The sequence below is a fragment of the Arthrobacter sp. efr-133-TYG-104 genome (assembly GCF_030208915.1).
In the GTDB taxonomy this organism is placed as follows: domain Bacteria; phylum Actinomycetota; class Actinomycetes; order Actinomycetales; family Micrococcaceae; genus Arthrobacter.
Map to the genome: position 1 here is coordinate 1 of NZ_JARVTA010000003.1, position 48,022 is coordinate 48,022.

General features: G+C 63.2%; 54 protein-coding genes and 1 pseudogene. 32 read left to right on the plus strand and 23 right to left on the minus strand.

The annotated features are described in order from the left end of the window. The 3 genes from QRN04_RS04075 to QRN04_RS04085 form a co-directional block, all read right to left on the minus strand. The coding region (locus tag QRN04_RS04075) for an NAD(P)/FAD-dependent oxidoreductase (RefSeq protein ID WP_284974883.1) at nucleotides 1-232 on the minus strand (232 nt) is incomplete at its 3' end. Between the two features lie 30 nt (nucleotides 233-262). Beyond that, entirely contained in the window at nucleotides 263-685 is a 423-nt protein-coding gene (locus QRN04_RS04080; RefSeq protein WP_284974884.1) for an arsenate reductase ArsC, read from the minus strand. Between the two features lie 156 nt (nucleotides 686-841). Further along, nucleotides 842-1,516 carry an arsenate reductase/protein-tyrosine-phosphatase family protein gene (locus QRN04_RS04085; RefSeq protein WP_284974885.1) on the minus strand — a complete coding sequence of 225 codons (675 nt, stop codon included), beginning with the start codon at nucleotides 1,514-1,516 and terminating at the stop codon, nucleotides 842-844. A gap of 45 nt (nucleotides 1,517-1,561) precedes the next feature. Between QRN04_RS04085 and QRN04_RS04090 the strand changes: the two genes are divergently transcribed. Continuing rightward, nucleotides 1,562-2,302 carry an aquaporin gene (locus tag QRN04_RS04090; RefSeq protein WP_284974886.1) on the plus strand — a complete coding sequence of 247 codons (741 nt, stop codon included), beginning with the start codon at nucleotides 1,562-1,564 and terminating at the stop codon, nucleotides 2,300-2,302. 59 nt (nucleotides 2,303-2,361) lie between these two features. Then, nucleotides 2,362-2,709 (plus strand): ArsR/SmtB family transcription factor, encoded by a 348-nt coding sequence (locus tag QRN04_RS04095; RefSeq protein ID WP_284974887.1) that lies wholly within the window; start codon nucleotides 2,362-2,364, stop codon nucleotides 2,707-2,709. 271 nt (nucleotides 2,710-2,980) lie between these two features. Here QRN04_RS04095 and QRN04_RS04100 read toward each other — a convergent pair whose 3' ends face one another. Together QRN04_RS04100 and QRN04_RS04105 are read right to left on the minus strand one after the other, a co-directional pair. After that, a complete protein-coding gene (locus tag QRN04_RS04100; protein ID WP_284974888.1) occupies nucleotides 2,981-4,015 on the minus strand; it encodes a cytochrome c oxidase assembly protein in 1,035 nt (344 codons plus the stop codon). A 2-nt stretch (nucleotides 4,016-4,017) separates the two neighbouring features. Then, nucleotides 4,018-4,536 (minus strand): MarR family winged helix-turn-helix transcriptional regulator, encoded by a 519-nt coding sequence (locus tag QRN04_RS04105; RefSeq protein ID WP_284974889.1) that lies wholly within the window; start codon nucleotides 4,534-4,536, stop codon nucleotides 4,018-4,020. 286 nt (nucleotides 4,537-4,822) lie between these two features. Here QRN04_RS04105 and QRN04_RS04110 point away from each other — a divergent pair, with 286 nt between their 5' ends. From QRN04_RS04110 to QRN04_RS04135, 6 genes are all read left to right on the plus strand, one after another. Then, on the plus strand, nucleotides 4,823-7,153 hold the full coding sequence (locus QRN04_RS04110; RefSeq protein WP_284974890.1) for a transglycosylase domain-containing protein: 2,331 nt from the start codon (nucleotides 4,823-4,825) through the stop codon (nucleotides 7,151-7,153). Between the two features lie 644 nt (nucleotides 7,154-7,797). Further along, a complete protein-coding gene (locus tag QRN04_RS04115; protein WP_284974891.1) occupies nucleotides 7,798-8,412 on the plus strand; it encodes a hypothetical protein in 615 nt (204 codons plus the stop codon). 112 nt (nucleotides 8,413-8,524) lie between these two features. Then, the gene (locus tag QRN04_RS04120) at nucleotides 8,525-9,274 is read left to right on the plus strand and encodes a hypothetical protein (protein WP_284974892.1); all 750 of its coding nucleotides are present in this window, start codon (nucleotides 8,525-8,527) and stop codon (nucleotides 9,272-9,274) included. A 30-nt stretch (nucleotides 9,275-9,304) separates the two neighbouring features. Further along, nucleotides 9,305-10,021, plus strand: coding sequence for a class F sortase (locus tag QRN04_RS04125; protein WP_284974893.1), 717 nt, complete (start codon nucleotides 9,305-9,307; stop codon nucleotides 10,019-10,021). Between the two features lie 70 nt (nucleotides 10,022-10,091). Further along, complete coding sequence (locus tag QRN04_RS04130; protein WP_284974894.1) at nucleotides 10,092-10,556, plus strand: cupredoxin domain-containing protein; 465 nt, start codon at nucleotides 10,092-10,094, stop codon at nucleotides 10,554-10,556. Nucleotides 10,557-10,599: 43 nt separating this feature from the next. Beyond that, nucleotides 10,600-11,094 carry a hypothetical protein gene (locus tag QRN04_RS04135; protein ID WP_284974895.1) on the plus strand — a complete coding sequence of 165 codons (495 nt, stop codon included), beginning with the start codon at nucleotides 10,600-10,602 and terminating at the stop codon, nucleotides 11,092-11,094. Nucleotides 11,095-11,342: 248 nt separating this feature from the next. Here the strand turns inward: QRN04_RS04135 and QRN04_RS04140 are convergent, their stop codons facing one another. Beyond that, entirely contained in the window at nucleotides 11,343-11,477 is a 135-nt protein-coding gene (locus QRN04_RS04140; RefSeq protein ID WP_284974896.1) for a hypothetical protein, read from the minus strand. A gap of 114 nt (nucleotides 11,478-11,591) precedes the next feature. Here QRN04_RS04140 and QRN04_RS18115 point away from each other — a divergent pair, with 114 nt between their 5' ends. Both QRN04_RS18115 and QRN04_RS04145 read left to right on the plus strand, forming a co-directional pair. Continuing rightward, nucleotides 11,592-12,029: a low affinity iron permease family protein gene (locus QRN04_RS18115; protein ID WP_350224910.1), complete on the plus strand. Its 438-nt coding sequence runs from the start codon at nucleotides 11,592-11,594 to the stop codon at nucleotides 12,027-12,029. 90 nt (nucleotides 12,030-12,119) lie between these two features. Next, nucleotides 12,120-12,446, plus strand: a complete 327-nt coding sequence (locus QRN04_RS04145; protein WP_350224911.1) for a hypothetical protein — start codon at nucleotides 12,120-12,122, stop codon at nucleotides 12,444-12,446. 113 nt (nucleotides 12,447-12,559) lie between these two features. On the opposite strand, the gene QRN04_RS04150 is transcribed toward QRN04_RS04145, so the two are convergent. Then, entirely contained in the window at nucleotides 12,560-12,760 is a 201-nt protein-coding gene (locus tag QRN04_RS04150) for a hypothetical protein (RefSeq protein ID WP_284974897.1), read from the minus strand. Between the two features lie 134 nt (nucleotides 12,761-12,894). Here QRN04_RS04150 and QRN04_RS04155 point away from each other — a divergent pair, with 134 nt between their 5' ends. Continuing rightward, nucleotides 12,895-13,632, plus strand: coding sequence for a GAF and ANTAR domain-containing protein (locus tag QRN04_RS04155; RefSeq protein WP_284974898.1), 738 nt, complete (start codon nucleotides 12,895-12,897; stop codon nucleotides 13,630-13,632). Nucleotides 13,633-13,754: 122 nt separating this feature from the next. Here QRN04_RS04155 and QRN04_RS04160 read toward each other — a convergent pair whose 3' ends face one another. Then, a complete protein-coding gene (locus QRN04_RS04160) occupies nucleotides 13,755-14,267 on the minus strand; it encodes a hemerythrin domain-containing protein (protein WP_284974899.1) in 513 nt (170 codons plus the stop codon). 413 nt (nucleotides 14,268-14,680) lie between these two features. On the opposite strand from QRN04_RS04160, the gene QRN04_RS04165 reads away from it, so the two are divergent. The 3 genes from QRN04_RS04165 to QRN04_RS04175 all read left to right on the plus strand — a co-directional run bounded on the left by QRN04_RS04165 (nucleotide 14,681) and on the right by QRN04_RS04175 (nucleotide 16,226). Further along, complete coding sequence (locus QRN04_RS04165) at nucleotides 14,681-15,010, plus strand: ATP-binding cassette domain-containing protein (protein ID WP_284974900.1); 330 nt, start codon at nucleotides 14,681-14,683, stop codon at nucleotides 15,008-15,010. A 114-nt stretch (nucleotides 15,011-15,124) separates the two neighbouring features. Next, on the plus strand, nucleotides 15,125-15,460 hold the full coding sequence (locus tag QRN04_RS04170) for an AAA family ATPase (protein WP_350224916.1): 336 nt from the start codon (nucleotides 15,125-15,127) through the stop codon (nucleotides 15,458-15,460). Beyond that, the gene (locus tag QRN04_RS04175) at nucleotides 15,453-16,226 is read left to right on the plus strand and encodes an ABC transporter permease (protein WP_284974901.1); all 774 of its coding nucleotides are present in this window, start codon (nucleotides 15,453-15,455) and stop codon (nucleotides 16,224-16,226) included. Before QRN04_RS04170 ends, QRN04_RS04175 begins: the two co-directional genes overlap by 8 nt. A gap of 213 nt (nucleotides 16,227-16,439) precedes the next feature. Here the strand turns inward: QRN04_RS04175 and QRN04_RS04180 are convergent, their stop codons facing one another. Beyond that, nucleotides 16,440-17,291, minus strand: a complete 852-nt coding sequence (locus tag QRN04_RS04180) for a hypothetical protein (RefSeq protein WP_284974902.1) — start codon at nucleotides 17,289-17,291, stop codon at nucleotides 16,440-16,442. A 618-nt stretch (nucleotides 17,292-17,909) separates the two neighbouring features. Then, nucleotides 17,910-18,443, minus strand: coding sequence for a hypothetical protein (locus QRN04_RS04185; RefSeq protein WP_284974903.1), 534 nt, complete (start codon nucleotides 18,441-18,443; stop codon nucleotides 17,910-17,912). Between the two features lie 250 nt (nucleotides 18,444-18,693). On the opposite strand from QRN04_RS04185, the gene QRN04_RS04190 reads away from it, so the two are divergent. From QRN04_RS04190 to QRN04_RS04215, 6 genes are all read left to right on the plus strand, one after another. Continuing rightward, nucleotides 18,694-18,837 carry a hypothetical protein gene (locus QRN04_RS04190; RefSeq protein ID WP_284974904.1) on the plus strand — a complete coding sequence of 48 codons (144 nt, stop codon included), beginning with the start codon at nucleotides 18,694-18,696 and terminating at the stop codon, nucleotides 18,835-18,837. A 299-nt stretch (nucleotides 18,838-19,136) separates the two neighbouring features. After that, complete coding sequence (locus tag QRN04_RS04195) at nucleotides 19,137-20,741, plus strand: alkaline phosphatase family protein (protein ID WP_284974905.1); 1,605 nt, start codon at nucleotides 19,137-19,139, stop codon at nucleotides 20,739-20,741. 271 nt (nucleotides 20,742-21,012) lie between these two features. Continuing rightward, complete coding sequence (locus QRN04_RS04200) at nucleotides 21,013-21,684, plus strand: response regulator transcription factor (RefSeq protein WP_284974906.1); 672 nt, start codon at nucleotides 21,013-21,015, stop codon at nucleotides 21,682-21,684. After that, entirely contained in the window at nucleotides 21,681-22,976 is a 1,296-nt protein-coding gene (locus QRN04_RS04205) for a sensor histidine kinase (protein WP_284974907.1), read from the plus strand. Before QRN04_RS04200 ends, QRN04_RS04205 begins: the two co-directional genes overlap by 4 nt. A gap of 58 nt (nucleotides 22,977-23,034) precedes the next feature. Then, a complete protein-coding gene (locus QRN04_RS04210) occupies nucleotides 23,035-24,450 on the plus strand; it encodes a ferredoxin reductase family protein (protein WP_284974908.1) in 1,416 nt (471 codons plus the stop codon). Then, complete coding sequence (locus QRN04_RS04215) at nucleotides 24,447-24,941, plus strand: FMN-binding protein (RefSeq protein WP_284974909.1); 495 nt, start codon at nucleotides 24,447-24,449, stop codon at nucleotides 24,939-24,941. Before QRN04_RS04210 ends, QRN04_RS04215 begins: the two co-directional genes overlap by 4 nt. Before the next feature lie 12 nt (nucleotides 24,942-24,953). On the opposite strand, the gene QRN04_RS04220 is transcribed toward QRN04_RS04215, so the two are convergent. Both QRN04_RS04220 and QRN04_RS04225 read right to left on the minus strand, forming a co-directional pair. Beyond that, nucleotides 24,954-25,907, minus strand: a complete 954-nt coding sequence (locus tag QRN04_RS04220; RefSeq protein WP_284974910.1) for a hypothetical protein — start codon at nucleotides 25,905-25,907, stop codon at nucleotides 24,954-24,956. Beyond that, nucleotides 25,904-26,611, minus strand: a complete 708-nt coding sequence (locus QRN04_RS04225; protein ID WP_284974911.1) for a cytochrome b N-terminal domain-containing protein — start codon at nucleotides 26,609-26,611, stop codon at nucleotides 25,904-25,906. The genes QRN04_RS04220 and QRN04_RS04225 overlap by 4 nt, the downstream gene beginning before the upstream one ends. A 332-nt stretch (nucleotides 26,612-26,943) precedes the next feature. On the opposite strand from QRN04_RS04225, the gene QRN04_RS04230 reads away from it, so the two are divergent. Next, on the plus strand, nucleotides 26,944-27,387 hold the full coding sequence (locus tag QRN04_RS04230) for a pyridoxamine 5'-phosphate oxidase family protein (protein ID WP_284974912.1): 444 nt from the start codon (nucleotides 26,944-26,946) through the stop codon (nucleotides 27,385-27,387). An 11-nt stretch (nucleotides 27,388-27,398) separates the two neighbouring features. On the opposite strand, the gene QRN04_RS04235 is transcribed toward QRN04_RS04230, so the two are convergent. From QRN04_RS04235 to QRN04_RS04245, 3 genes are all read right to left on the minus strand, one after another. Further along, entirely contained in the window at nucleotides 27,399-27,518 is a 120-nt protein-coding gene (locus QRN04_RS04235) for a universal stress protein (RefSeq protein WP_284974913.1), read from the minus strand. A 315-nt stretch (nucleotides 27,519-27,833) separates the two neighbouring features. Further along, a complete protein-coding gene (locus tag QRN04_RS04240; protein WP_284974914.1) occupies nucleotides 27,834-28,277 on the minus strand; it encodes a pyridoxamine 5'-phosphate oxidase family protein in 444 nt (147 codons plus the stop codon). A gap of 541 nt (nucleotides 28,278-28,818) precedes the next feature. After that, the gene (locus tag QRN04_RS04245) at nucleotides 28,819-31,245 is read right to left on the minus strand and encodes a phosphoketolase family protein (RefSeq protein WP_284974915.1); all 2,427 of its coding nucleotides are present in this window, start codon (nucleotides 31,243-31,245) and stop codon (nucleotides 28,819-28,821) included. 311 nt (nucleotides 31,246-31,556) lie between these two features. Between QRN04_RS04245 and mgtA the strand changes: the two genes are divergently transcribed. Continuing rightward, the gene (gene mgtA, locus QRN04_RS04250) at nucleotides 31,557-34,244 is read left to right on the plus strand and encodes a magnesium-translocating P-type ATPase (RefSeq protein ID WP_284974916.1); all 2,688 of its coding nucleotides are present in this window, start codon (nucleotides 31,557-31,559) and stop codon (nucleotides 34,242-34,244) included. Nucleotides 34,245-34,273: 29 nt separating this feature from the next. On the opposite strand, the gene QRN04_RS04255 is transcribed toward mgtA, so the two are convergent. Beyond that, nucleotides 34,274-35,437: an acetate/propionate family kinase gene (locus QRN04_RS04255; RefSeq protein ID WP_284974917.1), complete on the minus strand. Its 1,164-nt coding sequence runs from the start codon at nucleotides 35,435-35,437 to the stop codon at nucleotides 34,274-34,276. Between the two features lie 177 nt (nucleotides 35,438-35,614). Between QRN04_RS04255 and QRN04_RS04260 the strand changes: the two genes are divergently transcribed. Beyond that, nucleotides 35,615-36,505 carry a universal stress protein gene (locus QRN04_RS04260; RefSeq protein WP_284974918.1) on the plus strand — a complete coding sequence of 297 codons (891 nt, stop codon included), beginning with the start codon at nucleotides 35,615-35,617 and terminating at the stop codon, nucleotides 36,503-36,505. Nucleotides 36,506-36,572: 67 nt separating this feature from the next. Here the strand turns inward: QRN04_RS04260 and QRN04_RS04265 are convergent, their stop codons facing one another. The 3 genes from QRN04_RS04265 to QRN04_RS04275 form a co-directional block, all read right to left on the minus strand. Further along, a complete protein-coding gene (locus tag QRN04_RS04265) occupies nucleotides 36,573-37,640 on the minus strand; it encodes a zinc-dependent alcohol dehydrogenase family protein (protein ID WP_284974919.1) in 1,068 nt (355 codons plus the stop codon). Nucleotides 37,641-37,700: 60 nt separating this feature from the next. Further along, on the minus strand, nucleotides 37,701-38,165 hold the full coding sequence (locus tag QRN04_RS04270; RefSeq protein ID WP_284974920.1) for a pyridoxamine 5'-phosphate oxidase family protein: 465 nt from the start codon (nucleotides 38,163-38,165) through the stop codon (nucleotides 37,701-37,703). Nucleotides 38,166-38,229: 64 nt separating this feature from the next. Further along, nucleotides 38,230-38,697, minus strand: a complete 468-nt coding sequence (locus tag QRN04_RS04275) for a pyridoxamine 5'-phosphate oxidase family protein (RefSeq protein WP_284974921.1) — start codon at nucleotides 38,695-38,697, stop codon at nucleotides 38,230-38,232. 166 nt (nucleotides 38,698-38,863) lie between these two features. On the opposite strand from QRN04_RS04275, the gene QRN04_RS04280 reads away from it, so the two are divergent. Continuing rightward, nucleotides 38,864-40,582, plus strand: coding sequence for a GAF domain-containing sensor histidine kinase (locus QRN04_RS04280; RefSeq protein WP_284974922.1), 1,719 nt, complete (start codon nucleotides 38,864-38,866; stop codon nucleotides 40,580-40,582). Nucleotides 40,583-40,601: 19 nt separating this feature from the next. On the opposite strand, the gene QRN04_RS04285 is transcribed toward QRN04_RS04280, so the two are convergent. Beyond that, on the minus strand, nucleotides 40,602-41,300 hold the full coding sequence (locus QRN04_RS04285; RefSeq protein ID WP_284974923.1) for a response regulator: 699 nt from the start codon (nucleotides 41,298-41,300) through the stop codon (nucleotides 40,602-40,604). A 193-nt stretch (nucleotides 41,301-41,493) separates the two neighbouring features. Here QRN04_RS04285 and QRN04_RS18120 point away from each other — a divergent pair, with 193 nt between their 5' ends. The 4 genes from QRN04_RS18120 to QRN04_RS04305 all read left to right on the plus strand — a co-directional run bounded on the left by QRN04_RS18120 (nucleotide 41,494) and on the right by QRN04_RS04305 (nucleotide 43,097). After that, a complete protein-coding gene (locus tag QRN04_RS18120; protein WP_350224912.1) occupies nucleotides 41,494-41,727 on the plus strand; it encodes a putative universal stress family protein in 234 nt (77 codons plus the stop codon). Continuing rightward, on the plus strand, nucleotides 41,724-42,086 hold the full coding sequence (locus tag QRN04_RS04295; protein WP_284974924.1) for an SPW repeat domain-containing protein: 363 nt from the start codon (nucleotides 41,724-41,726) through the stop codon (nucleotides 42,084-42,086). The genes QRN04_RS18120 and QRN04_RS04295 overlap by 4 nt, the downstream gene beginning before the upstream one ends. Nucleotides 42,087-42,334: 248 nt before the next feature. Next, entirely contained in the window at nucleotides 42,335-42,841 is a 507-nt protein-coding gene (locus QRN04_RS04300; protein WP_350224913.1) for an MBL fold metallo-hydrolase RNA specificity domain-containing protein, read from the plus strand. Then, nucleotides 42,774-43,097, plus strand: coding sequence for a DUF3040 domain-containing protein (locus tag QRN04_RS04305; protein WP_284974925.1), 324 nt, complete (start codon nucleotides 42,774-42,776; stop codon nucleotides 43,095-43,097). The genes QRN04_RS04300 and QRN04_RS04305 overlap by 68 nt, the downstream gene beginning before the upstream one ends. A gap of 285 nt (nucleotides 43,098-43,382) precedes the next feature. On the opposite strand, the gene QRN04_RS18125 is transcribed toward QRN04_RS04305, so the two are convergent. Further along, nucleotides 43,383-43,664: an acetylxylan esterase gene (locus QRN04_RS18125; RefSeq protein WP_350224914.1), complete on the minus strand. Its 282-nt coding sequence runs from the start codon at nucleotides 43,662-43,664 to the stop codon at nucleotides 43,383-43,385. Between the two features lie 69 nt (nucleotides 43,665-43,733). On the opposite strand from QRN04_RS18125, the gene QRN04_RS04310 reads away from it, so the two are divergent. Further along, nucleotides 43,734-44,729 (plus strand): dienelactone hydrolase family protein, encoded by a 996-nt coding sequence (locus QRN04_RS04310; RefSeq protein WP_284974926.1) that lies wholly within the window; start codon nucleotides 43,734-43,736, stop codon nucleotides 44,727-44,729. A 211-nt stretch (nucleotides 44,730-44,940) separates the two neighbouring features. On the opposite strand, the gene QRN04_RS18130 is transcribed toward QRN04_RS04310, so the two are convergent. After that, nucleotides 44,941-45,063, minus strand: a complete 123-nt coding sequence (locus QRN04_RS18130; RefSeq protein ID WP_350224915.1) for an IS3 family transposase — start codon at nucleotides 45,061-45,063, stop codon at nucleotides 44,941-44,943. A gap of 13 nt (nucleotides 45,064-45,076) precedes the next feature. Between QRN04_RS18130 and QRN04_RS04315 the strand changes: the two are divergent. Then, nucleotides 45,077-45,214: pseudogene (locus tag QRN04_RS04315) on the plus strand (IS30 family transposase); the annotation flags it as partial. Between the two features lie 152 nt (nucleotides 45,215-45,366). On the opposite strand, the gene QRN04_RS04320 reads toward QRN04_RS04315, so the two are convergent. Then, nucleotides 45,367-46,026, minus strand: coding sequence for a TetR/AcrR family transcriptional regulator (locus tag QRN04_RS04320; protein WP_284974927.1), 660 nt, complete (start codon nucleotides 46,024-46,026; stop codon nucleotides 45,367-45,369). Between the two features lie 100 nt (nucleotides 46,027-46,126). On the opposite strand from QRN04_RS04320, the gene QRN04_RS04325 reads away from it, so the two are divergent. Continuing rightward, on the plus strand, nucleotides 46,127-46,579 hold the full coding sequence (locus tag QRN04_RS04325) for a nuclear transport factor 2 family protein (RefSeq protein ID WP_284974928.1): 453 nt from the start codon (nucleotides 46,127-46,129) through the stop codon (nucleotides 46,577-46,579). Then, complete coding sequence (locus QRN04_RS04330; RefSeq protein ID WP_284974929.1) at nucleotides 46,576-47,469, plus strand: SDR family oxidoreductase; 894 nt, start codon at nucleotides 46,576-46,578, stop codon at nucleotides 47,467-47,469. The genes QRN04_RS04325 and QRN04_RS04330 overlap by 4 nt, the downstream gene beginning before the upstream one ends. The last annotated feature ends 553 nt before the right edge of the window (nucleotides 47,470-48,022 follow it).

The window sequence follows — 48,022 nt, forward strand, 5'->3', positions numbered from 1 at the left end:
ACTTTTCCGCCTGCTCCTGGAGCCCGTCCATCAGCTCAGGACCCTGGATGCCCCCGGGGAAGCCAGGGAAGTTCTCGACGTCGGTGGTGTTCATCAGCGCGCCACCGGCAGTGACCGAGCCGGCCAAAACCAAGGGGTTCAACCCGGCCCTGGCGGCATAAATCGCCGCTGTGTAGCCGGCAGGACCGGACCCGATGATGATCAGTTGTTCGTTGTGGACCTCGGTGCTCACGTGAGCCTCTCCTCGTGTTCGAAAAGCCGGTTACTTGGAGGCCGGGACGAGGGAGGCGATCAGGCCCTCGACGCGGGTCTTGATCTCATCGCGGATCGGACGGACGGCATCCACGCCCTGGCCTGCGGGGTCTTCCAAGACCCAGTCGTCGTAGCGCTTGCCCGGGAAGTAAGGGCATTCGTCGCCGCAGCCCATGGTGATCACGACGTCGGATTCCTTCACGGCTTCGGTGGTCAGGACTTTCGGGATTTCGGCGGACATGTCGATGCCCAGTTCGGCCATGGCCTCGACGGCGGCCGGGTTGACCTTGTGGGCGGGTTGGGAACCGGCGGAGCGGACTTCGATCTCACCGTTGCCCAGGGTGGTCAGGAACGCGGCGGCCATCTGGGAACGTCCGGCGTTGTGGACGCAGACGAACAGGACGGAGGGCTTCTTCGTGGTTTCGGTGCTCACGGGTGTCACTCCTGGAATCGTTGTGTGAACGGGTAGGTGGGTTTGAAGCGGTGCGCCCGCGAGGGAGACTCTCCGTATTGAACATTGATGATGATCGATATAGGGAGTATCGGACGATAGATTGATGAATGTCAATATTGCACCGAACGCCAGATGCTAGGCGGCGGTGATACGGGGCGCGAGGTCGTTGATGCGGTGGGCGATGTCATTGAAGGTCGCATCGAAAGCGGCTGCCGTGTCCAGGCGGAGGGGGTCAGGTACGGACCAGTGGATTCCGCACAGCCCGGTCAGTTCTTCGTGGGCGTTGTCGCAGACGGTCACGACCAGGTCGGCCCCGTCAGCAACCGCCTCCAGGGTGCGCGGGGCAATGTCCGGCAAGTCCAGCCCGTGGCGTCGGGCGGTCTCGACGGCTCCGCGGGCGATGCGGTCTGCGGGGTGAGTTCCGGCCGAAGCCGCGGGGATGTCGCTGACCTGTCGCCAGAGGGCGGTGGCCAGTTGGGAGCGGGCACTGTTGCGGGTGCAGACGAACAGGACACGGCTGGCCGCGTGTGTCGCCCCGGGTGCAAGTCCATCCAGGGCGCCTGTTGCGAGGCGGAGGTAGCTGCGGCGCTTGTCCGCTTCGGAGCGGTGGCGGGTTGCCAGCCCGGCCTCCTCAAGCGTGCGGAGGTGGTGGGAGAGCAAGTTGGCGGGCATGCCCAGTTCGGCCTGGAGCTCCGAGGGCGAGAAGTCGCCCAGCGTCAGCAGGTCCATGATGCGCAGGCGCGCCGGATCGGCAAGGGCTGCGTGCCTGGCTACCCGCGCCTGGAATGTGTCAGCTGATTCAATGTTCATTGATTCAATTTTGACTGAGTTAATTCTTTGGGTCAAGCTGTTGGCATGACTTCACTCCAACCGCCCCTATGGCGCCGTGCCATCGCTGAACTCATCGGCACCTCCGTGCTCGTTGCCATCGTCGTCGGCTCGGGGATCGCCGCCCAGCAACTGTCCCCCAACGATGTTGGGCTGCAGTTGCTGCAAAACAGCACGGCAACGGTGCTTGGACTGGCGGTCTTGATTCTGGTGTTCGGGCCGGTCAGCGGCGCCCACTTCAACCCCGTTGTCTCCCTGGTCGACTGGTTCCTTGGGCGGCGCAGCGGATCCGGCCTGCCCTTGCCGGACCTCGGCCTCTACGTCCTGGCCCAGATTATCGGCGCCATCGGGGGCAGTGTTCTGGCAAGCGCGATGTTCGAGGTGGGCACCTCCATCTCGACCAAGGAGCGGGCAACGGCGGGTCATCTGTTGGCGGAGGTGGTCGCGACAGCCGGCCTGGTTCTGCTGATCTTCTCCCTTGCGGCCACAAGGCGCGGAGCTTTGGCTGCCCCGGCGGTCGGTGCCTATATCGGCGCTGCGTATTGGTTTACGTCCTCGACGTCGTTCGCGAACCCGGCCGTGACCATCGGGCGTATTTTCAGTGACACTTTCGCTGGCATTGCGCCGGGTTCCGTCCTGCCGTTCATCGCCGTCCAGATCCTCGGCGCCGCTGTTGGCGTGGGAGTCCTGCTCTTGCTCTTCCCACATGCCGACAGGGCCGCCGACGACGTCGTGATTCCTCACTCCGCCGAAGCAGCCAAGAAATAGGCCTGTCTCGACGACGGTCCAAACATTGATGAATGTCAATGTTGCGACATAATAGGTAGATGACCTCGCTGCCCCTTCTTGAACCGGATACGCAGACCACGTGCTGCCCGCCGGCTGTCCCCGGCCTTGGCGCTGAGGAAGCACAGCGCCGGGCCGTGGTGTTCAAAGCGCTGGCGGACCCCAACCGGCTGCGCCTGCTCTCCATCGTCAAGGCCGCCGACGGCGGGGAAGCTTGCGTCTGCGATCTCACCGAACCTCTGGATCTTGGCCAGCCCACCGTTTCCCATCATCTGAAGATCCTGGTCGAGGCGGGTCTGTTGCACCGCGAAAAGCGCGGAACATGGGCGTATTACTCGCTGGTCCCCGGAGCCTTGGATGACATCGCCGGAATCCTTGCAGCACTATGAACCGGGGTTTTGAGGTGCGGATCATGACCCGAGCCGATTGGCCGCAGTGCAGGCCACGAACCCGGCGCTGACGCTGGCTCCGGTGAGCAGGGCCCGGCCGGTCTCCGATCTCCGGTGCTTGGTTCGGGCGGTCGAAGAGCCGGTGCGGTTGGCTGGGAAAGGGACAGGATAGGCCGGAAGCATCGGAAATCCGCAGGGGTTGGGCGCAGCTTTGAGCCCGAGCGTGAATGCGTACAGGACCGCTCCTGCGCCTGTGCCGGAAGGAGCCAAGTCAGTGCCGGCCCCCGTTGCGGGTGTCCAGTGAACTCAGGTAGGCGTTGTAGGCGGCGAGTTCGGTGTCGCCTTCACGGGACGCTCGCCTCTCTGCGGCCCCGGTGGTGCGCTGGTCCGACTTCTGCCATTTCACCACGAGCACCCCGAGGACAAGGAGAGTCGGAAGCTCCGTGAATCCCCACGCGATGCCGCCGCCGGCGGCCTGATCGGCCAGGGGGAATACGTGCCAGCCTGGCACTGGCGTGGAGTAGAACCTGACCATTAAGGCAGTGGACATCATGACCACGACCCCGAAAAAGGCGTGGAAGGGCGCCGTCGCGGCAAGCTCAAGCACTGGCAGTACCGAGCCGGCCTTGGCGCGCAGCCCGTCCCGGGATTTGCGCGGGGAAGGGTCGACGCCGATGATCCCCCAGAAGTAGATGAACCCAATAAGAAGGAAGTGCACGAGCATCAGGTTGTGCCCCCACCAGGTGCCCATCAGGTAGTCGAAGACTGGGGTGAAATAGAGCCCGTACAGGCTGGTCATGAACAGGGAGAATGTCACGGCAGGATGCATGAGGACGGCGGCAGCCCGGCTGTGAAGGAGCCGCAGAACGCCCCGCCTTATGCTTGCGCGGCGTCCCGTTCCTGCCGGCAAGGCCCTGAGCAGCAGGGTCACCGGGGCCCCGAGGACCAGGAAAACGGGAGCGAGCATGTTCAGGACCATGTGCTGGACCATGTGGACGCTGAAGAGCTCCATCCCGTAGCCCTCGATTCCGGTGGCCGTCACGGACAGCACGGTTGCCAGGCCCAGAAGCCACCAGATGCTCCGCGCAGCCGGCCAGCGCACGCCCCTGCGGCGGAGAACGAAGACACCGCTTCCGTAAAGCAACAACAGGATGAGGACGATTAGTGGCAGAACGGGGACGGGCTGGGGGTGCCAGGCCAGCACACGTTCCAGCGTGGGCGGCAGGCCGGGCATCCACATCGGCCCGCTCATCGCTGTTACCGGATCCCCGGCACCGGGGTCCGGCATGGCGTGCTGCAGCGCCACCTCTAGATCCCCAAGATTAGTGTCTCGTCGGCGGAGGGCTCCCCGGCGGCACGGGCGAAGACCTCAAAGCCGGCCAGCACCGCGTCCAGGTCCGGCTCGGAGAGCTTCTCCAAGACCACTGCGATTTCCCGTTTGCGGGCACCGGTGACCTCGGCATACACCTGTGCACCCTCTTCCGTCAGGGAAATGATGACCTCGCGGCGGTTGTCTGGGCTGGCCGAGCGCGCGATGAGGCCGCCGGCGACCATCCGGTCGGCGAAACGGCTGAAGCTGGACTGGTTCGCCCCTACATGCTGGGCCAGTTCACCCATCCGCAGCGGTCCGAAGTTGGACAGCACCACCAGGACCCGGAACTGGGGCAACGTCACCGTGTCCATCACCGGTGCCAGCGAACGGGCGATGACCCCCAGCAGGGCCCGTGAAGCCGTCAAGGTGCTTGTGAGGGCGGCATCGTCCGGGGACCCGTATGCCGGATCCCCCCACGGGCGAACGGCGGTGGTGGTAATCTTCATACTTGTCATAGTACATATGTTGCATCACCTCATGTATGGCACCACATCATGCATAGGAGACTTTCCTTGACCGCGCAGCCCGCTTTTCTTCCGTCCCTGGTTCCGGTCCGGGCGGACCGGATTTCTCTGGAGGAAGGTCACGGGCTCCTCGTGTCTGCCGGTGGCCATGGCGGTCGTGGTGGGTGCCGAGGCGGCACTCCACCACGACCGACAATCAATTCGATTCATCACCAGAGAACTTGAGGAAGATATGTTCAATCGGATACGAATTCGGCCTTGGCCCCGTGAACGAGGCATGCTTCCGCACGGTGCTGGGTCGGATCCGGCCGGGACCCGGGCACCGGCCGCTGTGGCTTCCGGTAGGAACCGGCTCCTGGACACGGGAACAACGCTCGGCCGGATCCTGATCTTCCTCGGCGTGAGCGCAGTCTGCGGGATGCTCGTGGCCGGTCTGATGGTGCCGGCCGCGGCCGTGGCCGGAATCACGGCGAACGGCTCGGTCCAGTTCTTCAACGGACTGCCCAGCGAGCTGGCCGTGGCCCCTCCCGGGCAGGTGACGAGGGTCCTCGCGGCAGATGGATCCCCGATCGCGACGCTGTTCAACGAGAACCGCACCCAGGTTCCCCTCGATCAGATGTCCGCCAATATCAAGAACGCTATCGTGGCAATCGAGGATTACCGCTTCTACGAGCACGGGGGTATCGACCCGACAGGCATCCTCCGCGCCCTCGTGACGAACAGCGGCGGGGCCCGGCAGGGTGCCTCCACGTTGACCCAGCAGTACGTGACCAACGTGCTCAACGAGAACCTCATCGCCCAGGGCAAGGACGCCCAGATAGTGCTCAACGGCCAGAAGAGCATCAGCGACAAACTCCGTGAGATGAAGCTCGCCATCGCCCTCGAGAAACAGTTCACGAAGGACCAGATCCTCGCCGGCTACCTCAACATCGTAGGCTTCAGCGCCAACGCCTACGGCATCCAGGCCGCCAGCCAGTACTTCTTCTCCGTCGACGCCAGGGACCTCACCCTGCCCCAGGCGGCCCTGCTCGCTGGCCTGGTCAACGGCCCCTCGCTGTTCGACCCGACCCAGCACCCGGCGGCGTCCAAGACACGGCGGGACCTGGTGCTCGATGCGATGCTCCAGCACGGCTACATCGACCGGCAGCAACACGACGACGCCGTCAACACGCCGATCCAGCTCAAGGTCAACCCGCCCAAGCAGGGCTGCGCCTACGCCGTCCAGGCCCAGTACTTCTGCGACTACGTCCTCCACCAGATACAGAACGACCCCGCCTATGGTGCGACCCAAGAGGACCGGATCCAGAAGATCATGCGCGGTGGCCTGACCATCAAGACCACCCTGGACCCGCGCCTCCAAGGACCCGCCCAAGCCCAAGTCGACGTCACGACAGGGGCGAACCCTGACAAATGGGGAGCCTCCCTCGTGACGGTCCAGCCCGGCACGGGCAAGATCCTCGCCATGGCACAGAACTCCCGCACGCTCGCTGGCCAGGGAACCGGCTTCGTCTCGACATACAACTTCAACGTCGACCGCGCGGACGCCAACGGCAACGACCTGGGCGGCGTGGGCGGCATGCAGCCAGGTTCGACCATGAAACCCGTGACCCTCGCGGCCTGGCTCGGCGAGGGCAAAACGACGAACCAGATTGTCGACGCGTCAAAGCGGCGCTACGGCGTCAACTACCCGTGGAAGACCACATGCGGCCCCGTCCATGGCTGGTTCGACAGCACTCTTCCACCCTCCACGGACCTCCAGAACGATGAACCCGGCTGGTACCGGCCCATGACTGTCCGCGAGGGCATCTACAACTCAATCAACACCGCGACGTTCGCGTCCCTCGCCGGGCTGAACGACTTCTGCGACGTCCAGCGGGCCGCCGACGCCATCGGCCTGCACTTGGGCGACGGGAACGACAAGAAAATCGACCTCTCGACCCTGGGCAACATCTTGGGCAGCCAGAACGTCGCCCCCGTGACGATGGCCAACGCGTTCGCAACCTTCGCCGCGGACGGCACGTACTGCGCCCCCCTCTCCATCGCCGAAGTCGACGACGCCGCGGGCAACAGAATCGGAGGGCAGGCATCCGCGTGCCAGCCGAACGCCCTGAAACCGGATGTCGCCAAGGCCACCACCAATGTCCTCCAGGATGTCCTCACCAAGGGCTCGGGCCTGCTCATCCCGCAGAAGCTCGGCGTCCCGGACGCCGCCAAGACCGGAACCAACCAGTACAACAATCAGACTTGGGTTCTCGGCTACACGAAAGGCCTGGCAACGGCGTCCTTCTTCGGAGACCCCTTCAACGGTGGTCCCTCCCGGCTCGGACGCGACATCACGGTCAACGGCAAATTCTATCCACTGGTCGACGGGGCCTATATCGCCGGACCACAGTGGGCGCAGTACATGCAGCAGGTCGTCGGGCTCTACGACCATGGTGACTTCGACGCCCCGCCCCAGAACCTGATCGACGGTTCAACGCCACAGACCCCCAACAGCGATCAGGCCACGGGCGGAAGCGCCGCGAGCCGGGCTCCGCAGCCAACTGCGCCCCAGCCCCCGATAGCCCCGTCGAAGCCCGGCCACGGAAACGGAAAGGGGAAGGGCTGATACCTCTCGCGGTGGCAAGCCAGACCCCACGGACTGCCTGCTAAGGGCCCGGCGAACGGGCGCTTCCGGTCTCGCGGCTTGCAGGCCGCACTCGAGGTTCCCGCCGGGCCCCCGCCGACACGGACGAACCCCCGCCTCCCTTACGCAGCCCACATCCGCCCAACGCCGGAACATCTAGGGCGTCAGCCATCGCCCATCACTGGACCTCGCACCCTTCGCCCGCTTCCAGTTTTGGTCGGCATAGATCCGCTTGGCGGCGCGCCGGGGCCCGGAAGGACTTGACGAGTTTCGTCAGTACCACCACAACAGGTGGTCAAAGCTGGTGGGACGCACTCTCACAGGGCCCCCTCCTCTACTTGGCCTCATACCGCCCTTCGGGCCCGCCGCTCTCGGCTTTTTGAGACGCATGATCGTAGATGTTATGGCGCGTACTGCGTCCCGGTTATCCCCAGTAGATCCCGTCCCGGATGCTTGCACGTAGCGTTGTTCCGCTGGCCTCTTCCACGGCCTGCTCAAGCTTCACCCGGGGCTCTCAGGGGTGAGCCGCGGACTGGACCCATCCGCGGGCCCTGCCGCAGCGAATACTAGGGGAAAGGGCTCCGGCGCATCCTGTGCCGGGCTTCGAGAGGCGTGAAAGGTGCATCATGAAAAGCAGGACGCGCTTCCACTTTGCCGGGCGCTCCCAGTTCGCGCGGGGTGCCTGGATCGGTGCTGTGAGCGTGTCCGCGGTGCTGCTGGCCGGATGTGCCGCGGGCCCGGGAACCGCCGCCCAGGCACCCGGCAGCCCCTCAGCTCCTCCGCCAACCACCACTGTTTCGGCCTCCGCAGCGGCGAGTTCGCCGTCGTCGTCGGCAAAGATGATTTGCGGGGACGAAACCCGATCCAACATTGTCCGGATCCTCGGGTTGGCGTCGACACCCCAGACCACCGACGCCTGGAAGGACCGGCTCTATACCTGTACTTATGCGTTGCCGGCGGGTCCCTTCGTGTTATCGGTCAAGGAATCGGCTGACCCGGCCGCCGCCCGCGCCTATTTCGATCAACAGCAGGCGGTAGTCCGTGGCACTCTCATCGGGGGGTTGGCGAATTTGGGTTTCCCGGCTTTCCAAACGGCCACCTCGGCGGTGTTTGTCAAGGACAGCTTCGTCCTGACGGTGGACGCCTCATCCCTTCCCGCAGTGGTCGGGCCCCAACAGATCGCCAACGGTGCGTTTGCCTACCAAGTCGCCACCACCGTCCTGGCCTGCTGGTCCGAATAGAAATGTTTTTAGGAATCCCACCCATCCGTGGTCGGGACCACAACGAATATCAGGTGTCACAGTCATGCGCGTCCCCAACCGGGAGCGTTCATTCCATTCGAAGGATAAAGTCATGAAGAAATCAGCTTTCCTGATCGCCCCGGCCCTTGCCTTGGGTGCGCTTGCACTATCCACCAGCCCCGCCCTCGCCGCAGACACCACCAACTACCAGGCCAATCTGGCCTCGATCAACGGCAGCAACGCCTCGGGAACGGTGATGATTACCGTCAGCGGTAACCAGGCCACCGTTACCGAAAAGGTTTCAGGACTCGCTGCGACCTTCGGCGGCAACCCCTACCCGCACGTCCAGCACATCCACATCGGAGCCAAGGGCACCTGCCCGGACATGTCCGCGGACACCAATAAAGACGGCGTAATCAGCACCACGGAAGGCGGTCCGTCCTACGGCGCGATCGGTGCGACGCTTTCAACCAGCGGCGACACCAGTCCGGCAGCGGGCACCGATTTGAAGGTCGCGGGCATGGGCGCCTCCTACACTTACAACCGAACCTTCGCCTTGGACGCGAAGACCGCTGATTCCCTCAAGGCCGGCACCGCCGTCGTCGTCGTCCACGGCCTGGACCCGGCCACCCTGTCAGCCGCCGCGCAGAAGGAACCCAGCGACCTCGTCCCGTCCCTGCCCCTGGCAGCCACCTCACCCGCCCTGTGCGGGACCCTGACAGCAATGCCTGCCGGGGCCCCCGGCACCGGTATCACGACCCCGGCCCCGGCGGGACCTGACCTGGGCCTGATGGCTGCAGGCGGCGGTCTCGTCCTGGCAGCCGGCGGGGCTTACGCGCTTCGCCGCCGCATGGCCTCCTAGGGCCCGGAAAGCAGAGATTCCAGGGACCTGATGGAACCACTGAACAGCAGCCGCCGCGGACGCTTCATCGTGTCCGCGGCGGCCGCCCTGCTCCTGGCGGGCGGCATCGCTACCACCGCCCTCGGGCTTCACGCCCAGCCGCCGCCATCACAGGCGACCGCCACGCTCCCCGCCACAGCCCCGACGACGTCTGCGGCGGAAGTACCGGCTCCGACACCGAGCCCTGCAGCGACAGCCAGTTCCGCTCCGGCTGCCGTGCCTGTTGCGCCCGACGCGGCCCTGCCGGCATCCGTACCCCTCCGGGTGGAAGTGCCGTCAATCGGTGTCGACGCGGCCCTGCTGCCGCTGGGCAAACAGGCCAACGGAGAGATCCAAACTCCGCCCGGGGAACCCGGTGCGCCCGGGGGCTGGTACCAGGGCTCGCCCACCCCAGGACAGACCGGCTCCGCCATCATCCTCGGCCACGTCAACGCCATCAACACCCCGATCGGACTGTTCTACCGCCTCCACGAACTTACCCAGGGCCAGGACATTACCCTGATCCGCGCTGACCACATCGCCGCAGTCTTCACCGTGGACAAGGTAGACGTCTACCACAAAGCCGCTTTTCCCACCGTGGATGTCTATAAGAACGCTGATCGACCCGAAGTCCGCCTGATCACCTGCGGCGGCTACGATCCCGCCACCAGGGAGTACCTGGACAACACTGTGGTCTACGCCCACCTGACCTCCAGCCACCCTGCCTGAGGCCGCAGCCGATCCAGGCGGGCAACTGCCCACCACCATTCACCGAAAGTCGCGCGAAAAGGAAAAACAGATGACGACCACAAAAGCCCGTCAACGCATCACCCTCACCCTGCTCGCGGTGACCACCATCCTGGCCGCCAGCGCCTGCGGGACCGCGGGTACGGCGACCACCCCGACGGCGGCCTCTCCGGGCGCTGCCTCATCGGGCACCGCCTCATCGAGTGCGTCCATGGACCCCGGCATGGGGGGATCCTCCATGGGATCAACCTCCAGCGGGTCCACCGCCATGGCGGATACGACCATTCACATTAAATCCTTCGCTTACAGCGGCCCCGCTGACGTCGCGGCCGGAGCGATGATAACCGTCATGAACATGGACACAGAGGCGCACACCGTGACCGCCGATGACGGCTCCTTCAACGTCGTGGTCAAGCCCGGCACCAGCGCCATGTTCACCGCCCCGGCGAAACCCGGAAGCTACGCATACCACTGCACGTACCACTCCAACATGCACGGAACCCTCACGGTCAAATAGGCCGCAGATAGGCCCCGACAACCAACCTCGTGGTGAGGACCCCATGAAACAGCACGGATACCGTACTTCCCGCAGCCGCAGGGGCTCGCCGGTGCCTGTGCTCCTGCGGCTAATCATTGTGGTTACCTTGGTCATTGATGCCGTCGTCCACATCCGGCTGGCCCCCGGCTACCAGTCCGCTGCCCCTGACGGCATCGGCGAAGGAAACCTCTTCTTCTTCGAAGCGGCAGCTGCCGCTGCGGCGGCGCTCTACGTCCTTGTCCGGCCCGGCAAGGTAGCGTATCTGGCGGCCTTGGTCGTCGCCGGCGGAGGCCTTGGCGTCCTGCTGCTCTACCGTTACATCGACGTGCCGGCTTTTGGGCCCTTCCCGGCAATGTATGAACCCGTGTGGTTCACCGAAAAAACCCTGACGGCCCTGGCACAAGTCGTCGCCACGATCGCAGCCGCTATTGCCCTACACCGCACCCGGCTACCAAGGAAATCGAAGAAGGACACCGGGGAATTTCTTCACCGGGCGCACCGACGCAGCAGAGGCTAGGCAGGCCGAAGAGAACATGTCAGCAGCCCCGGAAATGTCGTTCTCGTCCATGAGATCCCTCGCTGCATAGCCGGGGTGGTCATTGCGGGTCTCCCGAAGTTGTGGTGATCTCCTGCCAGCCACCTGCGCACTGGCGGACGAACCGTGGGCGGTCGGAGTGATGTCCTTTTTCGACGTCGGTCACGGCCGACTCCGGCACCTTTCGGTGCCTTGCCAAACAACCGGGCGGGACTGGTGGGGTTCTGCCCTTAGCGGCGGTCCCTGTCGATTCCGTCTGTTTGGATGTTTTTCTTGCGGGCTTCCGCGCTGGCCCGGCGGTCCTCGGAGACGGTGCCCTTCTCCAGACGGACGCGCTCCACTAGAACGGTTTCCTCCGCCGTCACGGGCCGTGCATGGGTGTTTGTTGGGTCGGTCGCCGTACTGATTTTTTGGGCCCCCTGGTCCGTTGCTGGGGTTTCTCCGATAGTTGGCAGCTGGTCATCAACACGAATTCCCCCATGGTGACGTTCCTGATGGTCCTGATTATCCCGAACACGCAAAACCGGGATCCGGCGGCGAGGCATGTGAAGCTGGACGCCATCATGCTTGAGCTGAAGGCCAGTAACGCCAAACTTTACGATGCCGAGAATGAGGGGTGTGAAGAAACCACTGATGAATACCCCGAAACATTAATGTGTGCGGTCCTCCGGGGCCCCTTGCAGGCCGTGCTGGTCGGAGGAATTGGCTGGATGAGAAGATGGAGTATGGGTCAGAGCTTCTCTTCAAGCCGGGCAGTCCTCGGATTCCGTGAATCAGGGTTCGCTAAGCGAGGCGGTCCGGTTGCCCCTCCACAATCCCAGCAGCAAACAGATGCTCCTTGTAGCCAAGCTTCGCGAAATCGCCGAAGCGCAGCTCGCACGCGGCGCCTTCAACGGCTCTGGCATTCCCACCCGTAGCCTCCCACTCCCGGCGCAGAGGCAACGGAAGCGCACAGTGAGCGTCGTTTCACGCCGGGATAATCTGACGGTCCCGGATGGACACCGCGTATGACAGAACCTGACAGAAACAAACCAGCACATGGGTTGACGGGCTCTGAGCAGACCCAGCTCAACGGCCTGCGTAGAGCCATGGGCAGCGCTGGGATAGAGAACGCTGAACTGTGGCTGCGGTACTACGGTATCGGAGGCATTGTCGGTGAATACGAGGTAGAGGCGTATCTCCAATTGCTGCTGTCTCTGCCGCCGTTGGAGAGGGACTTGCTGGCACGTGCGGCAAATGAACTCATCGATGAGCTCCCTGCGCGCCTGCGGGCGCCCTATGCAGGAGATGAAGCGCCAGAGCCGGAAAACGACGAGCCGGTAAAAGATATATAAAACGGCGGTCTCCCGGCCATGACCACCAGGCCCCGCAGCGGGCGCGCGGGGCTCGAAAGAGATCGATGGCCCCGAAACGGGACCCTAAAACCAGTGCGTCAACCTCATAGAGGCTAGCCAATATCCAGGTCGTCGAGAACCTGGCGAAGGATTACCAGGTCGACGGGCTCCGGAACCAGCACGCCGTAGATGAGGGCTTCGTATTCGAACTCGGCGGCGTTCCCGCCCTGTGCCCAGTACCTGATCCATAGACGTTCAAGGCTGATGTCGTTGTTCACTAGGAGCCAGCGCACGCTCTGCAGTAGGTCATTCATAGGGGATATTCCCAGTGCTATTCGGGGTTCTCTGCGCATAATTCGTCAGTGTACTTATCAATAATGTACAAGGCGGGGATTTGCGGTGCAACGTAGGAAGCAATGTCCGGGGACCCGGGCCTACCATGGTGCTTATGGAAACCCCAGCACACGCCGAACACATCCTGAGCCTGCATGAGTTGGTGACGAGCAGTTCCGATATCACGGGTATTTTGCGTGGTGTGACGGGGTTCGCCTCCACTGCGATGACCCGAGTAGCGGGCGCGCCGATTGACTGCGCGCTGACTCTACGCAGACGTAAACGTACCGCCACCATCGCGGGCAGCAGCGAGAAGGCGGTGCTCTTGGACAACATCGAACAAAAACTCGGGCAAGGCCCATGTTTGGATGCTCTGAATGCGGGGCACCCGATGTTGCTGGCCGACGTGGCCACCGATGTTGAATGGCCCGAGTACAGCCGCGTCCTGGCAGAGAACGGGTGCCGCAGCGCATTGGGCGTCCCGATGGACCTCGGGGAGAGCTCTGAAGCTGTACTGAACTTCTTTGCCCCGGAGGCCGGCTTGTTCACCTCGGAGGTGATCGATGAAGCTGCTGCGTTCGCGGACGTCGCCGGGAGCACTCTGCGCTTGGCGATCCGGATCGAAACCGTCGAACAGCTCAACAGGGACTTGAAAACGGCCATGGCCAGCCGGACCGTCATCGACCTTGCCTGTGGAGTGATTATGGCCCAAAACCGCTGCACCCAGGACGAAGCCTTCAAAACGTTGAACAACGCCTCCAGCCACCGGAACGAAAAGGTCCACGCCGTCGCGAGCAGTATCGTCGCGAACCTGAGCGGAACCACCAGGACCTCCGCATATTTCGAGGATTAGCCGAGCCAATACCGGGCAAGTGGACCAAAGGCCGGCCGCGGCTCTCCGATGGCCTCATCCGTGGCCGGTCCTGCACGTCCACAGCTCGTCTCGAGGGCAGGAGTGTTCGAGAGAAGGGCAGGCTATTGGTTCTTGTCGACGTATTCCGCGGGGCTTACATCCCGGGCTTTGATGCCTGAGGCGTGTGCGGATTCAAAGATGCTGAAGGCCAGGCCGAGACGATGCCGAAGATCCAGCGGGGCGTGTTGACGGAAGTCAGCCAAACCTTCGCGTTCTTCCTCAGCCATGTGATCGCCGTTGACTTCATTGGTTTTTGCCACGGCGGCCCACCACTGAGCGGTCCCGGATGCGTGGCCGGTCACCTCGGCCACGGCGTCGCGGATCTCGTTGTGGTCGTGTATGGCATCGGTCGTTTCGTCCCCGGCTGAGTCTTTCCCGCCGGCGCCCCGCCCCAAGTCCAGCAAGGCTGGGTAGAACAGCTCCTCTTCTGCCTTGGCATGGACTTCCAACAGGATGCGAAGCCGGTTCCAGACAGCGTCCAACTCCTCCGGCCGGCAGTCATGCATCTCGTCCAACAGCGCGAAGAGGCGCCGCTGCTCATGATGGTCACTGAGGATTACTTCGGCTATGTCCATGGTGCTCCTCCACTGGTTCAGGCGTCCCCGGACCGGAGAACTTGCGGGGGATACCGGCCCAAAGGGTTCTGTACCCACCCTACTCCTAGGAAAAATGAGGTGCTGGGGGCCAGGCAAGGCCGTACCGTGGGCAGGGTGGCCCGCTCAGCCCTAACAGTACCGGTAGTCCTTGCGGTCGCCGTGAGTATCCGGACGGAGGTAGCCGTGATCGTTAAACGCCGTTTGGACGGAGGAGCAAACCGGTGGACCACCCTGTCATGCGCATGTGGGCATGCCGGGGGAAAGGGGGATTACCGACGTATAGGTATCGCCGTGCGGCGGAAACGCTTCTCCACCGTCTTCGATTTAGACTCGGCATAGGACCGCCTGGAAACCAGGCGCTGGGACGATCCGAGGGGTACACGACGTGTGAAGTGAATGAACCGGCACCGCCAGCGGTCCTGGACGTCTACGAGCTGAACGTCGCCTACGGTGGTCGGAGCGTGGTTGAAGGTGTCAGTTTTCAGATTCACCGCGGGGAGATCTTCGGCCTATCGGGCCCGAACGGTGCAGGGAAGACGAGCACGCTCAGTGCCATTGAAGGCTTAGTCAGACCGAAGTCCGGGCGGCTGCTGGTGGACGGAATCGATGTCCAACAGGAGCCTCTGGGCGTGAAAGCGTGCCTCGGGGTGCAATTGCAGTCCTCCAGCTTCCAGGCCGAGCTGACGATCCAGCAGAGCGCAAGGCTCTACGGTGGCCTTTAGGGGTGAAACTCTCGCGTGAGCAGATCGGTGCGAGCATGCGGACCATCGGGCTCGAACAGGAAATAGGCAAAAGGTTCAAACAGCTGTCAGGGGGGGCAGCAGCAACGACTCGCACTGTTCATCGCCACGATCCGCAGCCCCCTTCTTCTGCTGCTTGACGAGCCGACCGCCGGGCTGGACCCGCAGTCACGCCGCGGCCTATGGCGTCGCATCGAAGAGCTCCGCGGCGAAGGCAACAGCATCCTTTTGACCACCCACTCAATGGAGGAGGCGCAGGCGGTGTGCGACCGTGTGGCGATCATCGACCACGGGGTACTGCTGACCATCGGCAAACCGTCGGAGCTGATCGACAAACACCGGGACGATCCGCGCGTGCTGGCAGTCGCCCACGGCGCACCGACCTTGGAAGATGTTTTCATCGGACTGACAGGAAGTGAGATCCGTGACTAACAACAGCGTCGACACTGTCCGCCCGCAGCGCGGGCTCATGATGGGCTCGCTGCTGCGTGCGGACTCCATCGTGATGCTCAACAGCAAGACCTCACTTGTCTTGAGTGCCCTGCTGCCGGTCGTCATCCTAGTAGTCACGAGCTTAGGCAAATCGCAATCACGGCTCGGCGGGTCAGACCTTCTCATTGGCTTGGCGTTGAGCCTCGGACTGCTCACCTCGTGTCTGCTCGGATTCCCCTTGGCCCTTGCCCGCGACCGGGAGATCGGTGTGCTGCAAAGGCTTCGGGTTACCCCGGCGCCCAACTGGATGATCATGACCAGCCGCCTTGTCGTTCAGGTAGCCACGAACCTGCTCGCTTCCGTCATTGTCGTCATCGTCGGCTCCATCGTTCACGGGCTGACCCTCAACATCGGCCAGTACCTCTTGGTCATCGCCATCGCGGTCCTCGGAGCAGCTATGTTCTTGGCCATTGGGCAGGCCCTGGTCGGCTTGGTCCGGTCAACCAACGCCGTCAGTGCGATCGGCCGGTTGCTCATGATCTTCCTGCTGCTCCTCGGTCTCCTCGGGGACAGCGGCATCCTCGGGGACTCGATGCAAACCATCGCGGGCTGGTCACCTGTCGGAGCCCTCCTGGCACTCTTCTCAGATGTCCTCAGCCAGTCTGCTTGGAGCGGTCAGGACACCTATTCAGTCTTGGCCTGTGTGGTATACATCGTGGTGTTCGCTTTCATCGGAATCCGCTGGTTCCGCTGGGACTCGCGGTAACCCATATCAGCCGGGAAGACCAGCACCGAGCTGGCCTGAGACGGGTGCAAACTTCAACCCCCGCCGATAACGCGGCCCACATTGCCGTGGCCATGGAAAGCAACGGTCACCGACGAATGGTTGTGTCAACTTGATTGGCTCACAGTGGGACCTCGCGGATTCCAACCATCGTCCCAGCACTTCTCCAGGTGGGCTCAGATGATATTGACATTCTCACTTGGCTGCGGGTCCCGGGGTAGCCGCTTTAGGGGCTGGTGCGGACTGCCCGTCGGCTCCGTTCCCGGTACTGCCCGGGGCCGCCGTCCCAGCGGCGTGGGTTGGAGCTGTCGACGGTAGCGGCGTGTCCTTTCCCCCGGGGGCCGTTCGGTCCGGGCTGGGCGTACTCGTAGGGACGGGCGCCACGGTCTCTTGCGGGGCCGGACTGGTTGGCTCGTCGGTCGGGGCGCTCGTGGGGCCGACCGCCGGGTTGCTTGGCTGCGGGCCCGGCCCGGGGGCATCGCGGGTGTTCGTTGTATTGCTGGCAACTTGGGAGATGCCTGTCTGGAGGGCTCCTGTCCCGTTCGACAAAGGTGTACCTGTCGCCGCCTGAACGCCGATTACGGACCCCAACCCGACGACGAAAATTGCTGCGGTTCCTCCGAGTGCCATCCACACCTTCCTGGCCGTGAAGTACTTCTGTTGGGGGATCGGGGCTTCCTCGTCCTCGTTGACCGGCAACGGGTGAGCGGAAACCTTGCTGGAGGTGGCCCGGATGATGCTGGGAGGTTCTGCGACCTTGGGCAGGGTGGACCTGGTCGCGTTCGGGCCGCGGCGGGGCACGACGCGCTGGAGCTGCTTGTGGCTTCTTTCGAGGGATGCACGGATCAGCGGAACCGCAACAGCGGAAATGACGCTGAGGATAAAGGCTCCCACGACGGTCCCGCCAAGTCCGAGCTGTCCGCCTATGACGGAAGCCACCGCCGCGGCTCCGCCGCCGGCAATGACTTGGGTTGGACTCAGATCAAGCCCCCGCCTGGGCTGGGGCGTGTTCTGGGCTGTGCTCTCGGACTTTTCGGTGTTGATCATTGTTCCCGGTGTTGACTGTGCAGAAGATCCGCGCCATCGATCAGATCGTCCTTACAGCTGAGTCGACCCGCTGGCGCTTCGCCTTAAAGGTTTCCATGCGCACCTGAGAGTTTCGCCCACCACCCGTATAAACGTAATCAAACACACAGCCAGAACTGCCAGGAAGCCCTCACGGTGATCGGACACCTGTTGATGGCCGCAGGGTCAGGGTTGGGGGCCCTGGTTGCGGCTCCCGTTCTCGCTCCTACTGGATGCAAAGGGCCGTCACGGTAGCGGACTCGGCGGGCAATCCGGCTGTGGGAAACCGCAAGTCCTGGGGGGTGGACCCGGGCCTCCGTGGCCAGCGATTATCACGGGATCAGAAGCTGAGCATGAATGTATCTTCTGTGTACTGCGTGGTCCGGCCTGATTTGAGCCGGAATTTGGCGCAGAGCTGGATCTCCACCGCCGACACGACGAGTGCCCCGAAATCTCCAGGGATACTGCGCTCACGTGCGTAGGTACGGCTTGGTCCCCGGTGCTGAATTCCGGAGACGAAGCAAAGGGCCCGGTACCGAGCCTCGATTGATAGCACTTCACGACACTGCTGCTCTTGAGTCCGTAACTGGATCCGTGACCCTAGGACACTGCGTAGAAGGCCAAGGCGATACCTGCTGCGATCAACGCCTCACGGACACCGGTTAACCGTGGTACTGCGGTGGATTTACTCTCGGCCGGCATCGCGAAAGCACTCAGCAACCATCCCGCGGCCGCGAAGACCATGAGCGCGACGCCCGCCAGATCGCAAAGGATGATGCCTAACTGGTGGGCCGGGTGATCGGAGGCCGATCCGCCTCCACGCCAGGCGGAGAAAACCACCCAGCCCGAGAGGGCCGTCACTGCCGCACTGTAGGCCGCCGAGAACCGCCCCGAGCCTTCCCGGCCGCCTTTTCGGAAGATGGTTCTCCCAGCGAACCAAGCGAACACAGCTCCGAGCAAAAGGGCGAGGGGCGCCGCTGCCGTGGCAACCCAGCCCAGCCCCACGGCGACCATTACGAGGGCCAGGGCCGTAACGGCGGCGGCATCCCCACGGCATGCCGCGCATTTGGCCCTGAAGATGCTCGCGATCCCCAGCCCGGCAGCTGCCCCAAATACGAAGAGCAAAGCTCCCACGACAAGCCAGCCTCGGAACATGTCAGCCCATATCTCTCGTTCTGAAGGGTTTCCGGATGAAAACCCCGCCCATAGTCATACCACTTGCAAATCGGAAATCACCGGGCCTTGGGTTCTGACGAAAAACCGGCAGGCACCATCTGTGGGCCGGAGGTGGGAAAACGAGAACCCGCGGCAGATCCGGGAATTATTCTTCAGCGCCCAAGCGATCTCTCAAGTTCTCTTCAGGTTTCTGTGCCACTCCGTAGCGGTGACAACCGAACTTCGCCCCGGAACCGGCGACAAGCTCGCTGATGTCCATCAATTCGCCGAGGACCTGAAAGCGTCCGACAACGCCGAGGAGGTTTCCGCAGGCATGAACCTCATGCTCATCCTCAAAGGCAAAAACACCTAGGCCATGCCAGCACGATGTTGGCTTTGCACGAATTCTTCGTGAGAACGGGCCGGTGAACTTTCTTGTCTATTCGGGGAATAAGGTGCTGGCGATGGGCGAAAACTTACACAATCCGAACAATTCCTTAACACATTTCTGTTCTGGGCGTGCAAGGGTGAGCAGGTCAACAGGATCGCGTGCTGACACCGTTTCGAGGGGTGTGTCTTCCGATGGGATTGTTCAGCTCAAAAACAGGGAAGCGACAACGCTGGTTCGGGCCTATCCGGCTCTGGGTGGGCAGGCACCGAATACTCGCGGGGATGGCCGTCGTTGTCGTTGTTGCGCTCGTTGCTGTCACAGTGGTTTTTGGGATCAACAGCGGCCCGGTTTCCTCGAAGGCTTCCGGCGCGCCAGCAGGCATCAGTAAGATCCGGCATGTCATTGTCATCATGCAGGAGAACCGCTCGTTCGATAGTTACTTTGGAACTTTTCCCGGAGCTGACGGGATACCGATGCAGGACGGTTCACCCACTGTCTGCGTTCCGGATCCGGCCAATGGTTCCTGCGTGAAACCGTATTACGATCCATCCGACCGGAACAGCGGTGGCCCGCACGGCCAGAGCAACGCCACTGCGGATATCGACGGCGGGAAGATGGACGGCTTCATCGCCCAAGCGGCGAAGGCCTCGACGAACTGTGCACCCAACGATCCGGCCTGCGCGGGCGGGAAACAAACGGACGTGATGGGCTATCACGATGGGCGGGACCTTCCCAATTACTGGGCCTATGCCAAGAATTTCACTCTTCAAGACCACATGTTCGAACCCAACGCGTCCTGGAGCCTGCCTGAACATCTGTATTTGGTTTCGGAGTGGTCCGCTAAATGCAGTCAGGCGGGCGATCCGGCGTCGTGCGTGAATGCCCTTCAAAGCCCGGGCAGCCCGCCGGACTTCACTTCCTCGATTAAGTCCACGTTGATTGGGAAGTGTCGGGTCGGGCTCCAAAACAAGGCCTGCCAGGACGCCCTGACGGCGGCCGGGATCAGCCCGGATCTTGCCACGCAACTGCACGCCCTTATCGCGCAGAACTGTGCGGGCGCGGATTCCTACACCAGTTGCCAGGCTGCCATTGACAAGGCAACTCTCCCGGCGGCGCTCAAACAAAAGCTGCTGGCTGCCGCTCAACAGTTGGCGCCTCCGGACTACGCCTGGACGGACCTGACCTACCTGTTGCATAAACAGAACGTTCCTTGGGCGTATTACGTTTTCAACGGGACTGAGCCGGATTGCGAGGATGCCACCGCGATGGTGTGCGCCCCGGTGGCGCAGAACGCTAAAACGCCTGGTATCTGGAATCCGTTGCCGTACTTTGACACCGTTAAACAGGACGGCGAACTGGGCAATATCCAGTCCCTGACCAACTTTTATGATGCCGCCAAGAAGGGCACGTTGCCTGCGGTGAGCTGGATCAACCCAACAGGGGCCGTGAGCGAGCACCCGCCGGCGCTGGTCAGTACCGGGCAGGCTTACGTGACCGGGCTGATCAATGCGGTCATGGCAGGCCCGGATTGGGACAGTACCGCCATCTTCTTGTCATGGGATGACTGGGGTGGTTTTTACGATCACGTCACCCCTCCGGCGGTGGATGCCAACGGTTATGGCCTGCGGGTCCCGGGAATCGTGATCAGCCCCTACGCCAAACAAGGCAATATCGACCATCAAACCCTCAGCCACGATGCCTACGCGAAGTTCATTGAGGATGACTTCCTCCACGGGCAACGACTCGACCCGGCCACCGACGGACGCCCTGATCCCCGGCCGGGCGTCCGCGAAAGCAACCCCCAGCTCGGCGACCTCGTGAAGGACTTCAACTTCAACCAACAACCCACCAAACCCCTCATCCTCCCAGGAGGCACCACCTACTAAACGCGATAGCAGAGAAAGACGACACCGCTCAACGCGGAGGGATTTCCTTCGGGCTGCTCACATCCGTGCGTAAATCATCCGTGCCTAAATCAATGTGCAGCCTTTCCTTATGGGGGAGCTAAGGGCACGCAAACGAGAACCAGAGATGGCCGATGGCAGCCCGCGCTCCTCGAATACAGGGCAGAGGAAGCGGTGGCGCTCTGCCCTCCTCAGGCGCTCAGACTGCACGAATGACGCTGTTGGCCCCAGCTCCGACGCCTATACTCCGACTATGAATGAGATGAAGCCGCGCGTTCTTTTGGTCGAGGACGATGTGCAGCTTCGCGCGATGCTGGAGGAGTTGTTTGCTGGCGAAGGTTACGAAGTTTCAAGCGCTTCGGACGGACAAAAGGGCCTTCACGTTGCCCTGACAGGGGAATTCGACGTGCTGGTTCTGGACCGGGGCCTGCCGGTCATGGACGGATTGAACCTGTTGACGAAATTGCGCAGGGAAGGCATCGAGACTTCAGCCCTCATTCTCTCCGCATTGGGTAATCCTGCAGACAGGGTGGAGGGTCTGGACGCCGGCGCGGAGGACTACCTGTCGAAGCCTTTCGACGTCGACGAACTTCTGGCCCGGTTGCGTGCCTTGCGACGGCGGCATATCGCCACCGCGACGACCCTGCGGATCGCTGGCGGCCATTTTGACCTCGAATCGCGCAGCGTGACCCGTTCTGACGGTTCGGTCGTCGTGCTGTCCGAAAGGGAGAGCGCCCTCCTCGAGGAACTGGCACGTTGGCCTAACCGGGTATTCGGGCGTGGCGAGATTCTTGAGTATGTCTTTCCGAACGCTGAAGAGGCAGGGGTGGTGGATACGTATGTCCATTATCTCCGGCGGAAGCTGGGACGGGGGAGCGTCCGCACGGTGCATGGTGTCGGTTACAGGATCGGCACGCTGGCATGAAGGGTCAAGCCGAGGACGAGCTGCAGCGGTCCTCCTGGCGGCTGGCCCTGCAGACCGGCGCCTTGCTGGTGCTGCTTTTGGTGGCGATTGCCGGATCGGTGCTGTTGATTGTCAGCACGAGCCAGGCCGCCGCAGCCCAACGCCTTCTGACCACCGCCACCGAGCACGTTGATTCGATCGTTGATGCGCCGGCTGGAACCTGGCTGGCGATCTCCAGCCAGGGCACCGTCACGGTGTCCCCTGGGATGCCGTCCGGGCTGCCGGATCTGAAGGCTATCGAGGCTGTCGCCGCCAACGGAATCGCCACCCAAGAAGACGTGTCGATAGGGGGCCGTCCGTACACCATCCGTACCGCCGATTCCGGAGCCCGGGTAGTCCAAGCGGTGTTCGACCGCCACGAGAATCTGGAGGAACTGAACCGGCTGGTCCTTGCCCTGCTGCTGACCTGCGGGGGAGCCGTGGTGTTGGCGAGTCTCCTGGCGGTGTGGTTGGCGCGGCGCACCATGAGGCCCATGGCCGAAGCGCTCGACAGGCAACGGCGATTCGTCGCGGACGCAAGCCATGAATTGCGCACGCCACTGACCCTGCTGAGTATGCGCGCGCAGATGCTGAAACGACGCATGGCTTCCTCTTCGCCGCAAGAACCGATGCTGAACATCAACGCGGATGTGGACGCCATGATCGCAGATTCGCGCTCACTGACCCGATTGCTCGAAGACCTGCTCATCTCTGCGGATTCGCGGAACGTCGAGTTCACGAACGTCGACGTCGTGACGCTGGCGGACGACGTCGTCGAGTCGTTTTCGGTCCAGGCCGCCCGCCGCGGCGTCACGGTTGAACGAAGCGGTATAGCAGGCCCAGTGGAGATCGCCGCTGCACCGACGGCGCTGCGCCGGCTATTCGTGGCATTGCTGGACAACGCCGTCCGATTCGCGCGGTCACACGTAGACGTGGGGGTCTCGGCTGACGTTAGGACGCTTGTCATCACCGTCCGCGATGACGGGCCCGGGTTTGCGGACGATGTCAAGATGCGGGCCTTCGAACGGTTTGCAACCTCAGCGCCTGCCGACGCCACGGCGGGGGACGGCGCGGCGCCGCGCCACTACGGTCTCGGACTCGCGCTCGTGGCCGAAGTGGCCGGGCAGCACGGCGGCCGGGTGGAAATCGGCAACCAACCATCCGGGGCGCTCATCATTGTGCACCTGCCGATGATCCGACGAAATCCCGGGAACACGTCCGCGGCCGGGTCCAAGGTTCGCGGCCCGTTGTCCAGATTTCGAAGAATTTTCTAAGAACCCGAACCTAGCATTACGGCATGAGCGTACCTTGTGCCACCGCGGGAGAGACCAGATGACGGCCCGGGCTGGAGCAACGGGCCGGACGGCCGGCCAGCCGCGGATGCCGCAACGGGCGCGCTATCTGCGGCGGGCCCGATTGGCGGACTTGTTGGAAACGATCGTCTGGTTGTCGGTGGCGCTCGTGCTGGCACTGTTTCTGGCAGACAGCGGGCTGGTGGAATTCAAGACCGTCCCGGGCGCTCTTACCGCCGTCGGAATCATCGCCGGACTGGTGGGGACCGACTTGATGTTGATCCAACTCCTTTTGGCAGCGCGGCTTCCTGTCATTGACCGTGCCTTCGGCCACGACCGCGCCTTACTGGTCCACCAGCGGCTGGGTAAGCCGGTCTTCTACTTTATTTCGTCACACGTGGTGCTGCTTTGGATCGGCTACTCGCTGACGGCGAGATTGAACGTGTTCGCCGAGATCTGGGACATGTTCACCTCGTTACCGGACATGAAAGTCGCATATCTGGGGTATGCGCTGCTGGCGGTCGTCGTGATCACTTCACTGGTTGTTGTCCGGCGGAAATTTTCCTACGAAGCGTGGCATGTGGTCCACTTCCTCGCCTACGCCGCCGTGCTCGCCGCCCTGCCGCACCAGTTCAGCACCGGACAACTGTTTGCAGATGGAACGTTGGCGCGTTACTACTGGTTGGCCCTCTACTTTGGGGTAGCGGCGGCACTGCTTATCTTTCGGTTCATCATTCCGGTGTTGCGGACTCTGCGGCACGACCTTCGAGTCAGCAATGTTGTCACTGAGGCGCCCGGGGTGTACTCCATCGAGATGACCGGACGATTACTTGCGAACCTGCGGGTCCGCGGCGGCCAGTTCTTCATCTGGCGCTTTTGGTCGCGGGGGCTTTGGTGGCATGCTCACCCGTTCTCGCTCTCGGCGGCCCCGGGCGTCCTTCGCCTGAAAGTGACTGTTCGTGAGCTGGGAGGCGGAACCGCCGGATTGGGTACCCTCCGGATCGGCACAAGGGTGAGCATCGAAGGACCCTACGGACTCTTTACGGACCGGGCCCGCACCACCCGCCGGGCGGTCGCCGTCGGAGCCGGCATCGGAATTACCCCCATCATCTCGTTGCTTGAGCAGGGCGATTTTGGGCCAGGCGAGATGACGGTGATTGTCAGGGCGCCGGACGAGAACGGGCTCTACCTCTACCGCGAGCTCCAGAAACTGTGCACCCGGAAATCTGCAACGCTCTACGTCCTGCTGGGGCGCCGGCCGAAGAGGGGCCACGACAGCTGGCTGCCGGCCCGGGAGGCCAGCCACCGTATGAGCCTGTCCACGATCGTCCCCCATGTCCGGGACGCCGACGTGTTCGTGTGCGGTCCGCGCGACTGGACCGACCTGGTAGTCGAGGACGCGAAACGGGCCGGCGTCCCCCGGTTCCGGATCCACTACGAAAGGTTCAGCTGGTGAGAGCCCGGAGCGCCGTACTGGCCGGCCTCGCTTCCGCCGCCGTCCTCCTCATCGGGTGGCATGCCGGAAACCAGGGTGATTCCGTATCCGGCGGCGTCACGACGAAAGCGGCCAATCCGCCGTCGGGCGCCGGAACGCTCTCCGGACCGAATAGCCCGACGGCGGCCGGCACCAGCGCCGGTCCTCCGGGCCCCGACACTGCGGGAAGCAAGGACGGAACCTTCGACGGTAGCCAGATCCAGACGCGATACGGCACAGTGCAAGTCCAGGCCGTCATCTCCGGCGGCAAGATCGCCGACGTGGTACCGCTGCAGCTCACCGACGTCGGATCCCTCTCCGGCGAAATCGACCAGCAGGCCGTGCCGATGCTCAAATCCGAAGTGCTGTCGAGTCAATCAGCCAAGGTGGACTCGGTGGGAGGCGCAACCTACACGAGCGAGGGCTACCTCAACTCGTTGCAGGCCGCGCTCGACGCGGCGAACTTCAAGTGATCGCCGGCGGGACTAGCGGTGCTTGTAGTAGTCCCGCCAGATCAGCCGGTGAACGGGGATGCGGCGGGGCAACGACCTGAGCCCGGGGATGAACGGCACCAGGGTCAGGAGGAGCGTCAGGGCCACCATGCTAAACACAACGAGGACGTCGGCGTTCGGCGATGATTTGAAAGGTTCCACTTGGTAAAGGGCCGAGAAGAGCCACAGCCAGGACTGGCCGGGATAGTTTCCCGTTTCATTCATCATTCCCCACTGGTCGCCAGTCAGGTGCTGGGCGTCGGCGAGGCCGGGAAAGTATGTGCCGTCACCGAGGAACAGAATGCTGGCTTTGTAATCGGTGTTATAGAACGAACCCTTTGCGCTCAGGACTGGATCAAGGGTCCCTTGCTGTGCCATGGCCAGGAGTGCCCCGGTGAGGGCCGGGACCGGGCCATAGTCGCCGGGTGGGACCTTCGCCGGGTCGTTGTCCGCGGCTTTGCTGAGTGCGTCCGTGTAGGCGGTCGTCCAGACGGTGTGTTGGGCGTCGCCTGCCTTGGACCATTCCTCGATCGCCGCCGGGGGTGTCGGTAGCGTTTGGAGCGGGCTGATGACGAAGTCGTTGGCTGTGTTGATCGGGAGCCGCACACCTGAAAGGCTCTGCAGATCGATCGGGCCAAGTTTTTGCGAGGCATCGGGGGTTGAATTGTAGGGTGGTCCATACCCTGCAGTGCGGCTGGTCCCGCCGAGTTCCGTGGTGGCTGTTGCCACGAAATCCGCGGGCTGGGCCTGGGCCCATGACTTGAGGGTCACACTCGGGTCGTCCGGCGAGCTGAAGACCGCTGAAAGTCCCAGGACCAGCAGACCGACAACCACCAGCCCGACAGCAAGTTCCTTGAACAGGTCGTAATCGCGCACTGCGCCGGGCCATGGCCTGCTGGCGATGTCGTCCCGCGTGCGCCACGAGACTGAGGCTGTGGACTTGGTCATTTCTGGTTCTCGCTCTCGGTGGCCGGGTTTGATGCCGTTGAGCGCAGCTGGGCGTCGGATGCCGCAGCTTCCAATGGCGGCACCACCCCGTGCATCCGGACGAGCACAACATGGAGGGCGACGACGACGGCGACGGCCAGAGGGAGGAGCGTGATGTGCCACATGAGTAGCTGGCCCAAGTCGGCGACGTTGAACCATGCACCTAGACCGACGGCGTTGAGGGCGTCCTTGGCTTGGAAAGCGATCCATTGCGAGTCGAAATTGGTTTGAAGCAGGTATCCGGTAAAGGCAGTGACGATCGAGACGACAAACGCGAGCATCCCGGTGATCCAGGTCAGCACGCGACCGCCCCGCCAGGCGGCCATCCAGAACTTGCCCCAGAGGTGGATCACCATGAACATGAAGAACAGCTCAACGCTCCACAGATGGGTGCTGTTGATGAAGCGGCCGAGAACGGAGACATGGAACCAGCTGGGACCGTTCAATGCCAATACGACGCCGGATCCAATGATGTAGACGAGAGCGGCGACAGCGCCCATGCCGAAAACGTATATCCAGGACGAGACGTAGCTCGGTTGGCCTTCCGGAAGCAGCTTGTCCGGCGGGAGCCGGCGCAGGGCCCACCCGCGGGCTTTTCCTGTCCAGGTGGAGAAGCGTGGCGCGCCGCCGTCAGCAGTCGAACCCGGGGAATGGCCGGCGGTCATTTCCGGCTCCTTCGGCCTGGTAACGGAAGAACCAAGGCGAGAATGAATAGCACGACCATGGTGGCAATGACCACCAGATTGCCGAATTGGATCAGGAAATCGCCCCACTGGAAATAGATTCCGGGCTCCGGCATTCCAGCATCCATTTGACTTATTACGAGCATCACGGCCTCTTTCGATGAAAGGCGTACCTGGGGGTGGGTGAAGCCTTCCCTGGAAACGACGCTACAAGCTTGTTGCCGAATAGACACGGGTCCAACGGCCCTATCTGAGGGCGCTTACCACGCGCGTGCTGAAAAGGCTTGGAGCGCCGATCATCGAAAGGACGGACCATGTCACCGGATACCGTGGACCCAGTAGAAGTCTTGAACGAGGAAGAATGCTGGAACATCCTCTTGGGTGCAACGTTGGGGCGGTTGGCATTGAGCATCGCCAACGAACCCGAGATCTATCCGATCAACTTCGTCGCCCACGACGGAAAGATCCTCCTCCGCACGAATCCAGGAGAAAAGCTATTCGCGCTCACGATCAACGACAAAGTCGCCCTTGAGACCGACGGGTTCGCCAGCCAATCCGTCTGGAGCGTCGTGGTTAAAGGCACTGCACGACAGTTGGAGTCCGGCGCCGAGATTGAAGCCGCCGAAAGAATTCCCCGCCAACAACTGACCTCTCCGAAAAAGAGGGTCTTCGTCGAGATCGTCCCAACATTCATCACCGGCCGGCGCATTCACCGGGGACCGGAAAACGACGAGTTGACGCCTAGCGATTTGTACTGAGCATCCCTGTTTCACTGCGGACATGGGCTGGGCCGACGCACCAACAGCACCGGGCAACGGGCGTGAAGAAGCACAGCGTGGGTGGTTGAACCGATGGTGCCCCGAACGGAGTCCGTGGCCCTGGTTCCCAACTACGGAGCGGCTTTTCCCAATTGTCGACGTCGATGCCAACCACATCCAGCTCCGGATGAGAGGTTTCTCAGATGTTCGGGGGCCACCCGAGGGTAGAGATCGTGCGTGAGTGCCGGCCACAGAGTGCTGCGACCAGATGCAGCGCGCAGTCGCGCAGTCTCGCAGAACTGCTTGGCGGCCCGCCCAATGGACCTCCGGCCCGCCCAATGGACCTCCGGTCCACCCTCGGCGGACCCGTCATGTCCGACAATGATTTCATCCGTGGCGTCCATCGTCTCCTGCCGCTAATGAGGTTGGCCTTGCGCGGTTCCGGCTCACCCGAGATGCACGTGGCGGCCGGTGACCCTGTATCCCTGGATCCGGATGAAGAGGTACCTCGCTCCGCCGCCCCAAGGTTCGGCCATGTTCTTCCCCCAGAGACGGGTCAAGAGGTCAGGGTCCTCAACGCGGGAGCTTGGGCCACTGATCAGGACGGACCATCCTTCGCTGCGGGCGGGGCGAGAATCGTCGATTTGGAACGAAGTCTCGAGGGACGGGACGGCTTCGCTGATGGATCCGTCCTCCGATGTGCGGAAATAGATGGACTGGCCGTCGACGAGATAATTCACGGGCAGAATCATGATCCGGCCTTCTTGAACGAAACCGAAACGGCCGGTGGTGTATGAGCGCAGAAGTTCCCAGCACTGTTCCTGGCTGAGTTCGTCCGTGACGTGCAGCCCGCCATCCACGCGGCCCGTATCCATGCTTGGGAGGGACATGTTTGCTCCTATGTCGTGTACATCGTTTCCTGGATCAGGCACAAGGACCGGTCAGAAGGTCGGCCGCGTCTCTGAAGCCTATTGACCGCCGTTCGCCAGCCATAGGGCCGAAAGACCCGGAGGTGTGACTAAATACCCGGGGGGAGAGACTGGAAATAGCGACAGTGGACGCAGTCAACCCAATGACCGGAAGTAACATCGAGGTGATCCATCGCAGGAACCCGTTGAGGCTGTTGCGGATCTCGGAATTGACCCGGAAAGCACCTCGGATTCTGGTCCTCTGCTCACGGGGTCGATTTCGCCGGGTGAGCTGCGATTCTTCGATTTCCAGGGCGTCGCCGTCGATGATGGTCCAATCACCTTTTGGCCCGGTATTCCTGAATCACACCAACGAGGATATTGCCCAGTTCAGTTCCCGTGTGGGGCATTACCTCAGCGCTCGACCGCCCGGAATCGATGCGGGAATCGGTCTGCTGCAGGCCAGTTGGCCCGGGCCTGGCTGTTGGGTCACATGAGCATACCTCTGATTCGATTTCGGGCGTCAGGGAAGGGGCGGTGTCCACGTCCAGTCCCGGATTTCGGGGAGGTCTTCGAAGTGTTCGCGGATGTATCGTGTGTGTGCATCCAGCTGCGTGCGGCAGAAGTCGACGAGTTCATCCGCGCCCGGGACTTGCCGGTGGACGCGTCGCAGCGCTTCGAGGACCAGGTGGTAGCGGCTCATTTTGTTCAGGACCACCATGTCAAAGGGTGTGGTGGTGGTTCCTTGTTCGTTGTAGCCGCGGACATGGAACCGTTCCGGGCGGGGACGGCCGTGCAGGAGTTGGTGGAGTGCTCGGGCGTAGCCGTGCCAGGCCATGATGACTTCGCCGTCCTCGGTGAATAGTTCTCCGAACTTCTCAACGGACAGGCCGTGGGGGTGGGTGTCGCGGGGTGGGAGGACCATGGCATCCATGACGTTGACAACGCGGACCGTGAGTGCAGGGAGGTGCTTTTGCAGCAGCCAGGCTGCTGCCAGCGTCTCTTGGGTGGGGATGTCTCCGGCGCAGGCCATGACGACGTCGGGCCTGGCCCGGGCGTCGTCGGGTTCCTTCTTACTGGCCGGGTCCTCGTTCCCGGCCCAGGACCAGATGGACGCTCCGGCCGCAGCGTGCTCCCTGGCCTCCTCGAGCGTCAGGTACTGCGGGTGCGGCTGCTTGTCGACGACCACCAGGTTCACGTAGTCCCTGCTTCGCAGGATGTGTTCGGCGGTGACGAGCAGCGTGTTGGCGTCCGGTGGCAGGTAGACCCGGGTGACGGTCCCTGAAAGGGACAGCACTGTGTCGATCAGTCCGGGCCCCTGGTGGCTGAAGCCGTTGTGGTCGTTGCGCCAGCAGGTGGAGGTCAACAGGATGTTCAGGCTCGGGACGGTTGCTCGCCATTGAAGTTTCCGTGCGTGCTGGAGCCATTTGGCGTGTTGGATGGTCATCGACGCGCTCACCATCGCGAAGGCCTCATAGCTGGCAAAGAGTCCATGGCGGCCCGTGAGCAAGTATCCTTCCAACCAGCCCTGGCAGAGATGTTCGGAGAGGACCTCCATGACCCTGCCTCCCGCTGAGATGTGGTCTTCAGCCAGTGCATGCTCACTTTCCCTCGCGGGTTCCAGGAGGCAGCGGTCGGTGGCCTCGAAAACAGCCCCGAGCCGGTTGCTGTTGGTTTCGTCCGGGCAGAAGAGCCGGAACCGGGGATCGTTGGCCGTAGCGATGTAGATGTCCCGGAGCAGTTCCCCCAGCGGCCTGGTGGTCTCATGGATGACCGATCCTCGTGGCGCCGGCTGCAGCGCGTACCGTTCCAAGTCGGGGATCTCCAGGGCAGTGCCGGCACCGCCACGGCTCGCGCGCACGGCGCTCATGCGAAGGCTTCCCGCCGGGGCAAGTGCTGCCAATTCGGGGACGAGTCGGCCTCCACTGTCGAAGAGGGTTTCCGGCTGGTACGAGCGCATCCAGGCCTCCAGCTGCGCGAGGTGTTCGGGATTCTCTCGAACGTTGGCCAAGGGCACCTGATGGGAACGAAAGGTTCCTTCGACCGGGAGCCCGTCCACCACGGCCGGGCCCGTCCACCCTTTCGGTGTTCGCAGGATAATGGCGGGCCACCGCGCCGGGCCATGCACGCCCTGGCTACGCGCCTTGGATTGCAGTTCACGGATGCGCCCATAAGACTCGTCCATCGCCGCGGCCAGGGCTCGGTGGACGTGCCCGGGATTGTCGCCGGAGACGGTCACCGGGTCCCATCCGTGGGCCTTGAGCAGCGCTTCCACATCCTCGTCGGATCTGCGGCCCAGGACAGTCGGGCCGGAAATCTTCTGCCCGTTCAAATGCAGTATCGGCAGCACCGCACCGTCCCGGGCCGGATTGAGAAAGGATGGCGCCTTCCAGGATGCTTCCAATGGGCCGGTCTCGGCTTCGCCGTCGCCGATGACGCAGGCGACGATCAGCCCGGGATAGTCCATGGCCGCGCCCGTGGCGTGCATGAGGGAATAGCCAAGCTCGCCTCCTTCGTGGATGGACCCGGGAGTGGCAGGGCCTACATGGCTCGCGATCCCGCCCGGCGTGGAAAACTGCCGGACTAGTCGCCGAAGCCCGGGGACATCCATCCCCACCTTCGGATAGATCTCCGAGTAGGTGCCCTCGAGATAGACATTGGCGACGACGGCGGGACCACCATGGCCCGGACCGGCAACGAAGAGGACCTCCGCGGAGGTTCGTCTGATCAGCCGGTTCAAATGGGCATAGATCAACGACAGCCCGGGGCTGGTTCCCCAGTGTCCCAGAAGCCGCGGTTTGATGTGGCTGGTTAGCAGCGGATCCCTCAGCAGGGGGTTTTCCTGGAGGTAGATCTGGGCCACCGTGAGGTAGTTGGCCGCGGACCAATACCGGTTCAGCAGCTCAAAGTCCTCACCCCGTGCCTCCAGGACGACGGCTGTTGTTTCCATCTGGTTGCCTCTTCCGGGGTCGACGGCGTGCCGAGTGCACGCGTTTCTGGCGCCTGGACTGTCTGATCTTTGCGGTGCCGGTCTTTCACGGTGTCAGATACACGGCAGAGCGGTTAGGGCCATAGGGCCCTATGCCGGGAGGTCGTCCGGGATGGTGAGTTCGAAGCGATGGTGAGTTCGGTATGGTGGGCCACTCACATCCGCTCGAACCTCAGGCACAATCCTCTCCTGGCCGCCCAAACACCGGGCCCCAAGCCGTACCCTTATCCCAAGGGCGAGTCCCTCCGGCGATGTATTCGAACGGATATGGCATGTCAGATCTCAAGGTCCAGGCGCGGCGTTCCATCGAGCTGCCGATTACAGAGGCCGCGTGTATCCCCCCGGACAAGGTGTTGGATCACTTGGCCTCCACCTTCACAGGCCTGACAAACCAAGAAGCAGCGGCGCGTCTTGCAGAGCTCGGGCCGAACGCCGTGCGGACGCACCGGGCCAATGGATGGGCGGTGCTGGGCCGGCAGTTCGCCAGCCCCATCCTTATCCTGCTGATTATCACGGCGGGGATTTCCCTCTTTCTGGGCGATGCCACGAATTCGGTCGTGATCGGCGGGATTCTCCTAATCAGCGTGGGATTGGGCTTCACCAACGAATTCCGCGCCGAACGGGCCTCCGAAGCCTTGCATTCCCGGGTGACCCACCGCGCCGCCGTGCTGCGCGACGGGACCACGCAGGATGTGGACGTGACCGCTTTGGTGCCAGGCGACGTCGTACATTTGAGTTTGGGCGCTATCGTCCCCGCCGACATCCGTCTTCTGAGCACCAAGAACCTCCTCTGCGACGAAAGCATCCTGACGGGGGAGTCCCTGCCGGCTGGCAAGGATCCGGCCCCGGTGGCGCCCGCGTCCTCCCTCGGCGACCTCGCATCCTGCGTCTTCATGGGAACCGTCATCCAGTCCGGCGGCTGCACTGGCGTGGTGGTGGCCACCGGTGGCCGCGCCGAATTCGGCCGGATCGCGCTGGGCCTGGGGGAGCGGCAGCCCCAGACCGAATTCCAGCTCGGGCTGAAACGGTTCTCGTTCCTGCTTTTGCAAGTGGCTATCGGGCTCACCACGCTGATCTTCGTCGCGAACCTGCTGCTGCAGCGCCCGCTCATCGAGTCGCTGCTGTTCTCCCTGGCAATCGCCGTCGGCATCACGCCGCAGTTGCTGCCCGCCGTCGTGAGCACGAGCCTGGCTACCGGCACCCGCCAACTGGCCCGGCGGAAGGTCCTCGTCAAGCGACTGGTCTGCATCGAGGACCTGGGCGACATGGACATCCTGGTCACCGACAAAACCGGGACCCTCACGGAGGGGCGCATCAGTTTCACTGGCGCGCTGCCCGCCTCCCCGGAAGTGTCCGACGTCGAACTCCTCACCTTGGGTTTGCTGGCCACCGAAACCGCTTACTCCGAGGCCAAACTGTCCACGGCCGGGCAAAACCCGCTCGATGCCGCCCTCTGGGAAAGCGCGGGTGCGGCGGTCTTTGATCCGGCCCGTTTTGAGCGCCTCGACCTAATCGACTTCGACCACCTGCGCCGGCGAACCAGCGTGCTGGTGCGGGAAGCCGGCGGCCCGGCGCGCTTGGTCACCAAGGGCGCCCCCGAAGACGTGCTCGCCCTCTGCGGACCCACGGCGTCCAACGTGCAGGCGATGCTGGACGAACAGTTCGACGCCGGATCGCGCGTCGTCGCGGTGGCCTCCCGCGCGGCGACGGGGCTGAGTAGCATCACTCCCGATGACGAAAAGGACTTGGTCCTGGCAGGCTTCCTCGTCTTCCTCGACCGGCCCAAGGCGAATGCGAAAGCGTCCCTGGACCAACTGGCCATGCTCGGCATCTCCGTGAAAATCGCCACCGGAGACAACGCCAAAGTTGCCGAAAAAGTATGCTCCGAGCTCGGCGTGATGTCCGGCGGGACCCTCACCGGTGCTGACATCGACGCCATGAACGATACAGATCTGGCTGCCACAGCCCGGGCAGCGACCATCTTTGCCCGCGTCTCGCCCGAGCAAAAAGGCCGCATCATCACGTTGCTGCGGCAAAGCGGCGGTGCAGTGGGTTTCATGGGCGATGGCGTCAACGACGCCCTGGCCCTTCACAAGGCGGACATCGGGATCTCCGTGGACAGCGCCACCGATGTCGCCAAGGACGCTGCCGACATAGTGCTCTTGGAAAAAGACCTTGGTGTCCTTGCCGAGGGCGTGATGGAGGGCCGGAGGATCTTCGCGAACACCATCAAGTACGTGCTGATGGGAACCTCCAGCAACTTCGGCAACATGTTCAGCGCGGCCACGGCGTCGGTTGTGCTGAGTTTCCTGCCGATGCTGCCGGGCCAGATTCTGCTCAACAATCTGCTCTACGACAGCGGCCAGCTGGCCATCCCAGGCGACCGCGTGGACAGGGAACAGCTGCTGGCACCATCGCACTGGGACATCGGGTTTATCCGGCGCTTCATGTTCCTCTTCGGGCCGATCAGCTCAATCTTCGATTTTGCGACTTTCGCGCTCATGCTTTTTGTTTTCAACGCCGTCCCGGGGGAGTTCCGGGCCGGTTGGTTCATCGAGTCCATCGCCACGCAGACTCTCATTATCTTTGCGATCAGGACGCGGCGGGTTCCGTTCCTGAGAAGCCGTCCCTCGATTGGCCTGTTAAGTGCGTCCCTAACAGTGGTGGCCGCGGGGATCTTCCTGCCCCTATCACCGCTTGCCGGCCTGTTGGGCTTCGACCTGTTGCCGGTGCCGTTCTTCCTGGCGGTCCTGGGAATGATCGTTATCTATATGGTCATGGTGGAATTCGCCAAGAGCTGGTTCTTCGCTCGCGCCGCTCAGCAGTTGCCGGGTGTGTCGACGCCCGTCCGCCGTCGCCCGGAAACTCACCACATCTCTCGTCGCGCCTCCCGCTTCAGCGCGCCTGTTGCCGGGATTCTGCCAGGGCGTCCATTGCGTCGGCGGCTTAGGGCTCAGTAGCCGCGACCCGTTGGTACCAGCGGGGTTGTTCAGGCCCGATCTGCTGGAGCCTGTGAAAGAAGGACGGCGGCCGTTGCCTCCGCGATGGCCCGCTCCTCGTCACTGGGAACGACCAGCACGGGAAACATTGATCCGGCGGTACTAATGCTTCGGATGCCGGTGCCCTCCACCTGGTTCCTGTCCTCGTCGATATAGAGGCCGAGAGGCCCAAGCAGCGACATCACCTGCGATCTGAACTGGACGGAATGCTCACCGATACCACCTGTCAAGACCAATGCTCCGGCCCCGCCGACAACCATGTTGTAGGCGGCAACGTACTTGGCCAGCCGGTAGGCGGCCATGTCGGAGGCAAGGACAGCCTTGGGATCCCCGCGTTGCACGGCATCCTGGACGGTGCGCATGTCTGATGAGCCGGCAAGCCCCAAAAGGCCCGACCGATGGTTGAGGAGCAGGTCCACCTCGTCCAGGCTGAGGCCGCGGCGCTGCATCAGGATGACAACGGATGGATCAAGATCCCCGCAGCGGGTTCCCATCACCAGCCCTGCCACAGGGGTCAAGCCCATGGACGTGTCGACGCTGTGCCCGCTCCTGACGGCGGTCACGGAGGAGCCATTGCCAAGGTGCGCCACGACGGCGTTGAAGGAAGTCAGTGGTGTTCCGAGGAACGCTGCCGCTTCCCGGCATGCGATCTCGACCGAGATCCCGTGAAATCCGTAGCGCCGGATCCCATATCTCGTGTATATGCCCTCGGGAACTGCGTAGCGGGAGGCATGTTCAGGCATTGTATGGTGGAACGCTGTGTCGAACACGGCTACTTGTGGCGTGTCCGGCCAACGCGCTGCCGCGGCGCGCATGCATGCCACACTCGCCGCGTTGTGAAGCGGCGCCAGCTCGCCAAGTCCCTCTATGACCCCCATAACGTCCGGGGTGACGCGGACAGGGGAGCTAAAGCGTTCCCCGCCATGAACCACACGGTGACCGACGGCGTCGACGCGATTTGCGCCGGAAGAGCACCGGGTCGTCGCGTCAACCTCGTCGAAGACAGCGCCAAGGAAATCGGGACCAAAGCCGCCCTCTTGGGGCCCGTCAACCACACGATCCAGCAGGATATCCGGCTTCGTCCCGGGTGCTCCGATGCGGCGCAGCTGGTACTTCAAGGATGAGGAACCGGGATTCAGTACAAGGATCAGCATGCCGATGCCCCTTCAGGACGGCCTCACAGCGCGGGGTCACAGGACGTGACACTCTTTGAGAGAGCATAATCCCGCGCTCCTGTTCCCAAGGAGGGCCTTCCGGCCCTAGTGGGTCACAGCAGGGGCCGATAACACTGAAGAGACAGTGCTGCGGCTTCTTGGAAGGCGCGTGTATTCATGAAGAAACAGATCCTTGTGGGGGTCGACGGCGCCTCGGTGGGCAGCACCGCTGCGGACTGGGCGGCCGAACGCGCCCGAAATCTTGGCCTTCAGCTGAATTTGGTTCACGTGGTTCCAGAAGTGTGGGCATTCCCGGAGAAAGCCCACCATGAGAAGGCGATCGCCGAGGGCAAGGACCTGCTGAACAGCGAGTCGGCCCGGATCGCGGGGCTGACTCCTTGGTTGGACGTGGTCATGACCCTGAGCGCCGGAGAGCCCTCCGAGACGATGCGCAAGCTCTCGGCGGTCGCGGAAATGGTCGTCGTGGGAACCGACCGGCGGCCCGACAACCACGGCGAAGGATTCGGATCGGTCAGTTTTCAAATCGCCATCCTCAGCCATTGTGCCGTCGCGGTGATCCCTGCCGTCGCGGTGATCCCTTCAGTCCGGTCTGGAGAGGCGTCCGGCGTCGTGATTGGTGTCGATGGCTCCAGCGATTCCGGGCTTGCGGTTGAGTTCGCCATCAACGAAGCGCGGCGGATGGGTCAGGAACTCGTGGTCGTCCATGCCGGCGCCGAAGCCGGACCTGCTTCTTCATCTTCGAAAAGACTCGTCCACGGGGCACCTCCGGAACCCGGGCTTGACGGGCGCATGTTGCTCTCCGCAACGGTTGGGAGCCTGACCGGGCGATACCCTGGCCTGGCCGCGCGCGAGATCCTGGACCTCCGACGCCTACCGGGCGAAGCGCTCCTCCACGCCAGCGCTCATGCGCGTCTGCTGGCCATCGGCTGCAAAGGACGGGGCGGGGCCCGCGTACTCCTCGGTTCGGTGGCCCAACACGTGCTGCTCAATATCCATTGCCCGACGCTGATAACCCGTCCCGCATTGGAGACAACCGTCCCGCTGTGAATCAGTCTCAGGCGCACGAGACCCTTCCTTTGGTGAGGATCCGGGCCACGTTGTTCCTTCTGTTTGCCTAGTGGTGGGATTCCCGGCTGAGGACAACCTTCAGGGCGTGTGTTTCCGCTGCCTTGGAGAAGGTGTCGTAGGCATCAATGATTTGTCCCAGGGCGAAATGGTGGGTCGCGAATTTTTCGGCCGGGATTTTGTGCTGGGCCACGAGACGGAGCAGCATCGCGGTGGTGTTGGTGTTGACGAGACCCATGCTGATGTTGATGTTGCGGATCCAGAGGTCCTGTAGGCGCAGTTCGACCGGCTTGCCATGGACCCCGATGTTGGCCACGTTCCCGCCGGGGCGGACGAGCCGCAAGGCCATCTCGAAGGTGTCAGGGATGCCGACCGCTTCGATGGCCACATCCACCCCTGCGCCGTCGGTGTAGGACATGACGTCGTTGATCCACCCGGGCTTGTCCGGGTTCACGAGTTCGGTTGCGCCGAATTCCCGGGCTCTGGCCAGGCGCCCCTCGTCCCGGTCGATGGCAATGACCGTAGCGGCACCGTGAAGTCCTGAGGTGAGCATTGCTGCCAGGCCGATGGGGCCGGCGCCGACGACGGCGACGGCGTCGCCTGGTTTGATGTTCCCGGCTTGGACTCCGATTTCGAATGCAGTGGGCAGAATGTCCGAAAGCATGACGGCCTGGTCGTCGGTGACCCCGTGGGGCAGCTTGTACAGGGAGTTCTCTGCGTAGGGGACGCGTAAGTACTCGGCTTGGGTGCCGTCGATGAGATGCCCGAAGATCCAGCCGGTTCCGGCTTGGCCTTCCTCTCCCAAGCAGTGGGAGTAGAGGCCCTTCTTGCAGTTGCTGCAGTGGCCGCAGGATTTGATGCAGGAGATCAGAACGCGGTCTCCGGTCCTTAGTCCGGCGACTGAAGAGCCAACCTCTGTCACCGTTCCGACGCCCTCGTGCCCGAGAACGCGTCCTTCCTGGACGGCCGGGACGTCGCCTCTGAGGATGTGCAGGTCGGTCCCGCAGATGGTGGTGGTGTCGATGCGGACGATGGCGTCAGTGGGGGTGATGATGCGAGGGTCCGGAACGTCGGTCCACGACTTCTTTCCGGGCCCTCCAAATACGAGTGCTTTCATGATTGGTCCATTCAGGAAGGCCAAGCGGTGCCTTTGGCGGCACCGGCCAGCAACGGCCGGTCAGTGGAAAAGTTCGGAACGGGGATCCCACACCGGGGTTGTCCACACGTCGGGCCTGGTGGTCTTGAACCGGCGCCCCGTGACAGCGTCAAAGCTCAGGCGCAGATAATGCCTCTTGCTTCCGGGTTGCCAGGGATCCAGGTGCAGGGCATCGGCGGCTGCCTTCTCCTGCTGGTCGACAATAAGGCGGGCCTGACCGCGGACGACGACGCTCCAGGCCTTCCCGGAGCCTGCATTGAAGCCGTCGATTTCCAACGCGCAGGGATCCCTCATTGAGCTCCAGAATTTCGTGCCGATACCGGTTCGGAAGACGATGGAGCCCTCGTCCAGAACGTAGTTCACAGGGAAGATGTCCGGATGGTTTTCGACGATCAGGGCCAGCCTACCGACCGTCGTTTGGCCCAGCAACTCAAAGCACTCCTCGGGGGTGAGTCTTTCAATCGGGTCCGCTGATTGAGGGTTCATGGGCTTGACGCTACCCGTGGCCGTCCGCCGTTGTTAGGGGCTTTGGACCCGAGGGGTGGCCCAGTTATTCAAGGCCGGCGCGGGTGGCGTCGTCCAGGGGAGTCCACCATGTCAGGGGTGGGGTGACGGGGAAGCGGCGCCCGCTGATCGACGTCGGGACGATGCGGATGAAGTGGTCTTTGCGGCCCGCGTGCCACGGGAATAAGAGCAGTCCAACCGTGTCGAGGACCTCCTGGGTGAGTTTGATGGCGGCGGCCTGCCCTTTGACGACGACGCTCCACGCCACTCCGGTGTCCGGGTTGACGCCGTCGGCTTCCAGCGCGACGGGGGTTTCACCCAGGGCTGAGTGGAGTTTGGTTCCGTCTCCGGTTCGGAAGACGAGGGTGCCGTGGTCGACGGTGTAATTGATGGGAAAGATGTCAGGGTGGTCCTGGACCCAGACGGCCAAGCGCCCCACCGATACCGTGCGCAAGAGTTCCAAGCATTGCGGGGGCTCGAGGACTTCTGGCTCTGGTGATGGTTTGTTCGTCATGACGCAGAGGCTACGCCGGGTCGTGGCGGGGGAACAGGGCACAAAGACCCTCGTCTCGTCGGCGTCTGGAGCAACACGGGACTCCGGAGTAGTCTGTCAGCTACGCAACCATCTCTTTACTTCGCTTTTTTATCCGGCGTGGGCGCGGTACTTCGAAAGGCAGTAGATGAATGGCTCCAGTCCGGACCCTGAGCGGTCTGGGCGCCCGCAGGCCACCGGGATCCGGATCGAAGACTTGCTCAGGGACTTCTTGGCCAGGGCGGGGGAACTCGTCGATGCCCAGGAACACATGCGGGGACTGCTGGAAGCAGTCGTCGCCGTCGCCGAGGATCTGAGCCTTGAAGCTGTGTTGGACAGGGTCGTTACCTCCGCTTGTCGGCTGTTGCACGCCCGCTACGGCGCGCTGGGTGTCATCGGTGAGGACAAGTCCCTGAGCCATTTCGTCACAGTCGGGATCGACGAGGACCTTGCCCGCCTGATCGGTCCGCTGCCGACCGGTCACGGTGTCCTCGGTCTGCTCATCAGCGAACCCGCATCCCTTCGCCTTCATGATCTGCACCAGCATCCGAAGTCCTACGGGTTCCCGGAAAACCACCCACCCATGAAGTCCTTCCTCGGGGTCCCCGTGCGGGTCCGTGACACCGTCTTCGGGAATCTGTACTTGACGGAAAAAGAGGGCGGAGGTGACTTCACTCCCGAGGATGAGGACCTCGCCGTGGCGTTGGCCGCGGCCGCGGGAGTGGCCATCGAGAACGCCCGCCTCTACGAGGACGCCAGCCGCCGTGCGTCCTGGCTTGAGGCCTGCATGGAAGTCACCGGCCGGATGCTCGGTGAGGATCCGACGGCGGAGCCCGACGACCTAGCGCTGGGTCTGATCGCGGACAAAGCACTACGCGAATCAGGTTCGCAGCTTGCCCTGATCCTGGTTCCTGACGGAGAGGTGGAATCGTACGCCGTCGCAGGTGCTGCGGGTCCGGGCGCGGCAATGTTCGCAGGGAAGATCCTGTCCATGAATTCTCCGGAGATCAGGGCGGTCGCAGCGACTGGGACACCAGCCTGTATGGACGAAGCAGAAGACATCCTTGGACCGGCCGACGACGTGTCCACTGGAAAGCTTTTGGCGATCGACCTCAGCGCCCAAGCCGCCCACCACGGATTACTGCTTCTGGTCCGTTCGCCCGGAGCGGGACCATTCGCCAAGACGGATGTGGAGATGGGGGCTGTCTTCGGCTCCCACGTGGCCCTGGCCTTGGAGCTTGACCGGATCCACCGGCTCCGTGAGCAGTTGGTGGTCTTCTCGGACCGGGATCGTATCGCCCGGGACCTCCACGACGTGGTTATCCAGCGCATTTTCGCCGCTGGCCTGAGCATCCAGAGCCTACGGCGGCTGACGACTGGCCAACCTGCTTTGACCCGCATCGATGCCGTCACAGCGGAGTTGGACGCGACCATCAGGGAGCTCCGCAACACCATCTATTCCCTGCATACCGGTTCCGGCGAACAGGTATTGTTCAGCAGTCGGCTACTGCAGGCTGTCCGGAACGCCACCAGGTCGCTGCCGTCCGTCCCGCACTTGACGCTCAGCGGGGAGGTCGATTCAGTGCTCGACGACGGAACCGTCACCAACGCGCTGGCGATGATCTCCGAAGGCCTCAGCAACGCGGTCCGCCACTCCGAAGCCCGGACAGTCGGTGTTTCAGTGTCAGTGGAAGATGGTTTCCTGACCCTGATCATCGAAGACGACGGCGAGGGCTTCACGTATCCCGTCCAGGGAAATGGTCTGGTGAACATGGAACACCGAGCACTGGAGCTGGGAGGCTCGTGCAGCGTCACCAGCGTGCCAACGCAAGGGACTACCGTGGTGTGGTCGGTTCCGGCCCGTTGACCGGTCCCCGGCGCAACCGTCAGCTAGCCCTTCCTGTATCCGGCACTGTTCCGTGGGCCAGATACACCGCGGCTTGGGTTCGCCGCTCGAATCCCAGTTTGGCCAACATCGAGGATACGTAGTTCTTCACGGTCTTTTCGGCCAGCAGCATCTCTTCGCCGATCTGGCGGTTCGTCATGCCTTGGCCGACAAGTTCGAGAACGCGCCGCTCCTGGGGAGTCAATGAGGCGACCCGGGGGTCTAGCCGCTGAGGTTCCGTGAGCCCCTGAATGATTTTCGCTTTCACCGAGTCATCAAACAAAGATTCGCCCCGCGCAGCCCTGCGGAGTGCACCAAGCAGGTCGGTGCCGCCGATTTCCTTCAGGACGTAGCCAGCCGCGCCGGCAAGAACCGCGCCGCGGAGGGCCTGTTCGTCGTCGTAACTGGTCAGTATCACGCAGTTCAGTGTGGGGTCCACGGAGCGCACCTCCCGGCATACTTCGATGCCGGTGCCGTCGGGCAACCTGGCGTCCAGCACCGAGACGTCGGGGCGCAAAGCCGGAATGCGCCTGGCTGCTTCCTCGGCGGAACCGGACATGCCGACCACCTCAAAGCCTTCGCTTTCCAGCAGTTCCTGCAACCCGCGGCGGACCAGCTCATGATCATCCAGAACATAGACACGGATTGGTCGCGCGCCAAGGACCCCGGCGTCGCTTTGGGGTGGTACTGGGCGTTCCATGATCCTCCTGTCAGGCGACCCGTGGCCGCGGTCCCGCCGGCCCGCCATGGTTGCCCGGCCTTGTCATTGTTCATGACCCTTCCAACGCATACAAGGGCCGAAGGACCCGGGCCGGGGCCATGACTTTCGACCCTGTTTGGTAGTGAATTTTGTGCCCATTCTTAGAGAAACCGCGGAAACGGGAAGGAACACCATGGGTACGGGCACCCGGAAGGAAAAAATCGTTGTCGGGGTGGACGGCTCCTATGCCTCCATCGAGGCCCTGCGCCAAGCACAGCGCATCGCCGCAGCACTGGGGGCCACGCCCATTGCCCCGTCCTTGTCGTCCACTCACCCGAACCCGCTGAGCACCCCGCGCCCCGTCCCGGCATACCCGGGGCGGCAACCCAAGACCCATAAACCGATCAAAGGAGCAGAACCTAAATGAAAAAATGGAACTGTTGGCAGGATTGGACGGCCATCGCCGCTGGGGCCTTTGCCGCACTCTCCGTACTGTGGACCGCCCAGGGCGGATCCTCCACAGCCTTCATGGTCGTCCTCGGCGTCCTGCTGGTCGTCGCCGGCCTCACCAACCTGACCAGGCCAGGGATCCCGGCTGCTGAATGGGCACAAGCCGCGTTCGCTCTCGTCCTCCTCCTGGCGCCATGGATCGGGGGCTTCGCCTCCATGACGGGTGCCGCGTGGAGCGCCTGGATTCCAGGCGCCGTCGCCGTGGTGGTAACGGCCTTGGCCATCAAGCCCAGCACGGAGGAATACCGCCACCATCATGTGATGCCGACACCATAGCCAGCACCCCTCGGCCCGGGCGCCCGGCTCCATCGGACGCCTGCACCCGTCCAACGCTGAGGAGACCAGCATGAACAACAAACGCATCCGTGACCATAACAGGATCACCACAGCCGATGCGGTCAGGTCCCTCGACGCCTTCGAACCCCAGGACTCTGATGCCCCGATGGAGCTTGGAGAGGGCATCGAGGCGACTTTCCTCCCGGCCGGACACATCCTCGAAGCTACTCAATCTAAGGGGAGGGTCAATGATCATCATCTCGGCCAGCGGCATGCTCACCGGAGGCAGGATCCTTCACCACCTCGAAGCCCATGGTCCGGATCCGAAAAACGCCCTGGTCCTCAGCGGCTACCAGGCTGGAGGAACCCGCGGCGCTACCCTCGCCGCAGGCGCACGGGAGCTGAGAACCTTTGGCCAGGACGTTCCGATGAAGGCCGAGGTCGTACAGATTGAAGGTTTCTCCGCACACGTCGACTCCAACGAAATCGTCCGCTGGATGCGCACGGCGAGCCACGCACCCCGAATGACCTACATCATGCACGGCGAACCGATTCGTCGGACGCCTTGCGTATCCGCATCCAGCGAGAACTTGGCTGGACCGTCCGCGTCCCGAATACCTCGAAGCAATCCAGCCCGAGAACCCGCACTAAAAACAGCAGTTCCACCCACGCAAACACAGGAGGCCGATGATGGCTCTCTCAGAACACGAAAAGAAGACGTTGGATCAGATAACCCACCAACTGGAGTGCGATGACCCCAAGTTCGCGTCCAAGATGGGATCAACGCCCGAGCCAACAAAGGCCAGGCGCACGGCGCTGGGCATCTTCGCCGCCCTCGTCGGATGCCTTGTCCTGCTGACCGGTGTCGCGGCCCGAGCCCCGGCCTTGGGGGTCATTGGGTTCGCCATCATGGGCACCGGGGCGTACTTGGCAACGATGCGCGTCGCTTCGTTGCGGATCCCACGGCGCCCGAGCGCTTCCCCGTCCTTAGGCCCTGCAGAGCTGGGGTAGCTGACATGGAAGCCGTCATTGAAAAGCGGCGGCCTGAACCCCGACAGCCCATTCGGCCCAGCTCGGATGAAGCCCGCGCGTTGGACCGAATGACCGCTTCCTGCGGCTCGCTGAAAGGCTATTCAATCAACAATGTCATCAGACAGGAGACTTCACCCTGCAAAACGCACCATACCTTCATCTCACCGCATGCCGGTCGGAAGAACGTGAAGGCTGCGACGGCGAGGCGGCTCCTAGCAAGGCTGTCTACTTCACGAAGGGCCACCTGCCCGTGCGAGTCCACGTTCAACATCGACCAGAAATGGACATCCGATTGCGGCCGCCCGGGCCACGTCGGGTCGGAGAGCAGCAAGGGCGAGGGGCACCGCCTTGGCTCACGCCCCGGACTCCAAGCCTTTCGGGGTTGACGGCCGGGTGCTGAGAAACGACGTCGAAGCACCTGATCGCGCCTGCATAAATTCCGCGGTAGATGTACGTGGCGGGGGTACCAATGGCTGTAGGACGCGGGAGTGCGGAACGCTTACGGACGAAAGGGCTGGGTAAGGAAGCCTTAGTACCAACACCCACCAGTTCGTGCCGCCCGCACGTTTCTTGAGAACGGTTGTCCTGTTCGTGGTTCGCTGTGAAACTGTGATCATGGCGAACTCTGGTGAAGTGTCCTGGCAGCTGGATGGCATCACCATGGAGGGCACGGTTGTCCGGCCCGACGGCGACGGGCCGTTCCCGGCAGTGGTCCTCGTCGCTGGCAGCGGCCCGACCGACCGGAATTGGTGTTCACCGCTGCTTCCCGGCAGTAACGGTAGCGCGCGGCTCTTCGCGGAGGCGTTCGCCCATGCCGGTATAGCATCTCTGCGCTATGACAAGCGGGTGACCGGCCCGCACGCGATGGAGAACGTCCGGAAGCTCACCGGAAAACTGAGCATGAAGTCGCATCTGGATGAGCTGGTCGCGGCCGTTCAGACGCTCTCCGGATTGGACTACATTGACTCCTTCAGGATTGCCGGGCTAGGCAACAGCGAAGGCGCACTCCACGTGCTCCACTACGCCACCAGCGCCCAGGAAATCCCGTTCGTGGGGATCGTGCTCGCCGCACCCCCCGGACGCCCTATCCAGGCAGTGCTGCTGTCCCAGTTGACGCTTCAGTCCGCCCAGGTCCCCGGCGGAGCCGAGCTGATGCCCAAGGTCGAGGAAGCCGCTGCGCGCTATGCGGCCGGTCAGCCGATGAATCCCGACCCGGGCCTGCCGGACAGCGTGAAGATGGTCCTCGCGAGCTTCGAGGCTCCGATGAATCTTCCGTTTGCACGGGAACTATGGGTCGAGTCCACCTGCGACTCGCTGGGGAAGGTGCAGATACCCACGCTGGTGATGATCGGAGGGAGAGACGTGCAGATCGATGTTCATGCCGACGGGGACCCACTCCAGGGAACCGCTGCTGGAATGACGAACGTGACCTTCGCATTCCCCCCCAACGCGAATCACGTGTTCAAGGAAGATACCCGCAGCCCTGCGGAAGTGGCTGCGTCACCAGGGAACGGATATAACGCCCCGGATACACATCTCGACCCCGAAAGCCTCAAGACGATCCTCGCCTGGCTGGGAGGGGTCATGAATCTAACGGTGCCCCCGGTCTGACGAACCCCGTGACGCATCGTGACTGGGATGATCCCCGGCGCGACGGTGGTATGTGACGGCGATGGACCGCCGCGCAAACCCGCAAGGTAATGCGCGGCTGATTGGCCCCGGGGTGTATCCGGGCCCGTCTGGTTCTGTTACTGGCCTGCATCAGCGAAAACACCAATGGCCTGCTGGAGTGTTCCCCGGAAGTTGGACTGCTAAATAAACGTTACGTGGTGGCGAGCTTGTGGGCGAGGTATTCGTCGGGGCTGAGGTAGCCGAGTCTTCGTTGTATTCGGGTGGTGTTCCACCAACGCAGATACTCGGTTAGCCCGGTGTGGAACTGCTCCACTGCTGCGCCAGTATTCCCTCAAGGCAGCGACTTGAGCATCCACAGCGCGACAGATCTCGACGGGGTCGCCCAGGAACTCAACGACCGGCCACGCAAAAGACTAGAGTTCAGAAAACCGATCGAACTGATCGAAGGACTCCCGTTGCAATGACCGCTTGAATCCGCCGATCCTTCACCTTGCGGCCTGGGGCGGTGTCTGTCCACTCTCCGCGCGCGGATTGCCGTCGAAAGTCGCAACGGTACGGTCCTCGACGTTCCCCGTCCCGGGCCTGGCCGACGTGCAGACGACGGCGGCCGGCGTTCCTACAGCAGGTTTGCCGTGAGCGTCCTGGCGATGAAGGTGCCGTACCGCTCGGCGGACCATCCCCGTTTCACGACGAGGCTTTCGTACAGCTCCGAGGTAGTGCACGCAAACATGACGTCCGCGGCCTCCAAGGCGCTTAGGCCTGGACGCAGGAGCCCCCGGGCCTCCATCTGTTGCGCGTTGTGTAGCATCCGCCGGTAGCGGACATCGTCGACCTCGCGCAGCAAGTCCGCCATGGCAGCATCGCCGCTGGCCGCCGCGTCCCGAATGAGCAGCATGATCGGTGCCTCGAGCGGGCCCACCTCGGTAGTGAAGCGACCGAGCCGCTCCATGAGTGCTAGCGAATCGGTGGCAGTCAGCTGCGCAAGATCCGAACGCTGCTCGGCTGGTGTCCCACCCGCACCGAGGAGGCTTTGTTCCTGGATGGCCCGCACGAGCCCTGGCTTGCCGCCGAAGTTCTTGTAGACCGATTCGGGAGACACTCCGGCCGCGCGTGCGATCTGCGCTATCGTCGTGGGCCCGAAACCCTGCGCGAGGAACAATTCGCGCGCCCGTTCGAGCACGGTGCGCCGCGACGCCTCGGCGAGCTCGCGGCGCCGTCGTGCGTCGTAGGGCCGCCCGGGCGTGGGAGGGTCTGACGCATTGACGTGGTGGCTCATCGGTCCTAAACTCCAATCAATACAGTTAACTGTATTTAAAGTAAATCTAGCAGAGCTGAGCCTCCTCCACACACGCCCGAGGCACCAAGGAGTCATCATCATGGACACGCCTGACGGTGTGGACCGCCTTCCCGACGGGCCCGTCCGTCGCATGTTCGCCGCCGCCGGCCAGCACGACCTCGACGGGATGGTCGCCGAGTTCGCCGACGACTACATCAACATCACCCCCAACCACCCCGACCGCAGCTTCACCGGCAGAGCTCAAGTGCGGTCCAACTGGTCCGCCCTCTTCAAGGGAATCCCCGATCTCACGCTGGAAATCCGTGACGCGGCGACGGCGCCCGATGGGAAGGTCTGGGTCGAGTGGGCCTCCCGCGGTACACGTCGTGACGGCGTGCCCGTCGAGCAGGCCGGAGTCTCGATCTTCACCCCGCGCGAGGACCGGCTCACCGCCGTCCGGTTCTACCTTGAGCCCGTCGAGCGCGCTTCCGGGGACGTCAACACGGCCGTCCGGGCTGTCGCCGGCGTCGATTCGACGGGACCACGGCCATGATCCTCGTCGTGGGCGCGACCGGTGATCTCGGCGGCCGCGTTGCCAGGCAGCTGCGCCTGGAGGGACAGGACGTCCGCTGCCTCGTGCGGCAGCGGAGCGATGACACCGGGTTGCGCGAGCTCGGCATGGAAGTCGTGCGCGGCGACCTCACGGAACCTGCCAGCCTCAAAGCTGCATGTCAGGGCGTCGATACTGTGATCGCCACAGCGACGGCGATCGGCCGACGCCTCGCCGGGACCAGCCCTGCGACGATCCGGGCCGTGGACGAACAAGGCATGAGCTCCCTGGTGGATGTGGCCGAGGCCGCGGGCGTTCGCCGCTTCGTCTACATGTCCTTCGCCGGAGCCGACGAGGTTATCGGCACACCCCTGGATCGCGCCAAGCTGGCGATCGAGAGGCGCCTGACGAGCTCAGCGATGCAGACGGTCATCGTCCGCTCGGACGCATTTCAAGAAGTCCACCTCGCCCCCATGGCCCGTTTCGACATGGCCGCCGGGAAGGCAGCGGTCATCGGCAAGGGTGACACCAAGAGGCGCTGGGTGGCCACGGATGACGTCGCGGCTCTTCTCTCGGCGGTCGCACTCGAGCCGGATCCGCCAGTGCTGATCGAGGTCGGCGGCCCAGAGTCGCTCACGAAGAACGAAGCCATCGCGTTCGCCGAGGAGCTCATTCATCACAAAATGAAGGTGCGGCACATGCCGCGCCCCATCGCCCGCCTTGCGATCCGCCTGCTCAACCGCCGCAACGACGCCCTCTCGTCCTTGTTCGGCGCCGGGCTGCTCGGGGACCTCCGGGAGGCCACCTGGGACGACAAGCCCCTCCGCCAGCGGGGAATCAACCCCAAACCCGCCCGCGACTTCCTCCGCGAGCAGGCGCGCGAACTGACCTGAGCGGCCCCGTGGATTTATAGGAGACGTCTCGGCGTGAATTGGTCTGGTTCGCCTTGAAGGGCACCTCGCCGGGGAAGGCAAGGACGGTCCCCATCGCCGTTGTCCCGCCGGGGGGCGCTGTCGTTGTCCGCTTGGAGCCGGCCGGTGTGACCACGGCTAACGGCTCCCGCGACCTGTTCCTCTACTGCCCCACGTCGCTTTTTGCGGCAACCACCTTGGCGGCTGCATGGGGGCAACGTGCGGCCATAGGATCAGGGTGTCATGATCGCGCACTAGGCGCTGCGTCTGCAGATCCCAGGCCATTGGTCGTGGAGCCGATGAGTACGACTCGATCAAGGCCTGCGCGAGCCTCAGGAACGGCTGATGTTCACCTATCTTGTCGTTAAGCGGCACTGTCAGGTGCCCAGCGACAAACGTGTCCAAGCAATGTGGCGCTGTCGTGTGGTGCCCGAAACTGCGCGCACCGATCCCGCGGGCCGCCGCAAATGACCGAAAGACCCCCTGTTGCCTCACGTCAATAGGTCCGGGAAGCGTGGTTCGTTGCCTCATGTGA

Coding starts and splice junctions, on each gene's coding strand:
- QRN04_RS04125 (WP_284974893.1), top strand. CDS start 9,305: ATGGAACCACTGAACAGCAGCCGCCGCGGACGCTTCATCGTGTCCGCG.
- QRN04_RS18115 (WP_350224910.1), top strand. CDS start 11,592: ATGGTGACGTTCCTGATGGTCCTGATTATCCCGAACACGCAAAACCGG.
- QRN04_RS04270 (WP_284974920.1), bottom strand. CDS start 38,165: ATGAACCCTCAATCAGCGGACCCGATTGAAAGACTCACCCCCGAGGAG.
- QRN04_RS04195 (WP_284974905.1), top strand. CDS start 19,137: ATGGCCGTCGTTGTCGTTGTTGCGCTCGTTGCTGTCACAGTGGTTTTT.
- QRN04_RS04205 (WP_284974907.1), top strand. CDS start 21,681: ATGAAGGGTCAAGCCGAGGACGAGCTGCAGCGGTCCTCCTGGCGGCTG.
- QRN04_RS04180 (WP_284974902.1), bottom strand. CDS start 17,291: ATGATCAACACCGAAAAGTCCGAGAGCACAGCCCAGAACACGCCCCAG.
- QRN04_RS04325 (WP_284974928.1), top strand. CDS start 46,127: ATGGACACGCCTGACGGTGTGGACCGCCTTCCCGACGGGCCCGTCCGT.
- QRN04_RS04300 (WP_350224913.1), top strand. CDS start 42,335: ATGATCATCATCTCGGCCAGCGGCATGCTCACCGGAGGCAGGATCCTT.
- QRN04_RS04130 (WP_284974894.1), top strand. CDS start 10,092: ATGACGACCACAAAAGCCCGTCAACGCATCACCCTCACCCTGCTCGCG.
- QRN04_RS04210 (WP_284974908.1), top strand. CDS start 23,035: ATGACGGCCCGGGCTGGAGCAACGGGCCGGACGGCCGGCCAGCCGCGG.
- QRN04_RS04085 (WP_284974885.1), bottom strand. CDS start 1,516: ATGAACATTGAATCAGCTGACACATTCCAGGCGCGGGTAGCCAGGCAC.
- QRN04_RS04220 (WP_284974910.1), bottom strand. CDS start 25,907: ATGACCAAGTCCACAGCCTCAGTCTCGTGGCGCACGCGGGACGACATC.
- QRN04_RS04200 (WP_284974906.1), top strand. CDS start 21,013: ATGAATGAGATGAAGCCGCGCGTTCTTTTGGTCGAGGACGATGTGCAG.
- QRN04_RS04095 (WP_284974887.1), top strand. CDS start 2,362: ATGACCTCGCTGCCCCTTCTTGAACCGGATACGCAGACCACGTGCTGC.
- QRN04_RS04160 (WP_284974899.1), bottom strand. CDS start 14,267: ATGGACATAGCCGAAGTAATCCTCAGTGACCATCATGAGCAGCGGCGC.
- QRN04_RS18120 (WP_350224912.1), top strand. CDS start 41,494: ATGGGTACGGGCACCCGGAAGGAAAAAATCGTTGTCGGGGTGGACGGC.
- QRN04_RS04265 (WP_284974919.1), bottom strand. CDS start 37,640: ATGAAAGCACTCGTATTTGGAGGGCCCGGAAAGAAGTCGTGGACCGAC.
- QRN04_RS04225 (WP_284974911.1), bottom strand. CDS start 26,611: ATGACCGCCGGCCATTCCCCGGGTTCGACTGCTGACGGCGGCGCGCCA.
- QRN04_RS04330 (WP_284974929.1), top strand. CDS start 46,576: ATGATCCTCGTCGTGGGCGCGACCGGTGATCTCGGCGGCCGCGTTGCC.
- QRN04_RS04310 (WP_284974926.1), top strand. CDS start 43,734: ATGGCGAACTCTGGTGAAGTGTCCTGGCAGCTGGATGGCATCACCATG.
- QRN04_RS04135 (WP_284974895.1), top strand. CDS start 10,600: ATGAAACAGCACGGATACCGTACTTCCCGCAGCCGCAGGGGCTCGCCG.
- QRN04_RS04090 (WP_284974886.1), top strand. CDS start 1,562: ATGACTTCACTCCAACCGCCCCTATGGCGCCGTGCCATCGCTGAACTC.
- QRN04_RS04305 (WP_284974925.1), top strand. CDS start 42,774: ATGATGGCTCTCTCAGAACACGAAAAGAAGACGTTGGATCAGATAACC.
- QRN04_RS04240 (WP_284974914.1), bottom strand. CDS start 28,277: ATGTCCCTCCCAAGCATGGATACGGGCCGCGTGGATGGCGGGCTGCAC.
- QRN04_RS04115 (WP_284974891.1), top strand. CDS start 7,798: ATGAAAAGCAGGACGCGCTTCCACTTTGCCGGGCGCTCCCAGTTCGCG.
- mgtA (WP_284974916.1), top strand. CDS start 31,557: ATGTCAGATCTCAAGGTCCAGGCGCGGCGTTCCATCGAGCTGCCGATT.
- QRN04_RS04150 (WP_284974897.1), bottom strand. CDS start 12,760: ATGAATGACCTACTGCAGAGCGTGCGCTGGCTCCTAGTGAACAACGAC.
- QRN04_RS04285 (WP_284974923.1), bottom strand. CDS start 41,300: ATGGAACGCCCAGTACCACCCCAAAGCGACGCCGGGGTCCTTGGCGCG.
- QRN04_RS04245 (WP_284974915.1), bottom strand. CDS start 31,245: ATGGAAACAACAGCCGTCGTCCTGGAGGCACGGGGTGAGGACTTTGAG.
- QRN04_RS04260 (WP_284974918.1), top strand. CDS start 35,615: ATGAAGAAACAGATCCTTGTGGGGGTCGACGGCGCCTCGGTGGGCAGC.
- QRN04_RS04275 (WP_284974921.1), bottom strand. CDS start 38,697: ATGACGAACAAACCATCACCAGAGCCAGAAGTCCTCGAGCCCCCGCAA.
- QRN04_RS04145 (WP_350224911.1), top strand. CDS start 12,120: ATGACAGAACCTGACAGAAACAAACCAGCACATGGGTTGACGGGCTCT.
- QRN04_RS04155 (WP_284974898.1), top strand. CDS start 12,895: ATGGAAACCCCAGCACACGCCGAACACATCCTGAGCCTGCATGAGTTG.
- QRN04_RS04230 (WP_284974912.1), top strand. CDS start 26,944: ATGTCACCGGATACCGTGGACCCAGTAGAAGTCTTGAACGAGGAAGAA.
- QRN04_RS04105 (WP_284974889.1), bottom strand. CDS start 4,536: ATGACAAGTATGAAGATTACCACCACCGCCGTTCGCCCGTGGGGGGAT.
- QRN04_RS04320 (WP_284974927.1), bottom strand. CDS start 46,026: ATGAGCCACCACGTCAATGCGTCAGACCCTCCCACGCCCGGGCGGCCC.
- QRN04_RS04120 (WP_284974892.1), top strand. CDS start 8,525: ATGAAGAAATCAGCTTTCCTGATCGCCCCGGCCCTTGCCTTGGGTGCG.
- QRN04_RS04295 (WP_284974924.1), top strand. CDS start 41,724: ATGAAAAAATGGAACTGTTGGCAGGATTGGACGGCCATCGCCGCTGGG.
- QRN04_RS04280 (WP_284974922.1), top strand. CDS start 38,864: ATGAATGGCTCCAGTCCGGACCCTGAGCGGTCTGGGCGCCCGCAGGCC.
- QRN04_RS04110 (WP_284974890.1), top strand. CDS start 4,823: ATGCTTCCGCACGGTGCTGGGTCGGATCCGGCCGGGACCCGGGCACCG.
- QRN04_RS04255 (WP_284974917.1), bottom strand. CDS start 35,437: ATGCTGATCCTTGTACTGAATCCCGGTTCCTCATCCTTGAAGTACCAG.